Consider the following 52,008-nt stretch of genomic DNA (forward strand, 5'->3'; position numbering starts at 1 on the left):
CCGGTGGGTCGGTCGTCGTAGCGGCGCTCGCCACCGGCGCGGTCGTCGAACCGTCGCGGGCCGGTCGGTCGGTCGTCGTGGCGCCGCTCGCCGGTCGGTCGGTCGCCGTAGCGGCGCTCGCCGGAGGGCCGCTCGTCGGTCGGGCGGTCGCCGTAGCGGCGCTCGCCACCGGCTCGGTCGCCGAACCGCCGGTCGCCCCGGTCGTCGTGGCGGTGCTCGCCCGTCGGGCGGTCACCGAACTGGCGGTCCCCGCCGGCGTGCTGTTCCCGGTCGCCGTACCGCCGCTCACCGAAGCTGCGTGCGCCAAAGGCGCGCTCGCCGGTGGGTCGGTCGTCGTAGCGGCGCTCGCCACCGGCGCGGTCGTCGAACCGTCGCGGGCCGGTCGGTCGGTCGTCGTGGCGCCGCTCGCCGGTGGGTCGGTCGCCGTATCGCCGTTCGCCGGTGGGTCGGTCGCCGTAGCGACGCTCGCCCCGGCCGTCCCGGTCGCCGTAGCGACGTTCGCCCCGGTCCTCGAACCGTCGCGGGCCGGCCGGGCGGTCGCCGTGCCGGCGCGGGGCGGGGGGCTCGTCGCGGACCGGCACGCCGCTGGGCTCCTGGGCACCGATCAGCTCGGCCAGGGCCGGGTCGCCGGCCCGGACCCGGGTCTCCGCCGGCTCGACGCCGGCCTTCTGCAACATGGCGAGGGTGGTCCGGCGCTGCTTGGGCAGCACCAGCGTGGCCACCGCGCCCGACTCGCCGGCCCGGGCGGTACGCCCCGCCCGGTGCAGGTAGTCCTTCGGGTCCTTCGGCGGGTCCACGTGCAGCACCAGGGAGACGCCGTCCACGTGGATGCCCCGAGCCGCCACGTCCGTGGCGACCAGCACACTCATCCGGCCCTCGCGGAACTCGGCCAGGGTCTTGGTGCGCATCCGCTGGGTCTTGCCCCCGTGCAGCCCGCCGGCCCGTACGCCGACGGCGGCAAGCTGCTCGACGAGCCGGTCAACCCCGAGCTGGGTGCGGGCGAAGAGCATCGTCCGGCCGGACCGGGCGGCGATGGACGCCGCCACGGCGAACTTGTCGTGCGGCGGGACCAGCAGCAGGTAATGATCCATCGTGGACACGGCGGCGGTGGCCGAGGCGGTCGAGTGGGTGACCGGATCGGTCATGAACCGCTTGACCAGCGAGTCCACGTCGCCGTCCAGGGTGGCCGAGAAGAGCAGCCGCTGGCTGCCGGCCGGCGTCTTGGCCAGCAGCTCGGTGACCTCCGGCAGGAATCCCATGTCGGCCATCTGGTCGGCCTCGTCGAGCACGGTCACCTCGACGTCGTCGAGGCGGCAGACGCCCCGGTTGATCAGGTCGCCCAGCCGGCCAGGGGTGGCCACGACGATCTCCACTCCCCGCCGGAGCGCGTCGATCTGCCGGTCGTACGGCACGCCTCCGACGGCGGTCTTGAGGAAGATCCCGACCGCCTTGCCGAGCGGTACGAGCGCGTCGTTGACCTGCATGGCCAGCTCCCGCGTGGGCACCAGCACCAGGGCCCGGGGGTGCAGCGGTCGGGCCCGGTTGCGCTTGGCGAGCCGGGCGATCACCGGCAGGCCGAAGGCGAGGGTCTTGCCGGAGCCGGTCTGACCCCGACCGAGGACGTCGCGCCCGGCGAGGGCGTCCGGGACGGTGGCCCGCTGGATCGGGAACGGCGTGGTGATGCCCAGCCGGCCGAGCGCCTGGACCAGCGGCTCGGGCAGGCCGAGCGCGGCGAAGTCGACGACGGCCTCGTCTGCGGTGTCCAGGTCGGCCTCGGCCTCGCTGTCGGTGGCCGGGTCGGCCTCGGCTTCGATCGCGGTGTCCGGGTCGGCCTCGGCCTCGATGTGGGCGTCGATGACGATGGCGGTGTCCGCGTCGACATCGGCCTGGGTGTCGCTGGAATCGTCGACGGCGGCGTCGAGCGCAGCGCTGCCGCCGACGAAGGTGTCGCCGGGAGCGGTCTCGGCGACGGTCGGAGAGTCGGTCCCGGCGGCGGGGATGTCGGCCGGGTCGCTCACCTCGGCCGTGGTGTCGAAGACGGACGGGAACGTGCTGGGGTCAGCAAACGTGGTCAAGAAATGCCTTTCGAGCGGGGCGCATCTTCGCGATGGCCTGCCGCAGCTGAACGCCGCCGGATCGCCCGCAAGATCGCCCATGGACGCGCCTCACGCGCGCCGGGTCAGTGATCACGACAAGTGTACGGCGGCACGGCAAACCCGCCACCCTGCCACGAGACCGTAGTGGGCGGGCTCACCATCCTCCGGGCCCGCTCAGCTGCCTCCTCAGGCCCGCTCAGCTGCTCCTCCCGGCACGCTCAGCTGTTGAGGAGGCCGCCGACCAGCCCGTCCATCGTGTCGCCGGCCAGCAGCACGATGAGCACGCCGATCGCGACGAGCAGCCCGAGCGCCGCTGTCAGGACGATCACCACCTTGGCGGTGCTGGACCGCGCGGTCGGGGCATCCGTCCAGCCCTGGGCCAGGATGTGTCCGGTCAGCGAGCCGGAATTGTCCAGTTGATTGCCGGCGGGCAGCGCGACCGTGGCGAAGCCCGGCCCGTCGGTGCCGTACGCGGTGCTGGCCAGGTCGGCCGTCCCCGGGTCCGGACGCCCGGCGGAGACGCCGACCGTGGCCCGGCCGCCGGGAGCCCCGCCCGGGGGTGCCACCGGCCAGGCGGTGGTCGGGGCCGCGCCGTACAGGCCGGACGCCGGTCGGTCCGTTGCCGGCGGGCCCGAGGCGGGAACACCAGAGGCGGGGATGCCCGAGACCGGGGCCACCGGTGCCGGCGTCCTCGACGCGCCGGTGCCGGCGGGCGTGCCGTCCCGCTGCGTGGCCGGGTTGGTCGGCGGTGGCCAGGTCGGGAGCGCCGGCGCCGGTACGACAAGGGGCGGCGCGGCGGGTGGCGACGGTGGCTCCGTCGGGAACGGTGGCGCGGCGTGGCCCGCCGGCCGGCCCGAGGGAGCCCCGGCGAACGGCGGAGCTGAGGACGGCGCGGAGCCGGGCGGGCCGGCCGGGGGCCAGGCCGGGGCAGCCACCGCCGTCAGCGGTGGCGGCGGGAACGGCGGTGCCGGCATCGGACCGGGCGGCGGCGGAGGCTGCGGCACCGCCGGGCCGGGCGGGGGGATCGGCGGGCCGGGCACGGGCGGCACGGGTCCGGGACCCGGGGGAGGCACGGCGGGCCCGGGTGGAGGTACGGGCCCGGGCGACGGCACCGGGGGCGGGGGTACGGCCGGGCCGGGCGGCGGTACCGGGGCTGGCGGGTACGGACCGGGGGCTGGCGGCGTCGGCTCGGGGACCGGCGGGTTCGGCGACGGCGGGGTGGGGCCCGGCACGGGCGGCATGGGCGGGTTCGGTCCCGGGACGGGCCTGGGCTCCGGGGTGGGCCCAGGTTCCGGGGCCGGTGGCGAGGGCGGCCCGACTGGCTCCGGGGGCCCGACTGGCTCCGGGGGCTCGGCCGGCTCCGGGGGCCGTGCGGGCTCGGGCGGCTCCGGGCTCACCGGGGCCGACCGGTACACCTTGGCGCTGCCGGGCTTCGCCCCGCCCGTCCCCTCCGACCCGACGGCACCGGCTGCCTCGCTGGCGGAGACCCGGTTCAGGCCGGGCACCGAGGCGCTGGCCCGGGCGGACCCGGCGACACCGTTCCGCGGGCTCGGCACGGCCGGGCCGGGCCGGTCGTCCCCGGGGGTGGGCGTCGAGCCGACACCGGCGTCCGGCGTGACACGGACGGCTCCCGCGCCGTCCTCCCCGCCTGTCGGGCCGGTGGCGACACCCTCGATCGTCCCGCCGGGCGGTGTCGGAGGCTGGCCCGTGCGCGGGCCGGGGGCGGGCTCGGCCGCCGGGGCACCCGCGCGGTACGTGGTCCCGCCGCTCCCCGCGGCCGGCAGCGCGACGCCGTCGGGCGGGGCGGTCACGCTGGTGACGCTCACCCTGGCCCGTGCCGTCGCGGCGGGCGCCGCCGACGGCCCGTCAGCCGGCACGGTGCCGACCGGGGTGGGTGTTGGCCCGGCCGGGCCACCGCCGGGGACGGGTGGTGATCCGGGGTCGGGCCGGGATCCGGGGTCGGCCGTTCCCGCCGGAACCTCTTGCTCGCCCATGGTCGTCCTCCGTGCCCATGCTCGCCTCCGGGCCCGAGGCGTCGGGCCGAAAGTGTATGGGTGTCACGGTGCCACATTCCCGCCAGGCAGCACAGCCGGAGTGGACGGATGCGCTCAGCCGGCCGCGCTCGTCGAGGCGTCCGGCGAGGCGCTGTCGTCCGGTGCCGGGCTGCTGGCCTGGGTGGTCGGCGCCGGCGACGGGGACGGGGTGTCCGACGGGCTCGGCGTCGGCGTCGGCGTCGGGCTCGCCGTCGTCGGCTTCGGCGACGGCGTCGTGGGCTTCGGCGACGGGGTGGTCGGCTTCGGCGTCGGGGAGTTCGTCGGCTTCGGGGTCGTGGTCGGCTTCGGGGTGCTGGTGGGCTTCGGGGTCGGGGTCGGGGTCGCCGGGGCGGGCACCGCGCCGACCACCCGGGTGGCGGCGTAGAGCCGGGACCAGCCCACGGTGCTGATCTTCACCGTCTGGCCCGTGGTCGGGGCCTGCACCATCTTGCCGTTGCCGATGTACATCCCGACGTGGTGGATCGTCGTCCAGCTGCTGCCGGAGGCGAAGAAGAGCAGGTCACCGGGGAGCAGTGCGCTGCGGCTCACCGTGCGGCTCCGGGTCGCGTAGTACTGGTCGCGGGAGACCCGGGGCAGCTGGTAGTGGCCCGCCGACCGGTAGGCGGCCCACATCAGCCCGGAGCAGTCGAACGCGTTCGGGCCCTCGGCGGCCCAGACGTACGGGTCGCCGAGCTGGTCCAGGGCGTAGCTGACGGCGGCCAGCGCGGTCGGGCTCGCGGTGAGGCCGTTGTTGCTCTGCCCGTCGACGTATCCCGCGCCGAGCTGCTGTTCGAGGGCCTCCTGCTGGCGCTCCAGCTCGATGATCTGCGCGGTGTTGTCCTTGCGCAGCTTGAGCAGCTTCTTCTCCTGCTCGCGGAGCGACTTCTCCACGGCGGTGTACTGGTCGCGGACCGAGCGCACCCGGGTGTCGGCGGCCAGCCACGCCTGGTAGACGACCTGCTCGGCGGCGCGGGCGCGGGCCAGCTCGCCGGCGGCTGCGGTCGTCGCGCCCTCGGCCTCCTCGCCCCGGGTGATCTGCTGGAGCATGTTGAGCCCGTGCAGGTCCTCGGCGAAATCGCCGGGCGGCAGCGCGGCGGCGGCCTTGAGCGCGCCGGCTGCGGCGGTGTCGGCGCCCTCCTGGGCGCGGGCCAGGGCGTCGCGGGCCGTCTTCAGGTCCCGGTCGGCGGTGGCGAGCTGGGCCTCGGCCTCGGTGCGGGTCTGGCGTAACCCGAGCAGTTGGTCGCCGAGGAGGCCCACCTGGGCCTCGGCTGCCGCGATGGCGGCGGCGAGCGGGCCGGTGCCGAGCGGCGCGACGGGGAGCGCCGGACCGTTCCCGCCGAGCAGCGGGAGCCCGCCGGCCGCGACGGGGCGCGACCCGGTGTCGGGCACCACGTTGGGCAGCGGCGGGTCGGCGTACGCGGGGGTGGCGAGCGCGGCCGTGGCCACGGCGCTGAGCAGGGCGGACCACAGCATCGGCCGGAGCACCGGCGAGAACAGGGGTGCCCTCCGTCGCTGCCGTCGCTGCCGTCGCGTGCTCTGCACCATTCCGCTCCCCGTCCGGCGTGGGTGGGCGCCGCGCTCGGGTGGCGCGGCGGCGGGGGCGGCATCGAGTGTGGCGCGCCCCACCCTGTCTTACCGCACCCGAGCAGCGATGTCGATGGCGTAACAGGTTACGAGCGGCTGAGAGTCCGGTGAGGTACGTCGCTGCGTTCGACCGGATCGCCACCGGGTCGACGACCCGACGTAGGCTCGACGGGACCGCAGGTGGAAGGGACGTGGCTTTCGATGGACGCCGGACTCAAGCGCGAGCTCGAAGAGAAGGTGTACGCGGGGGAGCGGCTGACCCGCTCCGACGGGATCGCCCTCTACGACAGCGACGACCTGACCTGGCTGGGTCGCCTGGCGCACCACCGGCGTACGGAGCTCAACGGCGACCGGGTGATGTTCAACGTCAACCGGCACCTCAACCTCACCAACGTGTGCAGCGCGAGTTGTGCGTACTGCTCGTTCCAGCGCAAGCCGGGCGAGAAGGACGCGTACACGATGCGCATCGACGAGGCGGTCCGCAAGGCCAAGGAGATGGAGGACGAGCAGCTCACCGAGCTGCACATCGTCAACGGCCTGCACCCGACGCTGCCCTGGCGCTACTACCCGAAGGTGCTGCGCGAGCTGAAGGCGGCGCTGCCGAAGGTCAACCTGAAGGCGTTCACCGCGACCGAGGTGCAGTGGTTCGAGAAGATCAGCGGCCTGAGCGCCGACGAGATCCTCGACGAGCTGATGGACGCCGGCCTGGAGTCGCTGACCGGCGGCGGCGCGGAGATCTTCGACTGGGAGGTCCGGCAGCACATCGTCGACCACGCCTGCCACTGGGAGGACTGGTCGCGGATCCACCGGCTGGCCCACTCGAAGGGCATGAAGACCCCGTCGACGATGCTCTACGGCCACATCGAGGAGCCCCGGCACCGGGTCGACCACGTGCTGCGGCTGCGCGAGCTCCAGGACGAGACGGGTGGCTTCCAGGTCTTCATCCCGCTGCGCTACCAGCACGACTTCGTCGACTCGGCGGACGGCAAGGTCCGCAACCGGATCCAGGCGCAGACCACGATGGCGTCGCCGGCCGAGTCGCTGAAGACGTTCGCGGTCTCCCGGCTGCTGTTCGACAACGTGCCGCACGTGAAGTGCTTCTGGGTGATGCACGGCCTCTCGGTGGCCCAGCTCTCGCTGAACTTCGGCGTGGACGACCTGGACGGGTCGGTCGTGGAATACAAGATCACCCACGACGCCGACTCGTACGGCACCCCGAACACGATGCACCGGGACGACCTGCTGCACCTGATCTGGGACGCGGGCTTCCGCCCGATGGAGCGCAACACCCGCTACGAGGTCGTCCGCGAGTACGACGGGCCCCCGTCGCTGGCGGAGCGCCGGTCCGAGCCGCAGCAGGTGTGGGCCTGAGCGGCCCGTACCCTCGTAGGTCATGAGCGAGTCGAGCCAGCAGGGCCAGGGCGGCTTCCCCCGGCGGGACGCCGAGGGGCGGATCGTCGCCCTCGGCGACCTGCTGGGCATCAGCCTCGCCGGGCTGGTGATCGGCCTGCTCGCGCTGCTGCTGTTCGACTGGGGCCTCGCCACGCTGGGCGCGGGCGACTTCGGCCGCGCCAACGGCTGGCTGGCGATCATCCTGCCGGCGTGGCTCTACTGGGAGGACTTCCGGGCCTGGGAGTTCGGCGCGGCCCGGGTGGTGGCCGCGCTGGTGGCGGCCGGGCTGGCCGTGGTCGGCGGCCTGCTGGTGGCCGGGCTGGCCGACGGCCTGCCGCCCCTGCTGGGCGGCGGGCTCGGCGCCGCGGCCTTCACCCTGGTGTACGCGGTGGTCTGGTTTCCCGGAGTCCACTGGCTGTCCCGCCGGACGGGCTGAACCCCCGCCCGGCGGGGCCAGCCGGGGCGAACCTTCCGACCCGCATGCCGGGCGGAGAACGGAGTGCGACGTGAGCGCGGCGGTCAAGTACACGCTGGGCCGGATCGGGCTGTTCGTGGTGGTCGTCGCGGCGCTCTGGCCGGTCGACATGAACGTCTTCCTGAAGCTCATGCTGGCGTTGGCGTTCTCCGCCGCGCTCTCGTTCTTCCTGCTCAGGGGCTGGCGGGACGAGATGGCCGGGGAGATGGCCGGGGCCGCCGAGCGCCGCCGGGCCGAGAAGGAGCGGCTGCGCTCCGCCCTGGCCGGCGACGACGAGCAGCCCGGCGACAAGCACTGACCGGCGGCGTGCGGGTCACCAGTTGGTCGAGCCCGGGACCGCCGGCCACGGCTTGTTCGCCGGCTTGATCAGGTACGCGATGCCGCCCGAGCCGCTGGCCACCTTCCCGTCGGCGCGGTAGCGCTTGGTGCGCAGCCAGATCTGCTCGAACTGCTCCCGCTGGTAGACGTTGCGCACCTCCGCGTTCGACGACGACGCCGGGTCGTTGACGATCACGTCGCCGTCGGCGGTGAAGCCGACGACCACGAAGAGGTGCCCGGAGGTGCCGTAGTTCGACCCGTCCAGCTCGGTGTCGAGGAAGGACTGCGAGGTGACGACCGGGATACCGGCGGCGATGAAGCGTTCCACCTCGTCGAGCGAGTGCAGCCGGGTCACCCGGGCGTCGATGCCGGGGAAGCTCGCGGCGTACGCGGTGTTGAACGGCCAGTTCCCCGCGCCTTCGTACTCGTAGTCCCAGGTCATCCGGGCGGCGTGGGCGATCTGGGGGTCGGTGTAGCCGGGGGTGACCCAGGCCAGGTCCTCGGCCGACGGGCCTCGGCCGTAGTACTCCAGCACCATCGTGGTCGACGTCGGGCTGCACCAGACCTGCCCGCCGCCGCCCCACTCGGGGTAGTTGCCCTTGTGGATCATCTGGGAGCGGGCGGGGACGGGCAGCTCCCTGCCCCAGGCGATCCCGCCCCGGCTCGGGGTCACGGTGAACCGGTCCGGCACGTTCGAGCTCATCGCGCCGAGCATCCGGACCCGGGGCGAGGCCGCCTGGCCGGGCCTGCGGTAGAGGCTGAGCCGCAGCTGGTACGACCGCAGCAGCACTCCGGCGGTGGCGTCGTCGATGGCGAACGTGTCCGTCCACACGCTCGACCAGGGGTCGCCCTGACCGTCCAGGGTGGCCCGCTTGACGTCGGCGTCGCCGGCGGCCCAGCGGCCCATGACGTACCAGGGGGTCCGGTCGCCGGTGCCGTACGTGCCCTGGAGTTCGACCTGGAGCCAGGTGCCAGCCGGGGTGTCGGCGTTCCACGAGGCGACCAGCTCGGTGGCGTCGAAGCCGATCCGGGTGACCGGCGAGGTCCAGGTGGCGTACTCCCAGGTGCCGGTGGTGCCGCCGTGCTCGTCGGTGAACTCGGTGGTGCCGGCGGGGCGGTCGATGGTGAGCCCGGCGTGGTGGCCGGGGACCGCCCGGGTGCCCCGGTGGGTGCCGGAGCGCCAGTCGGGGTGGCTGGACCACTCCTGGAAGGTGATCTGCTCGTCGTGTTCGACGGGCGGGTGGTGGCCGCCGGCGTGGGCGGGGGCGGTCGTGCCGGCGAGGGCGAGCGCGGCGACGCCGGTGAGGGCGATCGTGCGTAGGGCAATGCTGGCCATGGGATCTCCGCGAGGTGAGGCGGGTCGGGGCATGCTTGCCGGTCACTATCCCGCCCGGCGAGAAGTTTCGCCAGATGTTCAAGGGTGGAAAGTCATTGCCGACGTGAGGATACGGTCGGGATGGATCACATAGTGAAAGATATTGATCTGACCATGTGACGAGTGGTGAAGTGTTGACCACGAGACGGGATCTCCCCGTACCCCCAGGAGGTTGTCCATGGCCTTCCGCACCCCGACCCGCCTGCGTCGCGCACTGGTGCTCGCCACCGCCGCCGGCCTGGGCCTCACCGTCGCCACCGGACCGGTCTCCGCACGCCCCGCCCCGGAGCCCGCCGCCGAGCCGGTCGCCGCCGAATACGACGTGCTCGGCGTACGAACCCTGGCCGCCCGCAACGCCATCGCCCGCACCGGCGCGGCCGTCGACGCCGCCGAACACGGCGTCCTGCATGTCACGGCGACCGGCGCCGAGGCGGCGGCGATCAGGCGACTCGGCTACCAGGTGGAGAAGCAGGCCGGCCACGCCCACTCCGACGGCGTCGGCACGACCGCCTTCCCGCCCGCCGACTCCAACTACCACGACTACGCCGAGCTGACCGCCGTGGTGAACAAAGTGGTCGCCGACCACCCGACCATCGCCCGCAAGATCAGCATCGGCAAGTCGTACGAGGGCCGCGACCTGATGGCCGTGAAGATCTCCGACAACGTCGCCACCGACGAGGCCGAACCGGAGATCCTGTTCAACTCCCAGCAGCACGCCCGCGAGCACCTGACCGTCGAGATGGCGATCTACCTGCTCAACCTGTTCACCGACAGCTACGGCAGCGAATCCCGGGTCACCAACATCGTCAACACCCGGGAGATCTGGATCGTCCCCACCGTCAACCCCGACGGCAGCGAGTACGACATCGCCACCGGCTCGTACCGGTCCTGGCGAAAGAACCGCCAGCCCAACAGCGGCTCGACGGCGGTCGGCACCGACCTGAACCGGAACTGGAGCTACAAGTGGGGCTGCTGCGGCGGGTCCTCCGGGCTGCCGTCGTCGTCGACCTACCGGGGCCCGTCCGCCTTCTCCGCCCCCGAGACGAAGGCGCTGCGTGACTTCGTCAACAGCCGCGTCGTCGGCGGGGTGCAGCAGATCAAGGCCAACATCGACTGGCACACGTACTCGCAGCTCATCCTCTGGCCGTTCGGTTACACGACGGCGAACACCACCACCGGGATGACGGCGGACCAGTACAACACCTTCGCCACCCTCGGCCAGCAGATGGCGGCCACCAACGGCTACACCCCGGAGCAGTCCAGCGACCTCTACGTCACCGACGGCGACAGCCTCGACTGGATGTGGGGGACGCACGGCATCTGGGCGTACACCTTCGAGATGTACCCCGGCTCGTCCGGCGCCGGCGGCGGCTTCTACCCGCCCGACGAGGTCATCCCGGCCCAGACCTCGCGCAACAAGGAGGCGGTCCTGCTCTTCTCCGAGTACGCCGACTGCCCGTACCGGGTGATCGGCAAGCAGGCCCAGTACTGCGCCTGACCCGTCCGTGGTGCGGGGCCCCGTCCGGAGCCCCGCACCCGTGTCGGTCTCGTCACGCCAGGTCATAGTTCCTAGATCAACGAGGTGCCGTCGGGGCGTGCGCTACGGTGGCACCGACCAAACCGCAGCGAAGCCGGTGCGAATCCGGCGCTGTCCCGCAACTGTGATGCCCCACCCGCGACGTCCGGCCCTCCGGCCGCCGTCGACCCAGGCGTCGGCCGGCCGGCCGACGCCGACGTGTGTGGGGCGAGCCAGGTCGCCTGCGGCGCGGTCGCGACACGCGCTCTCGAGGAAGGGCGCCTCGCGGACGGGCACCCACCAGGCTCCTGTCGGCGAAGCACCAGGCTCCTCGACCGACAGGAGGACAAGTGTTCCGACGTACCCCCCGGCTTCTCGCCGCGACCCTCGCGGTGGCCGCGCTCGCGCTCGGCGCGTGCGCCGAGAAGAGCTCCGACGACGCCGCCCCCGCCGCCGGCGGCACCTCGGCCGCCGCCGCCTTCCCGGCCACCGTCGGCAAGCTCACGCTGGACCAGCGCCCCGAGAAGATCGTCTCGCTCTCGCCGACCGCGACCGAGATGCTCTTCGCCATCGGCGCCGGCAAGCAGGTCACCGCCGTCGACGACCAGTCGAACTACCCGCCGGACGCGCCGAAGAGCGACCTGTCCGGCTTCCAGCCCAACGCCGAGGCGATCGCCGGCAAGGCCCCCGACCTGGTGGTGCTCTCCAACGACACCAACAAGATCGTCGAGCAGCTCACCACGCTGAAGATCCCGGTGCTGCTCACCCCGGCGGCGACCACGCTGGAGGACTCCTACCGGCAGCTCGCCGAGCTCGGCACGCTGACCGGCCACGCCGACGAGGCCGCCGACGTCGCCAGCCGGATGAAGGACGACATCGCCAAGCTCACCAAGGACCTGCCGCAGCGGTCGGCGAAACTGACCTACTACCACGAGCTGGGCCCGGAGCTGTACAGCGCGACCAGCAAGACGTTCATCGGCTCGATCTACGCCCTCGCCGGCCTGGCGAACATCGCCGACGCGTCGGACGCCGACGGCAGGAACGGGGGATACCCGCAGCTTTCCCAGGAGATCATCGTCAAGGCGAACCCCGACTTCGTCTTCCTGGCCGACACCAAGTGCTGCCAGCAGAGCCCGGAGACGGTCAAGGCGCGCAGCGGCTGGGCCGGCGTCACCGCCGTCAAGAACAACCAGGTCGTCGCGCTCGACGACGACATCGCCTCGCGCTGGGGCCCGCGGGTCGTCGACCTGCTCCGGGCCGTCGTCGACGCCGTCGCCAAGGTGCCGGCGTGACCCACGGCCCACTGTCCTCGGCGTGCGCTCGCGGTGAGGGGCGTTAAGAGGGGGCCCCTGCTATGCGGAAAGCGTTAACAAGGGGCCCCTCCTTCGCGCAGCGGCCGGCCGGGCTTCGGCCCGGCTGGCTCGCCGCCGGAGTGGCCGCCGTGCTCGTCGCGCTCCTCGCCGGGGTCTCCCTCGGCCCGGTCAGCCTGCCCCCCGGCGGCGTCGCCGCCGAACTGCTCAACCTGCTGCCCGGGGTCCGCCTCGACAGCGGACTGAGCGAACGCGAGATCGCCATCGTCACCGAGCTGCGGCTGCCCCGGGTCGTGCTCGGGCTGCTCGTCGGCGGGCTGCTCGCCCTGGCCGGCGGCTGCTACCAGGGCGTGTTCCGCAACCCGCTGGCCGACCCGTACCTGCTCGGGGTGGCGGCCGGGGCCGGGCTCGCCGTCACCGCCGTGATCTCCCTCGGCGCCGGAGCGGGCGGCGCGCTGACCGGGCTCCCGGTCACCATCCCGCTCGCCGCGTTCGTCGGCTCGCTCGGCGCGGTCGCCATGACGTACCTGCTCGGGGCGGCCGGCGGGCGGGGGCGCTCCACGGCGACGCTGATCCTGGCCGGGGTGGCCGTGTCCGCGTTCCTCGCCGCCGGGCAGACGTACCTGCTCCAGCGCAACTCCGACAGCATCCAGCAGGTCTACTCCTGGCTGCTCGGCCGGCTGGCCACCGCCGGCTGGCACGACGTCCGGCTGGTCCTGCCGTACTTCCTGCTCACCACGGTCGTGGTGCTGCTGCACCGGCGCGAGCTGGACGTCCTCTCCGTCGGCGACGACGAGGCCGGCAGCCTCGGCCTGCACCCGCAACGCTCCCGCTACCTGCTGATCGCCGCCGCCTCGCTCGGCACCGCCGCCGCCGTCTCCGCGTCCGGGCTGATCGGCTTCGTCGGGATCATCGTCCCGCACACCGTACGGCTGCTCGCCGGCTCCAGCTACCGGGTGATCCTGCCGCTGTCCCTGCTCTTCGGCGGGGCGTTCCTCGCGCTGACCGACGTGGTCGCCCGGACCGCCGCCGCCCCCGCCGAGGTGCCCATCGGCGTGGTCACCGCGCTGCTCGGCGGCCCGTTCTTCGTCCTGGTGCTGCGCACCGCCCGCCGGGCGCTGACGTGAACGCCCCGCCGCCTCCGGCTGCCGCGCCCGCCGTCGAGGTGCGGGGCCTGCGGGTCAGCCTGGACGGCGCGCCGATCCTGGCCGGCGTCGACCTCACCGTCGAGCGGGGCGAGTGGGTCACCGTGATCGGCCCGAACGGCGCCGGCAAGTCGACCCTGCTGCGCGCCCTCGGCGGCCTGCTGCCCGCGCCGGGCGCGATCCGCATCTTCGGTACGCCGAGCGAAGCGCTGCGCCGCCGCGAGCGGGCCCAGGTGGTGGCCACCGTCGCACAGTCCCCGGTCGTCCCGGCCGGCATGACCGTCTTCGACTACGTGCTGCTCGGCCGCACCCCGTACATGCCGCCGCTGGGCCGGGAGTCCGCCGCCGACCTGGCCGCCGTGCGGGACGTGCTGGAGCGCCTCGACCTCGACGGCTTCGGCCGCCGCGAGCTGGCGACCCTCTCCGGCGGCGAGCGGCAACGGGTCTTCCTGGCGCGGGCGCTGGCGCAGGGGGCGACCCTGCTGCTGCTCGACGAGCCGACCAGCGCCCTGGACATCGGCCACCAGCAGGAGGTGCTGGAACTGGTCGACCAGCTCCGCCGCGAGCACGGCCTCACCGTCCTCGCCACCATGCACGACCTCTCCCTGGCCGGCGAGTACGCCGACCGGATGGTCCTGCTCGCGGCCGGCCGGGTCGCCGCCGCCGGCCCGCCGCGCGACGTCCTCACCGAGGACCTGCTGGCGCGGCACTACCGCGCCTCGGTCCGCGTCCTGCCCGGCGAGCACGGCCCCCTGGTGGTCCCGGTCCGCCCCCGCTGAGGTGCAAGGAGGGGCCGCTTGTTAGCGCTTTCCGTATAGGAAGGGTCCCCTGCAAACCGCCCGCACCGCCGCGCCCGGCGAGGGGCGTCGGCGCAGCGGCGGGGCGCAGCGTGCGGTCAGCGCGTGGGCCGGGCTACGACGGAGAACAGGGCGCCCTGGGGGTCGCGCAACGCGACGAGGCGGCCCTGCGGGGTGTCGTGGGGCGGAACCAGGACGGAACCGCCCAGCTCGGCGGCCCGGGCGGCGGTGGCGTCGGCGTCGGCCACGGCGAAGTACACCGTCCAGTACGCCGGCAGGTCGGCCGGGAAGTCGTCGGCCAGCGGCGGCGTCATCCCGCCGACGATCCGCTCGCCGCACCGCCACCCCGTGTAGGAGGGGTGGACGCTTCCGCCCGTCTCCGGCGGGACCGGTCCCGCCGGCGCCTCCTCCGGGTGCCAGCCGAAGACCAGCTCGTAGAAGACCTTCGCGCCCTCCGGGTCCGGGGTGATCAGCTCGTTCCAGCACATGGCCCCGGGGACGTCGAACAGTTCCGCCCCGGGGTGGGCCATCGGCTGCCAGACGCTGAACACCGCGCCGGCCGGGTCGGCGAAGACCGCCATCCGCCCCTGGTCGGACACGTCGAACGGGGCGACCAGCACCTGCCCGCCGGCCGCCTCGACCCGGGTCGTGACCAGGTCCGCGTGGTCGGTCGCCACGTACGTCGACCAGATCGGCACCTGGTCCGGCGCGGCCGGCGGGCCGGCACCGGCCACCGCGCGCCCGTCGAACAGGAACGTGGTGTAGCCGGCGGCCTCCGGCTGCGGCGCGATCCGGGTGGTCCAGCCGAACAGCTCCGGGTAGAAGCGCCGGGCGTCCACCAGGCCCGGGGTGGCCAGGTCGGCCCAGCACGGCGTGCCCGGCGGGATGCTGCTCACGCTGACCCCTCTCCTCAGGCGGCGGCCCCGGCGGGACGCCCTGCCCGCATCCTGGCACCGCCACGCGACGGAACGGGCGGGAACAGGACGAATCACCCCCGCCGGGCGGCGGTCGCCGGCCCCGACCCGCCGCCCACGGCGCGCCCGTCAGCGGAAGCGACGGCCTTCGTCGCGCCGGTACGCCCACCCGGCGAGCGCCGCCAGCACCACCACCCAGACGCCGAGCATCGCCACCGACAGCGGGGCGGGACGCCAGTCGCCGACCGCCGCCCACATCAGCTCGACCGCGCCCCGCGTCGGCAGGTACGGCGCGATCGCCCTGACGAACGCGGGCGCAGCGTCCGGGCCGGAGAGCAGGCCGCCGCCGAACGCCAGCGGGAAGAAGACGATCTGGGCCACCACGATCGCCGCCTTGCTCGGCAGCGCGTACCCGATGGCGAGTCCCATCAGCGTGAACGGCACGGAGACCAGCCCGACCACGACGGCGGCCAGGGCGAACGCGCCGGGGCTGATCCGGGCGTCGGTGAACAGCGCCGCGATCACCACCACCGGGAGCAGGGAGAGGAACGTCAGCGCCAGGCCCGCGAGCACCCGTCCGGCGAAGGCCGGCGTCGCTCCGGCCGGCAAGGTCCGGGTGTACGGGTTCCAGGGCTGGTCGCGGTCCTCGGCCACGCCCACGCCGTACTGGAAGATGTTGGCGCTCATCACCGCGAACGTGACCATCGCGGCGGTGGCGTAGGTGGCACCGGTCGGGTCGTCCCCGGCGAACGGGACCACGAAGAAGAGCATCGCCACGGCCGGGAAGAAGGCGCTGCCGAAGACCGCCACCGGGATGCGGATCGTCTGCAACAGCTGGTAGCGGGCGTGCACGAGGGTGAGTCTCACGGGGATCGGTCTCCTCACGCGTCGGTGGCCTGCTGGCCCGGGACGGCGGTGCCCTGCCCGCCCGGGGCGGTGATGGCGAGGAACGCCTCCTCCAGCGAGGTGGGGCGGACCTCCAGGTCGCGGAACGCCGCCCCGCTGGTCACCAGCTCCCGGACCAGCCGGTCGGCGTCGGTGGTGAGCAGGTGGGTGCGGTCGTCGACCCGCTCGACCCGGACCACGCCCGGCAGCGCGGGCAGGTCGGCCGCGACCAGGCTGACCCGGCGTACGCCGACCACCGAGCGGACCGCCGCCATGGTGTCGTCGGCCAGCACCCGGCCCTGGCCGATCACCACCACCCGGTGCGCCAGCGCCTCCACCTCCTCCAGGTAGTGGCTGCTCAGCAGCACGGTGCCACCGTCGGCGTGGAAGCTGCGGATCGCCTCCCACAGGGTGTGCCGCGCCTCGACGTCCAGCCCGGTGGTCGGCTCGTCGAGGAGCACCAGTCGGGGCCGGCCGACGAAGGCGAGCGCCACGGCCAGTCGGCGACGCTGGCCGCCGGAGAGCCCGCCGGTCTGCCGCCGTACCTGATCGGTGAGGCCGAACCGGTCGAGCAACTCGCCCCGGGGGATCGGGTCCGGGTAGTGCGCGGCGACGAAGTCGACCACCTCGCCGACCCGCAGGGTGCCCGGCAGGCCGGTCTCCTGCGGGGTGACCCCGACCCGCAGGCGGTGGGCGGGGTCGCGCGGGTCGCCGCCGAACAGCTCGACGCGGCCGGCGGTGGGCCGGCGCAGCCCGACGAGCAGGTTGAGCAGGGTGCTCTTGCCGGCGCCGTTCGGCCCGAGCAGGCCCACCAGCTCACCCGCGCGGACGTCGAGGTCGACCCGGTCGAGGGCGAGCACGTCGCCGTACCGGCGGGTGGCCTGGTCGGCGTGGGCGAGGATCATCGATGGCTCCTTCGGTCGGGCTGGCGGTCGCAGTCGGCCTACCTTCGGTGTACGCCCTCGGCGCCACCCGGGGGCAGGGTCCATCGGCCGGTACGGCGACCGCCGGAGTGACCGTGCCGGGCCGGCACGGGTCTTGCTCTGCCAGGGGTCGGGCCGGCGCGGGTCTCGCCCCGGCAGGGTCGGTCGGGCCGGCGCGGAGGGTCAGCGGGGCAGGGGCCGGATCAGCGCCGGGCTCCCCGGCAACGGGGCCGGCGTCCGGGCTGCGCCCGCCGACCGCGCGGTGGCCGGACCGGACAGGGCGGTGACCAGGAACGCGCCGGTCGCGGCACCGATCGGGTCAGGCTCGCCGGGCACCTGGTAGTGGGTGACGTTCGTGCCGAGCGTCACCTGACGGGAGCCGTCGGGGGCGTGCAGCGAGATCGTGGCGTGCCCGAAGACCACCCCGTCGTGGCCCCAGAACCGGCCGCCGGGCAGCGCCAGCCACAGCAGGCCGAGGCCATACCCGCCGGCCTCCGGCAGCGCGGGGTCCAGCGGCACGGTCGTCCGCATCCGGGCCAGCTCGGCCGGGCGCAGCAGCCGACCCCCGAGCAGCGCGCGGAAGAACCGGTTGAGGTCGGCCGCCGTGGAGACCAGCGCGCCGGCCGTCCACGCCCACGACATGTTCGCCACGCTGAAGTCGCGGAGCTGGCCGTCGTACCAGGGCAGGTACGCCTCGCTGTGTGGCCCGGCGATCCGGGTCCGCCGGCCTGGGAAGTACGTCTCGCGCAGCCCCAGCGGCCGGATGACCCGCCGGTGCACCTCGTCGGTCGCAGGGCGGCCGGTCACCCGCTCGACGACCAGGCCGGCCAGGACGTAGTTGGTGTTCGAGTACGCGAACGCCGCCCCCGGGGCCCGGTGCGCGGCTCGCCGAGCCCGATCCGGACGAGCTGATCCGGGGCGAACGTGGTGAACCGGTAGCGTTCGAGGTCGTATCCGTTGGCGAAAAGCACGGTGTCGTAGTCACCGATGCCGCTGGTGTGGTTGAGCAGCATCTCGACGGTGACCCCGGGTACGGCGTACTCCGGCAGGTAGCGGCCGACCGGGGCGTCCAGCGCCACCCGGCCCTCGCCGGCCAGGCGCAGCAGCGTGGCGGCGACGAACGTCTTCGTGATGCTGCCGACCCGGTGTCGGAAGCCGGACCGCATCCGTCGACCGGTGTCGAGGTCGGCGACGCCGCTCGCGCCGCGCCACCGCTCCTGGCCGTCGCGGGCCTCGGTGAACGCCCCCACCATGCCGGCATCGGTGATCGCGCCGAGCCCCGCGCCGAGCGCGTCCTCCGGCAGCCGCCCCGCCCCCGAACCCGGCCCGGCGGACACACCCGGCCTGGTGGGCGTGGCCATCCCGGTAGGCGCGGCGGCCGCCGGGGCTGCGGCCAGCAGTGGCGTGGCCGCCAGCGCGGTGCCGGCCCCGGCAAACAGGAGATCACGGCGCGACAGGTGCATGCTGCCTCCCAAGTGGACGATGCGTACCCATCATCACCGATCGCCACAACCCTCGCCGGTGCTGCCCGGGTGCTGGCCGGGTGCTGCCCGGGTGCTGGCCGGTCCTGCCGGTGCTGGCCGGTGAGAAGGGGACCCTTCTCGACCGTAGGCGTTAACAGGGGGCCCTTCCTTGCAACAGCGGGGCGGGGAGCGGGGCGGTGTGCAGCACCGTCAGCCGGGAGACCGCCCGGGTGAGCACCACGTACAGCCGGTGCAGCCCGCGCGGCTCGGCCGCCACGATCGCCGCCGGCTCCACGGTCACCACGTGGTCGTACTCCAGGCCCTTGACCAGCGTCGCGGGGACCACCGTGACCCGCGCCGGGGCCGCCACGTCGTGGGCTGTCGCGGTGTCGATCCCCGCGTCGGCCAGCGCCGCGCGCAGCCCGCCGACCGCGTCGTCGGCGGCGATCACCCCGACCGAGCCGTCGTGGGTCAGCGCCGCCCGCACCTCGGCCACCGTCGCCGCCACCAGGTCGCTCACGGTACGCACGTCCAGCGCGCCGTCGCGGCGTAGCGACTCGGCCGGGGGTACGTCCACCGCGAGCGCCGGCAGCAGCCGGTTGGCGAACGCCACCACGGCAGCGGGGACCCGGAAGCCGACGCTCAGCGGCACCACCGTCGCGTCCGGTTTGCCCAGGTGGGCCAGGGACTCCCGCCAGTCGCGGGCGGCCCACGGGGCCGTGCCCTGCGCCAGGTCGCCGAGCAGCGTGATCGACCCGTGCTCGCTGCGCCGGGCGATGGCCCGGCACTGCATCGGGGAGAGGTCCTGCGCCTCGTCGACCACCACGTGCCCGAAGCCGGCGGGGCGCTCCAGCAGCCCGGCCGCCTCGTCGACGAGCACCGCGTCGGCGGCCGTCCACTTCGTGGCCTTCGGGGTGCGCGGCGGCTTCGCCCAGGTCAGCAGTGCCTGCTCGGCCTCGGTGAGCACGCCGTCGGCGGCTGCCGCGAGCGCCGCCGGGTCGGCGAGCAGGGTGTGCACCAGCCCCTCCGGGGTGAGCGCCGGCCAGGCCGCGTCCACGAAGTCGGCGACCGGGCGGCACCTGCCCATCCGGCGCAGCCAGGCGTCGCTCGGCGACTCGGCCCGGCGGGCCTCGGCCTGGCGTTGCAGCAGGCCCACCACCCGGGCGCGGACCCGTTCCCGCCCGGTGGCGTACGGCAGGCCCTCCCGGCGAGTCTCCTCGACCACCCGGTGCAGCGGGTCGAGGCCGATCCGCCAGCGGAACGAGCCGTCGGAGACCATGATCGGCTCGGTCGGGGCGGTGACGCGGGCCTCGACCGCCCGCCGCAGCACCTCGGCCATCCGCGCGTCGTGCTTGAGCGCCGTCACGGCCGGGTCCTCGACTGCCCGCACCGGCACCCGGGCGATCAGGTCCTCCACGGTGGCCTGCTCGACCTCGACTTCGCCGAGCGCCGGCAGCACCGCCGCGATGTACGACAGGAACGCCCGGTTCGGCCCGACGATCAGCACCCCGGACCGGCGCAGCCGCTCCCGGTGCAGGTAGAGCAGGTACGCCGCCCGGTGCAGGCCGACGGCCGTCTTCCCGGTGCCGGGCGCACCCTGTACGCAGATCGACGCGGCCAGGTCGGCGCGGACCAGCTCGTCCTGCTCCGGCTGGATGGTGGCGACGATGTCGCGCATCGGGCCGACGCGGGGACGCTCGATCTCGGCGGTGAGGATGCGGCTGGCGGTGCCCAGTTCCTCGCCCCGGTCCAGGTGTTCGTCCTCGAAGCTGGTGAGCGTGCCGGCGCTGAACCCGAACCGGCGGCGCACGGTCACGCCCTGCGGGTCCCGGGCGCTGGCCCGGTAGAACGACCGGGAGATCGGCGCCCGCCAGTCGAGCACCATGGGCTCGCCGAGATCGTCGGTGACGTGCCGGCGGCCGACGTGGTGCTCCTCGTCGCCGAACGTGAGCCGCCCGAAGAACAGCGGGGTGTCGGGCTGGTCGGCCAGCTCGGCGACGCGGCGGGACAGGGTGCGCCCCAGGGTCTCCGCCGTGTACGCGTCGCCGGCGACGTTGTGGCCGGTGGCGAAGAGGGCCTCGGTGCGTTCACGCATGCGGGTCAGCGCGGCCCGGGACGCGTCCAGGTGGGCCCGTTCGGTGGCCAGTTCGGTGTCCAGGGACATGGGGGCGTGCGGGGTCATCCGACCTACTCCTCGGCGCGGGGGACAACACTGCCGCTCGCGTTTCCGGCATGGAGGGCCGGCGCGGGGACGTCCGCTGCGGTGCTCGACACCGCGGCCGTCGGCGGGGCGAACAGTCTACGCCGCCCCCCCGGTCCGGTCAGCCGCTTTACCCACCCACCCACCCCGAGTCCGGTGATCAAGAGAAAAACGTCAGAGTTGATCTCTGCGATGACGTAAACCTCTTGATCGCTGGGGTGGGGCTGGGCTGGTCGAGGGGTGCGGTGGGACTGCACCGCCGAGCAAGCACGAACGTGCCCGTTCCTTGGCGGCTCTCGATCAGGCCCTCGGTGTGGAGCAGGAACAACGCGGCGTCGACTGGCTGCGCGCTGGTGCCGTAGACCTCACGTAATTGCGCGGTGCCCTCGGCCTGGTGGAGCGGTGCTCGGCGGGCCGGGGTGCCGCAACCGGACCCATCACCCCCTGGGAGGCGCAGTGATCAACCGGCGAATGCCTCCGCTGATCCGGCTCGCGTGGCGGACCCTCGACTGGCACCGGCGCCGCCGGTGCTCGGCCTGCTCCCTGAGTGGCTGGCGGCCCCTCGCCATCTGCATCGAGCGATCGACACCGCGGGTGGGAGGGAAGCTTCGACGCGGCCGTCGGTCAGATGCTCGATCAGTCGCGCGGCTGGCGCCTGGCGGAGCTGCGGAAGCGACACGACATGACCCAGGAACAGGTGGCTGCCCGGATGGGCGTCTCGGTGGCCAGGGTCTCCCAGATCGAAGCCGGTGACGTCTCGACGCAGGAGGTGCTCGCCCGCTACGTCGACGCACTCGGCGGGACGCTGAAGCTGATCGCGGACTTCGGCGACGAGCAGCTGAAGGTCGCGTAAGGGGTACGCCGCCCGGTGCGGGATTGGCCACTCCGGGGCCCGCCCGTTGAGCCCGCCTCCCACCGCGGGGATACGGTCGCAGCATGGCTGCCCGCATCGCCCGTCCCCGGGTCGGACACATCCAGTTCCTGAACTGCCTGCCGATCTACTGGGGTCTGATGCGTTCCGGCGCGCTGATCGACGTCGACCTGCACAAGGACTCGCCGGACCGGCTGAGCGCCGCCCTGGTCGCCGGTGACCTGGACATCGGGCCGATCTCGCACGTCGAATACCTGCGCCACGCCGACGAGCTGCTGCTCCTGCCCGACCTGGCGGTCGGCAGCGACGGCCCGGTGCTCTCGGTCAACGTGGTGTCCACCAAGCCCCTCGCCGAGCTGGACGGCGGCCGGGTCGCCCTCGGCTCGACGTCGCGCACCGGCGTGCTGCTCGCCCGGCTGCTGCTCAGCGAGCGGTACGGCGTCCACCCCGACTACTTCCGCTGCCCGCCCGACCTGACGCAGATGCTGCTGGAGGCGGACGCCGGGGTGCTGATCGGCGATGTGGCGCTGCGGGCGCTGTACGAGGCACCCCAGCGGGGGCTGGAGGTCACCGACCTCGGGCAGGCCTGGCGGGACTGGACCGGGCTGCCGATGGTCTTCGCCGTCTGGGCCGTACGCCGGGACTTCGCCGCCGCCCACCCCGGCCTGGTCAAGGAGGTGCACGAGGCGTTCCTGCGCTCCCGCGACCTGTGCCTGGCCGAGCTGGACCAGGTCGCCGAGGCCGCCGCCCGGTGGGAGCCGTTCGACGCGGCGACCCTGGCCACGTACTTCCGGGCGCTGGACTTCTCGCTCGGCGAGCGGCAGGTGGCCGGGCTGCGCGAGTTCGCCCGCCGGGCCGCCGAGATCGGCGAGGCACCGGCCCTGCCGGCCGACGGCCCCCGGTTCTTCGCCGGCTGAGGCCGAACAACCGGGCGTACGGCACGACCACCGTCGCCCGACGGCGGTCGCAGGGCGCACGTCAGGTGGCCGAGCGCAGCACCGCCTCGGTGATCTTCTGGCAGTTCTTCATGCCGTACTCGTAGCCCATGTTGATCGGGTAGCGGACCATCACGCCCATCGTCCAGTTGTCGCCGATGGCCAGGCAGTTGATGTGCATCTCCTGCTCCTTGGTCCGGTCGATCCAGCCGTTCTTGATGGCGATCTTCTTCTGCTCGGCCGCCGGGAACGCCTTGCGGATGCCGAAGTCACCGGAGCCGCGCACCAGCCGCATCTCGTTGATCAGCCACTTGGTCCACTCCGGCCCGGCCGCCCGGCCGTCCTTGATGCACGCACCGAGGCGCGCGGTGTCCCGGGGCGAGAGGTTCGTCCGGCTCCAGCCGCCGTCGGCGGCGACGCTGCTGTCGGTGGTCTTGCAGATGGAGATCATCCGCTTGATCGACGCGGACCGGCCCACGGAGTTGTAGAACTGCTCGGCCCGGGTGTTGTCGCTGTCCCGGATGATCCGGGTCGCGTCGGCGAGCTTGGCGTCGCTCGGCTTCTGCCCCTGCTCGTCAGCCCGCCGCAGGTAGTCGGCGACGATCCAGGACTTGATCAGCGACGCGGTGGTGCTGGTCTCGTCCATGTTCTTCGAGCCGATGATCTCCCCGGTGCGAGTGTCCAGGACGCTCCAGGCGTACCAGCCCTCGATGTCGAGGTCGATCTGCTTGTCGGCGAACGGCAGCGGCTCCAGCGTCGGCGAGGGGCTGGGCGAGGCGGTGGGACGCGACTTGCGGTCCGAGGCCGTGCCGGCGGCGCGGTCGACGGGCGCGGACGGGTCGCCCCACTGGGCGGCGGCGGTCGACGCCATCGGGGAGCCGGGCAGCAGCCGCAGCGACACCAGCACGAGCCCGATCAGTACGGCGGCGATCGCGATCAGCCGCAGCGGCGACGTCTCGCCGCGCCCGGCACCCCCACCGCGGGCCCGGCGGCGGCTGCCGGCCATCAGAGCTTGCCGATCGGCTGCTGCGGCACCTTCAGGGCGGCGCCGGGCTGCGGGGTGACGAGCTGGGTGGCGACGCTGGCGCAGACCTTCGCACCGTACGACAGCCCGTTCTTCTGCGGGTAGCGCAACATGACGGCGAGGCTCCACTTCTCGGTGACCGCAAGACAGTTCACGTGCCAGTTGCCGTCGTAGTTCAACGGCGTCCAGCCGTTCTTGATGCTGACCGGGCCCTGGGCCTTGATCTCGGCGGGCAGGCCGTCGACGATGCCCCACTTGCCGCCGCCGGACTTGAGCTGCTGGTCCTTGATGCTGCCGCGAACCTTGCTCATCTCGTCCAGCAGGAACGAGGTCCACTTGGTGCCGGCGGCCTTGCCGTCGGCGACGCAGTCGCCGAGCCGGACGGCGTCGCGGGGCGACATCTGGGTGAAGCTCCACCACCCGATGTAGCCGGGCACCGTTCCGGGTTTGGTGTTGGTCAACCCGCAGATGCTGACCATCCGCTTGATCGACGCGGACTTGCCGACCGCCGAGTAGAGGGCGCTCGCCGAGTCGTCGTTGCTGTCCCGGATCGCGGTCTGGATCTGCTTGCGTCGCACGGCGGACAGCGGCTCGTCGCCGAGCTGCCGGAGGTAGTCGGCGGCGAACCAGATCTTGATCATCGATTCGGTCGAGCTGGTCGACGCCAGGTTCTTCGAGCCGGAGATCGTGCCGCTCTCCCGGTCCATCAGCGCCCAGGAGAAGAACTCGCCGGAGAAGCTCACCGAGACGGTGCCGGCGGCCAGGGTCGGCGGCGGTGGGGCGGTCGGCTCGGGGGCCGCCACGCTCTCCGCGCCACCGCCGGATCCGCCTTCGCCGCTGTCGTCACCGGCGAGCTTGCCGTAGGCGGCGGGCACCAGCATGGCGCTGCCGAGGAGGATCGCCACGACGGCGAGCACCATGGCCACGCGAGGTCGCATGAGTGGGTGAACTCCAGATGTCAGGGCCGGGGGGACCGACTGCTTTCCGAACTGGTTCGACCTGATCGCCTGGGCCGGGGGAGTGGCCCGCGTCATACGCCGGCGATCGTCCGCAGCCGGTCGGTGTGACCGGGAAAGTCTACGTCCGGACGGCCGACACGCCAGGACCCGACGCCTGTCAAGTCGCTATGAGGGCGGGATTATGACCCGTTATGACACCCTTGCGGGGATTCATCTCTGCTTAGTGAGCCATGTCATACCTGCGCCCCGACCTGCGGCAATGTGAAATGGGGTCAAGTCATCACGGAAGGTGTGTTCGGAATTCTGTGACACCCTCTGGCGTCGGCAGGCGCGAGCTGTAACACTTGTCGTCATGTATGGCAACGACTTCTCCGCCCCGGAGAACGCGCCCGGCGGTGGCCTGCTCGGCGAGGTGGCGGCGGCGGAGGCGGCGCTGCGCGAGGCGGCGACCCGGCAGCGGGGCAGCGATGCCCCCGGCCCGGACGCCGACCTGGAGGCATACTTCGCCGACGTGATCGACGCCGACCAGAAGATCGAGCCCCGCGACTGGATGCCCGAGGCGTACCGGAAGACGCTCATCCGGCAGATCGCCCAGCACGCGCACTCCGAGATCATCGGGATGCAGCCGGAGGGAAACTGGATCAGCCGCGCCCCCTCGCTCAAGCGCAAGGCCATCCTGCTGGCCAAGGTCCAGGACGAGGCCGGGCACGGCCTCTACCTGTACGCCGCCGCCGAGACTCTCGGCGTCAGCCGCGACGAGCTGGTCCAGTTCCTGCTCGACGGGCGGCAGAAATACAGCTCGATCTTCAACTACCCCACCCTGAGCTGGGCCGACGTGGGAGTGATCGGCTGGCTGGTCGACGGCGCGGCGATCGTCAACCAGGTGCCGTTGTGCCGCTGCTCCTACGGCCCGTACGCCCGGGCCATGATCCGGGTCTGCAAGGAGGAGTCGTTCCACCAGCGCCAGGGCTACGAGATCCTGCACACCCTCGCCCACGGCACCCCCGCGCAGAAGGCCATGGCCCAGGACGCGGTCGACCGCTGGTGGTATCCGTCGCTGGCCATGTTCGGCCCGCCCGACGGCGATTCCACCCACTCCGCCCGGTCGATGGCCTGGAAGATCAAGCGGTTCTCCAACGACGAGCTGCGCCAGCGCTTCGTCGACATGTGCGTGCAGCAGGCCGAGATCCTCGGCCTCACCCTGCCCGACCCCGACCTGCGCTGGAACGAGCAACGCCAGGCGTACGACTTCACCGAGCCGGACTACGCCGAGCTGATGCGGGTGATCTCCGGCGAGGGCCCGTGCAACCGGCAGCGGATGGAACACCGCCGCCGCGCCCACGCCGAGGGCGCGTGGGTCCGCGAGGCCGCCGCCGCGTACGCCGCGAAGCGTTCGACCGCGCAGGGGCGGGCCGAGACGAAGGAGGCGATCGCCGCATGAGCGGGACCGACAGCGCGACCCCGCTGTGGGAGGTCTTCGTGCGGGCCCGGCGCGGGCTGGCGCACACCCACGTCGGCAGCCTGCACGCCCCCGATGGCGAGCTGGCCCTGCGTAACGCCCGCGACCTCTACACCCGCCGCCAGGAGGGGGTGTCGATCTGGGTGGTGCCGTCCGGCGCGATCACCGCGTCCAGCCCCGACGAGAAGGACGTCTTCTTCGACCCGGCGGCCGACAAGGTCTACCGCCACCCCACCTTCTACGAGGTGCCGGACGGGGTGTCCCACCTGTGAGGAATCCCTTCGGCTTCGCCCTCGCCCTCGGCGACGACGCGCTGGTCGCCGCGCAGCGCCTCGGCGAGTGGACCAGCCGCGCCCCGGAGATGGAGGAGGACGTCGCGCTGGCCAACATCGCCCTCGACCAGCTCGGCGCGGCCCGGCTCCTGCTCACGTACGCGGGCGAGCTGGAGGACGCCGGCCGCGACGAGGACACGCTGGCGTACCTGCGCGACGACCGGGGGTTCCGCAACTGCCTGCTGGTCGAGCTGCCCAACGGCGACTTCGCGGTGACCATGGCGAAGCTGCTGTTCCTGTCGGCCTACCAGTTCCCGCTCTACTCCGCGCTGGCCGGTTGCGCCGACGAGCGGCTCGCCGCCATCGGGGCGAAGGCGCGCAAGGAGTCCGCGTACCACCGGGACCACGCCGCGCTCTGGGTGCGCCGGCTCGGCGACGGCACCGCCGAGTCGCACCGCCGCATGCAGGCCGCCGTGGACCAGACCTGGTCGTACACGCACGAGCTGTTCGCGCCGTGGCCGGGCGCACCGGTCGACCCGGCCACCCTGCGGGGCGACTTCGACGCGTACGTCGGGCCGGTGCTGGTCGAGGCCACGCTGACCCGGCCGGCGGACGGCTGGGCCCCGGCCGGCGGGCGGGACGGCCTGCACACCGAGCACCTGTCGTTCCTGCTGGCGGAGATGCAGGTGCTGCACCGCGCCCACCCGGGGGCAAAATGGTAGACCCGAGGGAGGCCGTGGCGGCGGTGGTGGACCCGGAGATCCGGGTGATCACCATCGACGAGCTGGGCATCCTGCGGGCGGTCGACCAGGACCGGGCCACCGGTCGGGTCACCGTGACCATCACCCCCACCTACACCGGCTGCCCGGCGATGGACGTGATCCGGGCCGACATCCGGCGGGCGCTGGCCGCCGCCGGCCACCCCGACGCCGAGGTCCGCACGGTCTACGCCCCGGCCTGGAGCACCGACTGGATCTCCGACGCCGGCCGGGCGAAGCTGGCCGCCGCCGGCATCGCCCCGCCGCCGGTGGCCCCGGCCGTCGCCGCCCCGGCCGCCGGAGCCGGCACCGTCGTGCCGCTGACCCTCGCCGTCCGCTGCCCGCGCTGCGGCTCGGCGGAGACCGAGCAGGTCAGCCGATTCGGCTCCACCGCGTGCAAGGCCCTGTGGCGCTGCCGCGCCTGCCGTGAACCCTTCGACCACCTGAAGGCGCTGTGACTGTCACGATCACCCGTCCGGTCCGCCGCCGGCCGGCCTTCCACCCGCTGCCCGTCGCCGCCGTCGACCGGCTCACCGCCGACGCCGTGGCGATCACCTTCGCCGTGCCCGAGGAGCTGCGGGCGGTCTTCGCGTTCTCCGCCGGCCAGCACCTCACCGTGCGGCTGCCCGCCGGTTCCGCCGGCACTACCGGTGCTTCCGATGCCGGCGGGGCGGACGTGCGCCGGTCGTACTCGATCTGCTCGACGCCCGACGACCTGGCCCGGCACGGCCGGCTGCGGATCGGGGTGCGGGAGATCCCCGGGGGCGCGTTCTCGGCCTACGCCTGCTCGGTCCTGCGGCACGGCGACACCGTCGAGGTGCTGCCCCCGCTGGGGCACTTCACCACGGCGTTCGACCCGGGCCGGGCCCGCCGCTACGGCGCGGTGGCCGCCGGCTCCGGCATCACCCCGGTGCTCGCGCTGGTCGCCACGGCCCTGGCCGTCGAGCCGGCCAGCACCTTCACCCTGGTGTACGGCAACCGCACGGCGAACTCGGTGATGTTCGCCGAGGAGCTGGCCGACCTGAAGGACCGCTACCCGACGCGGCTGCACCTGGTGCACGTGCTGTCCCGGGAGCCGGGCGAGTCGCCGTTGCTGTCGGGGCGGATCGATGCCGACCGGTTGGGCCGCCTGCTGGGCACGATCGTGCCGGGCGACGCGATCGACGAGTGGTTCCTCTGCGGCCCGTACGGCATGGTGGTCGACGCGAAGGCGGTGCTCGCCGCGCGGGGCCTGCCGGAGTCGGCGGTGCACGCGGAGCTGTTCCACGTCGCCGAGACGCCCGTTCCGTCGCCGCGGCGTCCGGCCGAGTCGACCGGGGACGCCGAGGTGACGATCGTGCTGGACGGCCGGTCGTCGACGTTCGCGATGGGTCGCGAGGAGCGGGTACTCGACGCGGCGCTGCGGGTGCGCGGCGAGCTGCCGTACGCGTGCAAGGGCGGGGTCTGCTCGACCTGCCGGGCGAAGGTGGTCGGCGGTGCGGTGACGATGGCCCGCAACTATGCCCTGGAGCCGGACGAGGTCGCCGCCGGTTACGTGCTGACCTGCCAGTCCACCCCCACCACCGACACCCTCACGGTCGACTACGACGCGTAGGCGGTTCTCCGGGCCGGGGGTGTAGGACTTTCTGTTCTACACTTGTCCCCGTGGAGCAGATCGCGGTGCGTGAACTCAACCAGCACACCAGCCGGGTGCTGGCCCGGGTGCGGGCCGGTGAGACCGTCGAGGTGACCGATCGGGGCCGCCCGGTCGCCCGGTTGGTGCCCATTGTCGCGGGGGACGCCGTCCTCGGGCGCCTTGTCGCGGAGGGCCGGGCCGTGGCACCCACGTCGACCGGGCCGGTGCCGCTCCCGCCGGTGCTGGGAGACCCGGCCGTCGACGTCGCGGCGGCCCTCGTCGAGGCCCGGGACGAGGAACGCTGGTGATCTACCTCGACTCTGCCGCGATCATCAAGCTGCTTCGTCGGGAGGCGGAGACCGAGGCGCTCGTCGCCTGGCTCAACGAGCGCACCGGCATGTCCCTGGTCGCCTCCGCCCTGGTGGAGGTCGAGGTGCCCAGAGCCCTACGGCGTTCCGCCCCGCAGGCCCTGGTGGGGGTGCCGGCGGCGCTGTCGCGGCTCTACCGGGTGGAGATCGACGCCACCGTACGGTCGGTCGCCGGCTCGTACGCGGATCCGCTGCTCCGCAGCCTCGACGCGATCCACCTCGCCACGGCGCAGCTTCTAGCCGCCGAGGCCGGCGACGACTTCGCGGGCTTCGTCACGTACGACCGGCGGCTCCTGGACCTGGCCAAGGGAGTCGGCCTCGCCGTCGCCAGCCCCGGGGCCGCATAGCCGGCGGGTTCCGCGCCCAGGCCGGCCGGGGGCGCGGCCCGACGGGCGGTGCGTGCCGGTCGTTCGACCTCGCTCCCGGCCGCGAGCTCACCAGCTGGGCCGTGTTCCCGGTGGCGCCGCAGGCCGGCTCGCCCTTCTAACTGTCCTGGTACGACCTCCCCGCCAGCGACCTCACCCTGCGCTGACTCGGTGTGGTCGGGCGTCCGCGGCCCTCCGGACCTTGGACAGTTGCCGCACGGAGCTGACAGGAAGTGTCCAAGGTCTGGACGGCGCGGCCGACGTCCGGGTGCCGGAGCGCTCTCCCGCCGGTGATTCCGGACGGTGTCCCGGGACCGGGGTGAATCTTGGAAGATTCCGGCCCCCAGAGGGGCCTCATTCTTCCAAGGTCCTGCAGACCCCGGACTACGCCCAGGCGGTGATGGTCGGCTGCGGGGTGCCGCCCGGCGACGCGCAGGGGCGGGTGGCGGCCCGGCTGGGCCGGCAGGCGATCCTGAGCCGCCCCACCCCACCCGCGCTCCACGCGCTGCTCGACGAGGCGGTGTTGCGCCGGGCGCTCGGCGGCCCCCAGGTGATGGCCCGGCAGCTCCGGCACCTGGTCGAAGCGGCCGAGCGGCCGACGGTGACGCTGCGGGTGGTGCCGCTGACGGCCGGCGCGCACACCGGCCTGGACGGCTCGTTCGCGCTCTTCGACTTCCCGCGCAACCGGTCGGTGGTCTATCTCGACCACAAGCTGACCGGGTTGTTCCTGGAGGAGCCCGAGCAGGTGGCCGTGTTCCGCCGGGCGGCGGAGGCCTTGGCTGCGATCGCCTTGAGCCCGGCCGATTCGAAGGACATCGTCGCGCGGATCGCGGCGGAGCACGAGCGAGGGGGAGTCTCCGATGGCCATGCCTGACTTCTGCGGAGCGACTTGGCGCAAGTCATCCCGCAGCGGATCTGACAGTGACTGCGTGGAGGTGGCGGAGGCGGCGCAGGCGGTCGGCGTACGTGACTCGAAGGACCCGGCCGGGCCGGTGCTGGCCTTCGACCGGCGGGCCTGGACCGCCTTCGTCGCCGGTCTGCCGGGCCGGGCCTGACCGTCCGGCGGCGGGTGACCGCCTCCGGCCGCCGCCACGGTCGCGGCGATCCCTCCGGACCTTGGACAGTTGCTGCGCCGAGCTGACACCAGGTGTCCAAGATCTGGCGTGGGCCGGTGGCAGCGCCAGCGGCGGGGCGGCGGGTGCGGGACGCGTCACGCGCCGCGCACCCCTGCGGGCCTGGACGGCCGCCCGGCGTACGCTCGGAGGCGTGACGGTGAGCCGGGAGATCGACGACATCCTGCAACGCGGCGCGGACGGCGGGCGGATCACGCCCGAGGAGGCCCTGCTGCTCTACACCGAGGCGCCCTTCCACGCCCTCGGCGAGGCGGCCGACGCGGTGCGTCGGCGGCGCTACCCCGACAACATCGTCACCTACCTGATCGACCGCAACATCAACTACACGAACGTCTGCGTGACGGCGTGCAAGTTCTGCGCCTTCTACCGCGCGCCCAAGCACAAGGAGGGGTGGACCCACCCGACCGAGGAGATCCTGCGTCGCTGCGGCGAGGCGGTCGAGCTGGGCGCCACCCAGGTCATGCTCCAGGGCGGCCACCACCCCGACTATGGCGTGGAGTATTACGAGGAGCTGTTCTCCTCGGTCAAGCAGGCGTACCCGCAGCTCGCCATCCACTCCATCGGGCCGAGCGAGATCCTGCACATGGCCAAGGTCTCCGGCGTGAGCCTCGACGAGGCCATCGCGCGGATCAAGGCCGCCGGGCTCGACTCGATCGCCGGGGCCGGCGCGGAGATGCTGCCGGACCGGCCGCGCAAGGCGATCGCCCCGCTCAAGGAGTCCGGCGCGCGCTGGCTGGAGGTCATGGAGCTGGCCCACCGGCAGGGCCTGGAGTCGACCGCCACGATGATGATGGGCACCGGCGAGACGGCCGCCGAGCGGATCGAGCACCTGCGGATGATCCGCGACGTGCAGGACCGCACGCGGGGCTTCCGGGCGTTCATCCCGTGGACGTACCAGCCGGAGAACAACCACCTGAAGGGCCGCACCCAGGCGACGACGCTGGAATACCTGCGCCTGGTCGCGGTCTCCCGGCTCTTCTTCGAGACCGTGCCGCACCTGCAGGCGTCCTGGCTGACCACCGGCAAGGACGTCGGCCAGCTCGCCCTGCACATGGGCGTGGACGACCTCGGCTCGATCATGCTGGAGGAGAACGTGATCTCCTCGGCGGGCGCCCGGCACCGGTCCAACCTGCACGAGCTGATCGGCATGATCCGCTCGGCGGACCGCATCCCCGCCCAGCGGGACACCCTCTACCGCCGGCTCGCGGTGCACCACACCCCGGCCGACGACCCGACCGACGACCGGGTGGTCTCGCACTTCTCGTCGATCGCGCTGCCGGGCGGCGGTGTCGGGAAGTCCCTGCCGCTGGTCGAGGTGAGCTGACCCTCCGCGCTGCGGTGGGCACGGTGGGCGAGGGTGGGCCCCCCGGTCGGCTGGTGATCGATCGGCGGTCCGGACAGTTCTGCTGGTCCTGTCGGACCTGGTGTGCGTCCTGCCCCGCGAAAGGGTCGCGCAGGTCACCCCGGGTCGCTAACGTCCCCCGCGACGTGTTCGAGGTTCAGTCCTCCATCGGCCCATGGGGGCCGTTCACATAATGCACCGCGGTGAGGGCGGGATGGGTGACCATCCCGCCCTCACTGTCGGTACGGGTGGTGGCCGGACAGATGAACAACGCGCGCCACCGCTGGCGCGAACGATCTACCTCGGATAACGTCCGCTCGATTCCGCAACCTCCCTCCTCTCCAGACCCCGGGGGATCAATGACCTCATTTCACCGCTCGGCGCTGGCCCGTGTCGGCGCCGCTGCGCTGCTGGCCACCGGCGGCCTGGCCACCGTGGCCGCCCCGGCGCAGGCGGCCGACCAGGCCGACCTGGCGCTCGTTCCGCTCAGCTACAACCTGGCCAGGGGCGTGCAGGCGGCCAAGGCCAAGCCGTTCAAGTTCACCGTCGACAACACCCGCAGCTCGGCCGTGGCCCGGGACGTCCGGGTCACCGTGGAGACGAAGGGGCTGACCAGGCGGGTCGGCTTCGTCGTCCCCGAGGGCTGCGACGTCGCCGGCACCACCTTCACCTGCCTGCTCGGCGACCTCGCCGGCGGCACCAGCGAGGACTTCGGCATCCCGCTGTTCAGCACGGGCCTCCAGGGCAAGGGCGGCGCGCTGAAGGTCACGATCGCCTCGGCGACCGCCGACCCGAACACCGACGACAACTCCGAGACCGTCGACATCACCGTCACCCGCCCCGGCTACGACCTCACCTCCTGGGTGCAGGACGGCTACGCCAACGTCGTGGTCGACGGCGCGCAGAACAGCGAGCCGGACCTCAAGCCGATCCCGCGCGGCGGGACCGCCCCGCTGGACTGGGCGGTCTACAACGACGGCAGCCGCAGGGCGACGGGCATCTTCTACATGCTCACCCTGCCGGCCAAGGTCAGCTTCGCGAAGCTGCCCGACAACTGCGTCGAGCAGGAGATCGGCGGGCTGGCCCAGGCGCTCTGCGAGGACGCCGGAGCGGTGGTGAAGCCGGGCGAGTACTACACCGACGACGTGCGGGTGAAGGTCGCCGAGGACGCGGCCGAGCCGGTCCTGCGCCCCGGCGAGCTGTTCGCGTACGGGCTGGACGGGGCGGAGGGCGAGCCCGAGGAGGAGCCGCAGGTCGCCTCCTCGGCGCAGCGTCGCGCGTTCGCGGAGACGGACGAGGTCGACAACCAGGCCGTGTTCGACGTGTTCGTGGACCTGGCCACCCAGCCCAGCCCCACGCCCACCCCGACCGGTGAGCCGACCGCTACGCCGACCGCGTCGCCCTCCGGGCAGCCGAGCGTCACCCCCTCGCCGAGCACCGGCGGTGGCGGCGGCGGGCTGCCGGTGACCGGCGCGCAGGTCGGCCTGATCGGTGGCGTCGGCGCGGCCGTGCTGCTGGTCGGCGGCGTGCTGCTGGTGCTGGCCCGCCGGCGCCGGGTGGTGCTGGTCACTCCGGGGGACGAAAAGTCCACCGACTGACGGCACGACGGTACGGGCGGGGTGGGCGACCACCCCGCCCGTACCGCGTCCGGGCGGCGGCTGGCAGAGTGGAGGGGTGAGCCGTACCCCGCAGGGCCAGCGCGCCAGCCTGGACAAGCAGCCGCACGAGGTCGCCGCGATGTTCGACGGGGTGGCGGCCCGCTACGACCTGACCAACACGGTCCTCTCCTTCGGGCAGGACCGGTCGTGGCGGCGGGCCACCCGGGCGGCCCTGGGGCTCGGCCCCGGCGACCGGGTGCTGGACGTGGGCGCGGGCACCGGCGTCTCGACGGAGGAACTGTCCCAGTCCGGCGCGTACGCGGTCGGCGCCGACCTCTCCCTCGGCATGCTGCATGCCGGCAAGCGGTCCCGCCCGACGGTGCCGCTGCTGGCCGGGGACGCGCTGCGGCTGCCCTTCGCCGACGCCAGCTTCGACGCGGTGACCATCTCCTTCGCGCTGCGCAACGTGTCGAACACCGATGCCGCCCTGCGCGAGCTGGCCCGGGTCACCCGGCCCGGCGGCCGGCTGGTGGTCTGCGAGTTCAGCACCCCGGTCAACCCCGCGTTCCGGACGGTCTACCTGTCGTACCTGATGCGGTCGTTGCCGGCGGTGGCCCGCACGGTGTCGAGCAACCCGGAGGCGTACGTCTACCTGGCCGAGTCGATCCGGGCGTGGCCGGATCAGCCGGCCCTGGCCGGGCGGATCGGCGCGACCGGCTGGGAGCGGGTGGCGTGGCGCAATCTCACGGGCGGCGTGGTGGCCCTGCACCGCGCGACCCGGCGCGCCTGACCCGCCCTGACCCACCCTGACCCGCGCGCCGACTCGGTTCGCCCTCGCCTTTCCTAATTGTGCCGAAATGGTCTACTTTGCCGCTTAGGCTCGCTCCATGACCGGAGCAGATCAGGCGGGCGGTGTGCCGCCGGCCGACGACGCGGCGGAGCTGGTCGCCCAGCTCCGGGACCTTGCCGGTGCCGATCCCGCCGACGTGCGCCGGGTGGTGGCCGAGGTGCTGGCCGCGCTCGACCGGGTGGCCGGCGGCGCGCTGCGCGAACACCTGCCCGAGTCGATCCGGCCCGACGCCGGGCTGGACGCCACGCCCGACGCCGGGCTGGACGTCGCAGCCCCCGCCCCGCGCTGACGAGCGAAGTGGACCTTGCTGATCGCTGAAGTGGACCTTGATAGCCCTCACCTCGGCAAGTTAGGGTCGCCTAACCGGGCGTGGGCGTAACGCCGGTCATAGACTCCACCCGACTGGCTTGTGAAGCATTTCACGAGCATGCGGGAGGAGGCGCAGATGACCGCGGTGGAGCACGACGCCGACGTGATCGTCGTGGGCGCCGGCCCCGGCGGCTCGGCGACGGCATACCACCTGGCGCGGCACGGCGTACGGGTGCTGCTGCTGGAGAAGACCGAGTTCCCCCGGGAGAAGGTCTGCGGCGACGGGCTGACCCCGCGCGCGGTCCGGCAGCTCATCCGGATGGGCGTGGACACCTCGACCGGGGCGGGCTGGCTGCACAACCGGGGCCTGCGGGTGATCGGCGGCGGCGTCCGCCTGGAGCTGGACTGGCCCGACCTGGCCAGCTTCCCCAACTACGGCCTGGTCCGCACCCGGCTCGACTTCGACGACCTGCTCGCCCAGCGCGCCGTCTCGGCCGGGGCGAAGCTGCGCACCAGCGTGAACGTGACCGGCCCGGTGCTCGACGCCGACGACCGGGTCGTCGGCGTGGTGGCCGAGGTCGGCCCGGAGAAGGAGCCCGCCACCTTCCGCGCGCCGCTGGTGGTCGCCGCCGACGGCGTCTCCGGCCGCTTCCCGCTCGCCCTCGGGCTGGCCAAGCGCGAGGACCGGCCGATCGGCGTGGCCGTCCGGCGCTACTACCGCTCGCCCGCCAAGCACGACGACGACTATCTGGAGTCGTGGCTGGAGCTGCGCGGCAAGGGCAACGGCGAGCTGCTGCCCGGCTACGGCTGGATCTTCGGTCTCGGCGACGGGCGGGTCAACGCCGGCCTCGGCATCCTCAACTCCTCCACCGCCTTCGGCAAGACCAACTACCGGCGGCTGCTCACCGACTGGCTGGCCAACACCCCCGAGGACTGGGGGCTGACCGACGAGACGAACGCCGAGGGGCCGATCCTCGGCGCGGCGCTGCCGATGGGCTTCAACCGGGTGCCCCACTACACCCGGGGCGTCATGCTGGTCGGCGACTCCGGCGGCATGGTCAACCCGTTCAACGGCGAGGGCATCGCGTACGCGATGGAGTCCGGCGAGCTGGCCGCCGAGGTCGCGGTGCAGGCCCTCGCCCGGCCGGCCGGCGCCGAGCGGGAGCGGGCGCTGATGGCGTACCCGCAGGAGCTGAAGGCCCGCTTCGGCGGCTACTACCGGCTCGGCGGGATCTTCGTGAAGCTGATCGGCCGCCCCGAGATCATGCGGGTCGCCACGAAGCACGGCATGCCGCATCCCGCCCTGATGCGCTTCGTGCTCAAGCTGCTGGCCAACCTGACCGACCCGCGCGGCGGGGACGCGATGGACCGGGTCATCAACGCGATGACGAAGGCGGCGCCCGCCGTGTGAGTCTTCGGGCCGAGGTCGACGAGGACCGCCGGCCAGGCAGATATCGACCCCCGCCGACAGCCGTCGTGAGGGACGTGAATAGTGTGATTTTGGCCCACCACCGCCGAGGGCAGGGAAGGACGAGCAGGAGACCACGATGACGCTCTCGCCTTACGCACCCATTGTCGGGCTGTTCGCCCTCGCCGCGGGGTTCTCGCTGTTCTCCGTGGCCGCCGCCCGCTTCGCCGGCCCGCTCCGGTACAACAAGGCCAAGCTCGAGGCGTACGAGTGCGGCATCGAGCCCAGCCCACAGCCCGTCGGGGGCGGCCGGTTCCCGATCAAGTTCTACCTGACGGCGATGCTCTTCATCGTCTTCGACATCGAGATCATCTTCCTCTACCCCTGGGCGGTCTCGTTCGACGCCCTGCCGATCTTCGGCTTCGTGGAGATGGTCCTGTTCATCGTCGCGGTCTTCGTCGCGTACGCCTATGTGTGGCGGCGCGGCGGCCTGGACTGGGACTGAGGGAGGTACGTCAGATGGGTATCGAGGAGAAGCTTCCCGCCGGCGTCCTGCTCACCTCCGTGGAGAAGCTGGTCAACTGGTCGCGGAAGTCGTCCGTCTGGGGCGCCACCTTCGGCCTGGCCTGCTGCGCCATCGAGATGATGGCCGCCGGTGGCCCGCACTACGACATGGGCCGCTGGGGCATGGAGGTGTTCCGCGCCTCGCCCCGCCAGGCCGATCTGATGATCGTGGCCGGCCGGGTGAGCCAGAAGATGGCCCCGGTCCTGCGCCAGATCTACGACCAGATGGCCGAGCCCCGCTGGGTGCTCTCGATGGGCGTCTGCGCCAGCAGCGGCGGCATGTTCAACAACTACGCCATCGTGCAGGGCGTCGACCACATCGTCCCGGTCGACATGTACCTCCCGGGCTGCCCGCCCCGGCCGGAGATGCTCATCGACGCGATCCTCAAGCTCCGCGAGAAGATCATGTATGAGCCGCTGGGCCCGAACGGCCGCAAGATGCTCCAGGCCCGCCAGGAGCGCGGCGACGTCCCCGTCGTGCCGTACGGATCGATGCCGTCGTCGTACCGCAACGACAAGGCCCGGCGCGCCGAGTGGACCCGGGCGGTCCGCGAGGGGCGCGAGGAGCAGCTGCGGATCGAGAACTGGATGAACGCGCAGAACCACCTCCACCCGCACGGGGGCCCCAAGTGAGCGACAAGAACAGCACCGGCGGCGTACCGGTACCGGTGACGCCGGCCGGCGCGAGCAGCGGCGCGCCGGCCGAGCACCCGCCGTCCAGCCCCGCCGGGCGCGGCATGTTCGGCAACCAGGGCACCGGCGACGTCTCCGGCTTCGGCGGCCTGGTCCGCCGGCGCCGGCCGATCGAGGAGACCCCCCGGCCGTACGGGGGCTACTTCGACGAGGTCCGCGACGCGCTGGAGGAGGCGTACCCGGACTTCGGCGACGCGATCGAGAAAGTCGTGGTCGACCGGGGCGAGCTGACCCTGCACGTACGCCCGGAGCGCATCGCCGAGGTCTGCCAGGTGCTGCGCGACGACCTCGCGCTCCGCTTCGAGCTGTGTTCCTCGGTGTCCGGCGTGGACTACCTGGGCGCCGACGAGCGCCGGCTGCACGTGGTCTACCAGCTCACCTCCATGACCTACCGCCGCCGGCTGCGGCTGGAGGCCGCGGTCTCCGTCGAGGCCCCGCACCTGCCGAGTGTCACCGCCGTCTACCCGACCGCCGACTGGCAGGAGCGGGAGGCGTACGACATGTTCGGGATCGTCTTCGACGGCCACCCCAACCTGACCCGGATCCTCATGCCGGACGACTGGGAGGGGCACCCGCAGCGCAAGGACTACCCGCTCGGCGGCGTGCCCGTCGAGTACAAGGGCGCGGAGATCCCGCCGCCGGACACGCGGAGGTCGTACCAGTGACGACGTCGAACTACGCCACCGAGCGCGAGACGACCGAGGGCAAGGTCTTCACCGTCACCGGTGGGGACTGGGACCAGGTGGTCTCCGGCACGGACCCGATCAACGACGAGCGGATCGTCGTGAACATGGGTCCGCAGCACCCGTCGACCCACGGGGTGCTTCGGCTGATCCTGGAGCTGGAGGGCGAGACCGTCCGGGAGGCCCGGTCGGTCGTCGGTTACCTGCACACCGGCATCGAGAAGAACCTTGAATACCGCAACTGGGTCCAGGGTTCGACGTTCGTGACCCGGATGGACTACCTCGCCCCGATCTTCAACGAGACGGCGTACAGCCTCGCGGTGGAGAAGCTGCTCGGCATCACCGACGACGTCACCGAGCGGGCCACCACCATCCGGGTCCTGATGATGGAGCTCAACCGGATCTCGTCGCACCTGGTCTGGCTGGCCACCACCGGCATGGAGCTGGGCGCGATCTCGATCATGCTGTACGGCTTCCGCGAGCGGGAGTACATCCTCGACATCTTCGAGACCATCACCGGCCTGCGGATGAACCACGCGTACGTCCGGCCGGGCGGCGTGGCGCAGGACGTGCCGGACGACGCGATCCGCAAGATCCGCGACTTCCTGAAGATGATGCCGAAGAAGCTCAAGGAGTACGAGGACCTCCTCTCCGGCCAGCCGATCTGGACCGAGCGCACCAAGCACGTCGCGGTGCTCGACGTGACCGGCTGCCTGGCGCTGGGCGTCACCGGCCCGGTGCTGCGCTCCGCCGGCCTCGCCTGGGACCTGCGCAAGACCATGCCGTACTGCGGCTACGAGTCCTACGAGTTCGACGTGCCGACGCACCCGGACGGCGACGTCTGGGGCCGCTACCTGGTGCGGCTGGCCGAGATCCGGGAGTCGCTGAAGCTCGTCGAGCAGGCGCTGGACCGGCTGAAGCCGGGCCCGGTGATGGTGGCCGACCGCAAGATCGCCTGGCCGGCGCAGCTCGCCATCGGCGTGGACGGCATGGGCAACTCGCTGGAGCACGTCGCCAAGATCATGGGCCAGTCGATGGAGTCCCTGATCCACCACTTCAAGCTCGTCACCGAGGGCTTCCGGGTCCCGCCGGGCCAGGTGTACGTCGGCATCGAGTCGCCCCGCGGCGAGTTGGGCGTGCACGCGGTCTCCGACGGCGGCACCCGGCCCTACCGGGTGCACTACCGGGAGCCGAGCTTCGTCAACCTCCAGGCCCTCCCGGCGATGGCCGAGGGCGGCCTGATCGCCGACGTGATCGCCGGCGGCGCCTCGCTGGACCCCGTGATGGGTGGGTGTGACAGGTGAGCGCGAGGAGTGAGCTTGCGAGTCCCGCAGTCGCGAACGGAAGGCGGCTCTGATGACGACGACGACTTTCACCGAGCAGACGCGGGAGCGGGCGCGCGAGATCATCGCCCGCTACCCGGCCGACCGGTCGCGGTCGGCGCTGCTGCCGCTGCTGCACCTGGTGCAGTCGGAGGAGGGCTACGTCTCCCCGGCCGGCGTCGAGTTCTGCGCCGAGGTGCTCGGCCTGAACAAGGCCCAGGTCGGCGCGGTCGCCACCTTCTACACGATGTACAAGCGCCGGCCGACCGGTGACTACCTGGTCAGCGTCTGCACCAACACGATGTGCAACGTGCTCGGCGGGCAGGAGGTCTACGACACCCTCGCCGAGTACCTGGGCGTCGGCCACGACGAGACCACCGCCGACGGCAAGGTCACCCTGGAGCACGCCGAGTGCCTCGCGGCCTGCGACTACGGCCCCGTCATGACGGTCAACTACGACTTCTTCGACGGCGTCGACCCGCAGACCGCGCTCGGCGTGGTCGAGGAGCTGCGTGCCGGCGGCCGGCCGATGCCGACCCGGGGCGCGCGGCTCTGCACGCTGAAGGAGATGGCGGTGCAGCTCGCCGGCTTCGCCGACGAGCGCGAGGGCGCGGTCGCCGACGGCGACCCGGGCGAGCCCACCCTGCGGGGCCTGCGGCTGGCCGAGCGGCACGGCATCTCGGTGCCGGGCTACGACCCGAACACCCCGATCCGGAGCAAGGCCGAGGCCGACCGGGCCGCGGCCGAGGCGAAGGCGAAGGCCGAGGCCGAGAAGGCCACCGCCGAGGTGAAGGCCCAGGCCGCGAAGCCGGCACCGGCACCCGAGCCCGCGCCGGCCGCGCCCGGGGTGCCCGTACCGGTCGACGGGGCGCCCCCGGTCCCGCGCGACGCCCAGCAGGCCCAGGCCGCCGGGGCCGCCGCGAACCCGCCGGCCGGCGATCGCAAGCCCGCCGGCGACGACGCCGACGCCCAGGAGCGCTCCCTCAAGGAAGCGGAGGCCCAGCAGTGACGACTCCCCGGCCGGAGACCCTGGCCAAGCTCACCCCGGTGCTCACCAAGCGTTGGCTATCGCCGGACGCGTGGCGGATCGGCACCTACGAGAAGCTGGACGGCTACGCCGCTCTGCGCAAGGCGCTCAAGGCGCACCCGGACGACCTGATCCAGCTGATCAAGGATTCCGGGCTGCGCGGGCGCGGCGGCGCGGGCTTCCCGACCGGCCTGAAGTGGGGGTTCATCCCGCAGGGCGACGGCAAGCCGCACTACCTGGTGGTCAACGCCGACGAGGGCGAGCCGGGCACCTGCAAGGACCTGCCGCTGATGACCCACGACCCGCACTCGCTGGTCGAGGGCGTGATCATCGGGTCGTACGCGATCCGGGCCAGCCGGGCGTACATCTACATCCGGGGCGAGGCGGTGCACGCCGCGCGCCGGCTGCGCAGCGCCGTCCAGGAGGCGTACGCCAAGGGTTACCTCGGGCGCAACATCCTCGGCTCCGGGTTCGACCTGGAGCTGGTGGTGCACTCGGGTGCGGGGGCGTACATCTGCGGTGAGGAGACCGCGCTGCTGGACTCGCTGGAGGGGTTCCGGGGCCAGCCCCGGCTGCGCCCGCCGTTCCCGGCGACCCACGGCCTGTACGCCAGCCCCACCGTGGTCAACAACGTCGGCACCATCGCCAGCGTGCCGTACATCGTGCTCGGCGGGGCCGAGTGGTGGAAGACCATGGGCACGGAGAAGTCGTCCGGGCCGATGATCTACTCGCTCTCCGGCCGGGTCGCCAACCCCGGCCAGTACGAGTGCACGATGGGCGTCACGCTGCGCGAGCTGCTGGAGCTGGCCGGCGGGATGCAGCCGGGCCACAACCTGCGGTTCTGGACCCCGGGCGGCTCGTCCACCCCGCTGCTCACCGCCGAGCACCTGGACGTGCCGCTGGACTTCGAGGGGGTGGCGGCGGCCGGCTCGATCCTGGGCACCACGGCCACCCAGCTCTTCTCCGACCAGGACTGCCCGGTCTACGCGACGTACCGGTGGCTGGAGTTCTACCACCACGAGTCGTGCGGCAAGTGCACCCCGTGCCGCGAGGGCAACTACTGGATGGTCCGGGTCTACCGGCGGATCCTCGCCGGCCAGGGCACCCACGAGGACCTGGACACCCTGCTCGACACCTGCGACAACATCCTCGGCCGCTCGTTCTGCGGCCTGGGTGACGGTGCGACCAGCTCGGTGACCTCGTCGCTGAAGTACTTCAAGCAGGACTACCTCGACTACATCGAGGGACGTACCGCGCCGAAGCTGTCGGACAAGCAGCTGGTGGGAGCCCACTAATGACTGATGTCGTCAAGGCCCCGGAAACCGTCACGCTCACCATCGACGGCGTCGAGGTCACCGCACCCAAGGGCGCGCTGCTGATCCGGGTCGCCGAGCAGCTGGGCACCGAGATCCCGCGCTTCTGCGACCACCCGTTGCTGGCCCCGGCCGGCGCGTGCCGGCAGTGCCTGGTCGAGGTGGAGGGCCAGCGCAAGCCGGTGGCCTCCTGCACCCAGACCGTCGCCGAGGGCATGGTGGTCCGCACCCAGCTCAGCTCCCCGGTGGCCAAGAAGGCGCAGGAGGGGGTCATGGAGCTGCTGCTCATGAACCACCCCCTCGACTGCCCGATGTGCGACAAGGGCGGCGAGTGCCCGCTGCAGAACCAGGCGATGTCCACCGGCCGCACGGACTCCCGGTTCCACGAGCACAAGCGGGAATACCCCAAGCCGCTGCCGATCAGCACGCAGGTGCTGCTCGACCGCGAGCGCTGTGTGCTCTGCCAGCGCTGCACCCGGTTCTCCGAGGAGATCGCGGGCGACAAGTTCATCGACCTGATGGGCCGCTCGTCCGCCGAGGAGATCAACATCTACCGGGACGAGGCGTACGGGGCGGAGGGCGACTCCGGCGACGTCCCGTTCAACTCCTACTTCTCCGGCAACACCGTGCAGATCTGCCCGGTGGGCGCGCTCACCGGCGCGCAGTACCGGTTCCGGGCCCGCCCGTTCGACCTGGTCTCCAGCCCCAGCGTCTGCGAGCACTGCTCGGCGGGCTGCGCCCAGCGCACCGACTGGCGGCGCGGCAAGGTGCTGCGCCGGCTGGCCGGCGACGACCCGCAGGTCAACGAGGAGTGGAACTGCGACAAGGGCCGCTGGGGCTTCCAATACTCTCGCGCGTTCGACCGCCTCACCACCCCTCTCGTGCGCGACGCCGAGACCGGTGAGCTGCGCGAGGCGTCGTGGAGCGAGGCGCTGACCGTCGCCGCCGAGGGGCTGGCCGCGGCCCGGGACTCCGCCCGGGGCACGGCGGTGCTGACCGGCGGCCGGCTCACCGTCGAGGACGCGTACGCGTACGCGAAGTTCGCCCGGGTCGCGCTGCGCACCAACGACATCGACTTCCGGGCCCGGCCGGTCTCCCGCGAGGAGTCCGATTTCCTGGCCAGCTCTGTCGCCGGGCGCACCGACGTCACCTACGCGGACGTGGAGAACGCCCCCGCGGTGGTGCTGGTCGGCCTGGAGCCGGAGGAGGAGTGCCCGATCCTCTTCCTGCGGCTGCGCAAGGCATTCCTGAAGAAGAAGCTGACGGTGTACGCGATCGCGCCGTTCGCCACCCGCGGCCTGGAGAAGCTCGGGGCCAAGCTGGCCCGGGTGGTGCCGGGCGAGGAGGCGAGCGTGCTCGCCGAGCACGCCACGGTGGCCGAGGCGCTGAGCACCCCCGGCGCGATCCTGATCGTCGGCGAGCGGCTGGGCGAGGTGCCCGGCGGGCTGTCGGCGGCGGCGGACGTGGCCCGGCGTACCGGCGCGAAGCTGGCCTGGGTGCCGCGGCGCGCGGGCGACCGGGGCGCGGTCGACACGGGCTGCCTGCCGAACCTGCTCCCCGGCGGCCGTCCGGTCACCGAGCCGGCCGCCCGGGCCGAGCTGGGCGAGGCGTGGGACATCCCGGCCGGCGTGATCCCGAGCCAGGCCGGCCGGGACACCGACGCGATCCTCGCGGCGGCGGCCAACGACCAGCTCGGTGCGCTGGTGGTCGCCGGCGTCGACCCGGCGGACCTGGCCGACCCCCGGCTGGCCGAGCGGGCCCTGGACGCGGTGCCGTTCCTGGTCAGCCTGGAGCTGCGGATGAGCGCGGTGGCCCGCCGGGCGGACGTGGTCCTGCCGGTCGCCCCGGTGGTCGAGAAGGCCGGCAGCTTCCTCGACTGGGAGGGCCGCCTGCGTCCCTTCGAGGCGGTCCTGCACACCGCCGCGATGACCGACGGCCGAGTGCTCGACGCCCTCGCCGCGCTGCTCGACGTGCGGCTCGGCACCGGCGACGTGCTCAGCGTCCGCCGCGAGCTGGGCGGCCTGCCGCCGACCCGGGCCGACCGGCCGTCCACGCCGTCGGTGCAGCCGGCCACGGTGCCGCAGCCTGGCGCCGGGGAGGCCGTGCTGGCCACCTGGCACCAGCTCGTCGACCTGGGCAGCCTCACCGACGGCGACGAGCACCTCGGCGGCACCGCCCGCCCGCCGGTGGCCCGGCTGGGCAAGGGCACCGCGGAGGCGCTCGGCGTCGCCGACGGCGACCCGGTGACGGTGGGCACCGAGCGGGGGGCGATCACCCTGCCGGCGGCGATCACCGAGATGCCCGACGGCGTCGTCTGGCTGCCGACCAACTCACCCGGCTCCATCGTCCGGCGCGGCCTCGGCGCGGCGTCCGGCACGGTGGTGCGGATCTCCGCCTCCACGGCGACGGAACCGGCCCCGGCCGGCGAGGTCGCCGCCGATGCGGCCGGCCGCCCGGGTCCCCTCCTCAACTCCGGGGGTGTTTCCCAGTGAACGCGGTCTACCTCGCGCAGGACCCGACGCTGGCCGACTTCGGCAAGGACCCGTGGTGGCTGGTCCTGATCAAGGTCGTCTTCGCGTTCGTGTTCGGCCTGCTGGCCACGCTGCTCGGCGTCTGGTTCGAGCGGCGGGTCGTCGGCTACATGCAGGTGCGGCCCGGCCCCAACCAGGTCGGCCCGTTCGGCCTGCTCCAGACCCTCGCCGACGGTTTGAAGATGGCCTTCAAGGAGGACATCCTCCCGAAGGCGGCGGACAAGGTCGTCTACTTCTTCGCCCCGACCATCTCGGTGATCTGCGCGGTCACCGCGCTGTCGGTGGTGCCGTTCGGCCCGATGGTGAGCATCTTCGGCCACCAGACGCCGTTGCAGGTCACCGACGTGCCGGTGGCGGTCCTGGTGCTGCTGGCCTGCTCGTCGATGGGCATCTACGGCATCGTGCTCGGCGGGTGGGCGTCCGGTTCGACGTACCCGCTGCTCGGTGGCCTGCGCTCCAGTGCCCAGATGATCTCGTACGAGGTCGCGATGGGGCTGAGCATCGTGGCGGTGTTCATGACCGCCGGGACGATGTCGACCAGTGGGATCGTCGCCGCCCAGGGCGACGCCACCCGGCTGACCATCGCCGGCGTCGAGGTGCCGGCCCCCGGCTGGTACGCGATCCTGCTGCTGCCGAGCTTCATCATCTTCTTCATCGCCACCGTCGGTGAGACCAACCGGGCGCCGTTCGACCTCCCTGAGGCCGAGTCGGAGCTGGTCGCCGGCTTCATGACGGAATACAGCTCGCTGAAGTTCGCGCTCTTCATGCTCAGCGAGTACGTGGCGATGGTGACCATGTCTGCGGTCACCACGACGCTGTTCCTCGGCGGCTGGCGGGCCCCCTGGCCGATCACCCTCTGGGCGGGGGCGAACTCCGGCTGGTGGCCGATGCTCTGGTTCTTCGGCAAGGTGCTGGCACTGGTCTTCGTCTTCGTCTGGCTGCGGGGCACCCTGCCCCGGCTCCGCTACGACCAGTTCATGCGGTTCGGCTGGAAGGTGCTGCTGCCGATCAACCTGGTCTGGATCCTGGTCCTGTCCGGTCTGCGCTCGATCGAGGGCTGGCAGACCCGGGACCGGCTGCTCGCCACGGGCCTCGGCGCGGGCGTGCTGCTGCTGGTGACGCTGCTGTGGCCGAGCCGCAAGAAGGCGCCGCAGCCGTCGTTGCAGGAGCAGGTCAACAGCCGTCCGCACGGCAGCTTCCCGCTGCCACCGATGGACCTGCAAGTGCCACCGAGCCCGCGCACCAAGCGCGTGGTCGCCGAGCGGGAGCCGGCCAACGTCGCCGCCGGCTCGGACTCCAGGGAGGTGTGACGTGGGCGCGATCACCGGAACGTTCAAGGGCTTCGGGGTCACCTTCTCGCACATGTTCAGGAAGGTCGTCACGACCGACTACCCGTTCAAGCCGCCGGTGTCGGCGCCGCGCTACCACGGGCGGCACATCCTCAACCGGCACCCGGACGGCCTGGAGAAGTGCATCGGCTGCGAGCTGTGCGCCTGGGCCTGCCCGGCCGACGCGATCTACGTCGAGGGTGGGGACAACACCGAGGAGAACCGGCTGTCCCCGGGTGAGCGGCACGCGTCGGTCTACCAGATCAACTACGCCCGCTGCATCTTCTGCGGGCTCTGCATCGAGGCCTGCCCGACCCGGTCGCTCACCATGAGCAACGAGTACGAGCTGGCCCGGGACAACCGGCAGGACCTGATCTTCACGAAGGAGCAGCTGCTCGCGCCGCTGCTGCCGGGCATGGAGCAGCCGCCGCACCCGATGCGGCTCGGTGACAGCGAGAAGGACTACTACGTCGGCGCGCTGAGCAACCCGGGCACCTCGGCCGGGGCCGAGCACGCGGCGAACAGCCCGGGTCGCTACCAGGTCGAGGAGCACCCCGGGGTGACCTTCCCCGGTGCCGAGCAGCAGGCCCAGCGGGCGGCGGCGGGCAAGGGGGACGAGGCATGACCACGCAGACGGTGCTCGCGGCGGCGGGCGGGGTCTCCGGCGGCGAGGAGGTCACCTTCTGGATCCTCGCCCCGCTGGCGCTGCTCGGCGCGATCGGCATGATCGCGGCCCGCAACGCCGTGCACTCGGCGCTCTGGCTGGTGCTGACGATGCTCTGCCTGGGCGTGTTCTACGTCCTGCAGGCCGGGCCGTTCATCGGCATGGTGCAGATCATCGTCTACACCGGCGCGATCATGATGCTCTTCCTGTTCGTGCTGATGCTGGTCGGCCGGGACGCCACCGACTCGCTGATCGAGACGTTGCGCGGCCAGCGGTTCGCCGCCGTGGTGCTCGGGCTCGGCTTCGCCGGCCTGGTCGGCGGCGGCCTCTACCGGGGCCTCGGCGGTGTCTCGGCGGTCGGCCTGGAGCAGGCCAACGCCGAGGGCAACGTGCAGGGCATCGCCCGGCTGCTGTTCACCAAGTACGTCTTCGCCTTCGAGCTGACCTCGGCGCTGCTGATCACCGCAGCGGTCGGCGCGATGGTGCTGGCGCACATCGAGCGGCGTCGGGAGGACAAGATGGACCAGATCGCCACCATGAAGGCCCGCTTCGCCCCGGGCAACTACCCCGGCCCGAAGCCCGGCCCGGGCGTCTTCGCCACCTCATCCTCGGTGGCCACCCCGGCCCGCCTGCCCGACGGCCGGCTGACCGAGCGCAGCATCCCGGAGATCCTGCCGGCCCGGGAGCTGACCGCCGAGGAGACCACGCTGAAGGGGACGGACAAGTGACCCCGGACTACTACCTGGTGCTCGCCGCGGTGCTGTTCACCATCGGCGCGGTGGGGGTGCTCGTCCGCCGGAACGCGATCGTGCTGTTCATGTGCGTCGAGCTGATGCTGAACGCGGCCAACCTGACCCTGGTCACCTTCAGCCGGATCAACGGTGACCTGAACGGCCAGATCATGTCGTTCTTCGTGATGGTGGTGGCCGCGGCCGAGGTCGTGGTCGGCCTCGCGATCATCATGTCCATCTTCCGGACCCGGCGCTCGGCCAGCGTCGACGACGCCAACCTGCTGAAGTACTAAGGGGCCCTGCGGTGGGAGAGATTCTGATGAACGCCCCGGCTGAGCCGGCAGGTGAAGTCGCCTACGCTGCGGCGAGCGGGCTGCTGGGCAGCTTCTGGCTGCTGGTGGCGATCCCGCTGGCCAGCGCGGCGATCCTGCTGCTGCTGGGCCGGCGGGCCGACCGGTGGGGGCACTGGCTCGGGGTGGCCGCGATCGGCGCCTCCTTCGTGCTCGGCCTGGCCTACTTCTTCCAGCTGCGCGGCCTGGAGAACAAGTCGGCCGAGCTGAGCCTGTGGGACTTCATCGCCGTCGGCGACTTCCACGTGGACTTCGGCCTGCTGTTCGACCCGCTGGCCGCGGTCTTCGTGCTGCTGATCACCGGGGTGGGTTTCCTGATCCACCTGTACGCGGTCGAGTACATGGCGCACGACGAGGGCCGGCGGCGGTTCTTCGCCTACTTCAACCTCTTCGTCGCCGCGATGCTCCTGCTGGTGCTCGGCAACAACTACGTGATGCTCTACTTCGGCTGGGAGGGCGTCGGCCTGGCGTCGTACCTGCTGATCTCCTTCTGGTACGGCCGGCCGAGCGCGGCCACCGCCGGCAAGAAGGCGTTCCTGATGAACCGGGTCGGCGACGCCGGCCTGGCCATCGGCATTTTCATCATGTTCGCCACCCTCGGCACCACCCAGTACGACGAGGTGTTCAACGGGGTCGGTTCGCTGACCGGCACCACGGTGCTGGTGCTCGGCCTGCTGCTGCTGCTCGGCGCGGCCGGCAAGTCCGGCCAGTTTCCGCTCCAGGCGTGGCTGCCGGACGCGATGGAGGGCCCGACCCCGGTGTCGGCGCTCATCCACGCCGCCACGATGGTCACCGCGGGCGTCTACCTGATCGCCCGGTCCAACCCGGTCTTCTCGGCCAACTCGACGCTCCAGCTCGTGGTGGTCAGCGTCGGCGCGCTGACCCTGCTGCTCGGCTGCGTCATCGGCGCGGCCAAGGACGACATCAAGCGGGTGCTGGCCTGGTCGACGGTGAGCCAGATCGGCTACATGTTCCTCGGCGTCGGCCTGGGCGGCGGGGCGTACGCCCTGGCGATCATCCACCTGCTGGCGCACGGCTTCTTCAAGGCCAACATGTTCCTCGGCGCGGGCTCGGTCATGCACGGGATGAACGACCAGGTGGACATCCGCCGCTTCGGCGGGCTGTCGAAGTACATGAAGATCACCTGGATCACCTTCATGATGGGCTGGCTCGCCATCATCGGCCTGCCCCCGCTGTCCGGCTACTTCTCCAAGGAGCCGATCATCGCCGCCGCCTTCACGCGGGACGACTGGACGGCGTGGCTGTTCGGCGGGGCGGCGCTGCTCGGCGCCGGGCTCACCGCGTTCTACATGACCCGGCTGTTCGTCCTCACCTTCCACGGCCCGAAGCGGTGGACCGAGGACATCGAGCACCCGCACGAGTCGCCGAAGCTCATGACGATCCCGCTGAGCCTGCTCGCGGTCGGCTCGGTCGTCGCCGGTGGCCTGATGGTGTGGAACGACGGCCTGGCCTCCTGGCTGACGCCGGTGCTGGGCGAGGCCGGCGAGGAGCACGAGGCGGTGCTGCCGCACACGGTGATCACGATCTTGTCGCTGGTCGTCACGGTCGCCGGGGCCGGGCTCGCCTGGTCGCTGTTCCGCAACGGCACGGCCACCGAGCCGCAGCCGGCGGGTGTGCTGGTCACCGCAGCCCGGCGCAACCTCTACACCGACGCCTTCAACGAGGCGGTCTTCGAGAAGCCGGGGATCTTCCTCACCCGGGCGCTGGTCTTCCTCGACAACCGGGGCGTCGACGGGCTGGTCAACGGCCTCGCCGCCGCCGTGGGCGGGGGCTCGGGCCGGCTCCGGCGGCTGCAGACCGGCTTCGTCCGGTCGTACGCGACGTCCATCCTGACCGGCGCGCTGCTGGTGGTGGCGGCGTTCCTGGCCGTGCAGGCGGGGTGGCTGGCGTGATCGACCTCTCTACGGCCGCCCCCGCCGGCGGACCACGCAGTGACGACGGAGGTAAGGCCGCATAATGTCCAACTTCCCGTTCCTCTCGGTGCTGACCGTGGCGCCGCTGGTCGGCGCGCTGGTCGTGGCCGTCCTGCCGCGCCGCCGGCCGGACCTGGCCAAGCAGGTGGCCTTCGGGTGGTCGCTGCTGGTGCTCGCCCTGTCCGTGGTCATGTGGCTGGCGTTCAAGTCCGGCGGTGAGCGGCTCCAGTTCCGCGAGTCGTACACCTGGATCCCGCAGTGGGACGCCCGGTTCACCTTCGCCGCCGACGGCATCGCCCTGGTGATGCTGATGCTGATCGCGATCCTGGTGCCGCTGGTGATCCTCGCGTCCTGGCACGACGCCGAGTCGTCGAAGCGTTCGGTGCCGGTCTACTTCGCCCTGCTGCTCGTCCTCGAATCCACGATGATCGGCGTCTTCGCCGCCGCCGACGTCTTCCTGTTCTACGTGTTCTTCGAGGTCATGCTGGTGCCGATGTACTTCCTGATCGGCAGCTACGGCGGCCACCAGCGGCAGTACGCGGCGGTGAAGTTCTTCCTCTACTCGCTGGTCGGCGGCCTGTTCATGCTGGCCGCGGTGATCGGCCTGTGGGTCGTCGGCGGGAAGACCTTCGACTGGCAGGCGCTCACCCAGATCGACATCTCCACCGGGACCGAGCGCTGGCTGTTCCTCGGCTTCTTCCTCGCCTTCGCGATCAAGGCGCCGTTCTTCCCGTTCCACACCTGGCTGCCGGACGCCGGTGGGGCCGCCCCCGCCGGGGCCGCCGCGCTGCTCGTCGGCGTGCTGGACAAGGTCGGCACGTTCGGGATCCTGCGGTACTGCCTGCCGCTGTTCCCGGAGGCGTCGAAGTGGTTCGCCCCGTACGCGCTCGCGCTCGGGGTGATCGGCATCATCTACGCCGCGCTGCTGGCGGTCGGCCAGAACGACCTGAAGCGGCTGGTGTCGTACACCTCGATCGCGCACTTCGGGTTCATCGGGGTCGGCATCTTCGCCTTCACCACCCAGGCCGGCACGGGCGCGGTGCTCTACATGCTCAACCACGGCCTCGCCACCGGCCTGCTCTTCCTGGTGGTGGGCATGCTGGTGGCGCGGCGCGGCTCGGCCCTGATCAGCGACTTCGGCGGCGCGGGCAAGCTGGTGCCGCTGCTGGCCGGGGTGCTCTTCTTCGCCGGTCTGGCCTCGCTGGCCCTGCCCGGCACCGCGCCGTTCGTCTCCGAGTTCCTGGTGCTGATCGGCACCTTCACGGTGAACAAGCCGGTCGCGGTGATCGCCACGCTCGGCATCATCCTGGCCGCCGCGTACGTGCTGTGGATGGTGCAGCGGACGACCCAGGGCACCCTCAACCCGGCCCTGGCCGAGGTCGAGCCGATGCGCCGCGACCTCAACCTGCGCGAGAAGGTCGTGGTCGCGCCGCTGATCGCGCTGATCGTGCTGCTCGGCTTCTATCCCAAGCCGGTCACCGATGTCATCAACCCCGCCGTCCGGGCCACCATGGAGGACGTCGGCAGGACCGATCCGGCCCCTGAGGTCGGCGGTGTCGTGCAGGAGGCCGCAAAGTGACCGAGCTCAAGCTGCCGTCGATCGACTACGCGGCGCTCGCTCCGATCCTGATCATGTTGAGCGCCGCCCTGCTGGGCGTGCTGGTCGAGGCGTTCGTGCCCCGCCGGCGCCGACACCTCGTGCAGCTCTTGCTCGGGCTGCTCGCGGTGCTCGCCGCGCTGGTGATGGTGATCTTCAACGCCGACGACCGGCTGATCACCGCCGGTGGGGCGCTCGCCGTGGACGGGCCGACCCTGTTCCTCCAGGGTGCGATCCTGGTCCTCGCGGCGATGTCGCTGCTGCTCATCGGCGAGCGCTCGGTGGAGCGGGGCGGGGCGTTCGTCGCCCAGGCCGCCGTCACCGCCGAGTCGGTCGAGGACCGGCGGCAGGCCGAGGGCAGCAACGGGGCGACCGAGGTCTACCCGCTGACCAGCTTCGCCATCGGCGGCATGCTGATCTTCGTGGCGGCGAACGACCTGCTGACCATGTTCATCGCCCTGGAGGTCTTCTCCCTGCCGCTCTACCTGCTCTGCGCGTTGGCCCGTCGCCGGCGGCTGCTGAGCCAGGAGGCGGCGATGAAGTACTTCCTGCTCGGCGCGTACGCCTCGGCGTTCTTCCTGTTCGGCGTGGCCCTGGTGTACGGCTTCACCTCCGGCATTCCGGGCCGCCCGGCCGGCGTCGACTTCGCCACCATCCACGCGGCGGTCACCGAGTCCCCGGCCAGTCAGGTGCTGCTCTTCGCCGGCATGGCGTTGCTCTCCATCGGCCTGCTGTTCAAGGCCGCCGCCGCACCGTTCCACGTGTGGACCCCCGACGTCTACCAGGGCGCCCCGACGCCGATCACCGGCTTCATGGCGGCCTGCACGAAGGTGGCCGCGTTCGGCGCCCTGCTGCGGGTCTTCCACGTGGCGTTCGCCGGGGCGGCGTGGGACTTCACCCCGGTCCTCGGCGCGGTGGCGGTGCTCACCATGCTGGTCGGCGCGGTGCTGGCGGTCACCCAGACCGACATCAAGCGGCTGCTGGCCTACTCGTCGATCGCCAACGCCGGGTACCTGCTGGTCGGGGTGCTCGCACCGAGCCGGGACGGGCTCGCCGGCACGATGTTCTACCTGGCCGCGTACGGCTTCTCGGTGCTGGCCGCGTTCGCCGTGGTGACCCTGGTCCGTGACGCCGACGGGGAGGCCACCCACCTGTCCCGCTGGGCGGGGCTGGGGAAGCGCTCGCCGTTCTTCGCGGCGATCTTCACCTTCATCCTGCTGGCCTTCGCCGGTATCCCGCTGACCAGCGGGTTCATGAGCAAGTTCGCCGTCTTCGCCCCGGCCCTGGACGCCGACCAGGTGTGGCTGGTGGTGGCCGGCGTGCTGACCAGCATGGTGCTCGCGTTCCCGTACCTGCGGGTCGTGGTCATGATGTGGTTGTCCGAGCCGGGGGAGTCCACCCCGACGGTGACCGTGCCGGGCGGGCTGACCTCGGCGGCCCTCATGATCGGCGTGCTGGCCACGCTGGTCCTGGGCGTCGTGCCGGGCCCGCTGCTCGACCTCGCCAACGGCGCCGCCGAATTCGTCCGATGACAGACGTTTCCCCGCGACGGGGCCGGTACGCGACAGCGTGCCGGCCC

General features: G+C 72.5%; 47 protein-coding genes and 2 pseudogenes. 37 read left to right on the plus strand and 12 right to left on the minus strand.

From position 1 onward, the window contains the following. The 3 genes from ACFT41_RS13905 to ACFT41_RS13915 all read right to left on the minus strand — a co-directional run. Positions 1 to 2,075, minus strand: a 2,075-nt coding sequence (locus ACFT41_RS13905) for a DEAD/DEAH box helicase (protein WP_377613820.1), incomplete at its 3' end; no start/stop codon positions are given. Positions 2,076 to 2,314: 239 nt separating this feature from the next. Continuing rightward, the gene (locus ACFT41_RS13910; protein ID WP_377580915.1) at positions 2,315 to 2,773 is read right to left on the minus strand and encodes a hypothetical protein; all 459 of its coding nucleotides are present in this window, start codon (positions 2,771 to 2,773) and stop codon (positions 2,315 to 2,317) included. A 1,431-nt stretch (positions 2,774 to 4,204) separates the two neighbouring features. Further along, entirely contained in the window at positions 4,205 to 5,674 is a 1,470-nt protein-coding gene (locus ACFT41_RS13915; protein WP_377580912.1) for a C40 family peptidase, read from the minus strand. Between the two features lie 240 nt (positions 5,675 to 5,914). Between ACFT41_RS13915 and mqnE the strand changes: the two genes are divergently transcribed. From mqnE to ACFT41_RS13930, 3 genes are all read left to right on the plus strand, one after another. Beyond that, positions 5,915 to 7,084 (plus strand): aminofutalosine synthase MqnE, encoded by a 1,170-nt coding sequence (gene mqnE, locus ACFT41_RS13920; RefSeq protein ID WP_377580909.1) that lies wholly within the window; start codon positions 5,915 to 5,917, stop codon positions 7,082 to 7,084. Positions 7,085 to 7,106: 22 nt separating this feature from the next. Next, positions 7,107 to 7,541, plus strand: a complete 435-nt coding sequence (locus tag ACFT41_RS13925; RefSeq protein ID WP_377580906.1) for a hypothetical protein — start codon at positions 7,107 to 7,109, stop codon at positions 7,539 to 7,541. Positions 7,542 to 7,611: 70 nt separating this feature from the next. Continuing rightward, positions 7,612 to 7,878, plus strand: coding sequence for a DUF4229 domain-containing protein (locus ACFT41_RS13930; RefSeq protein WP_377580903.1), 267 nt, complete (start codon positions 7,612 to 7,614; stop codon positions 7,876 to 7,878). Between the two features lie 15 nt (positions 7,879 to 7,893). Here ACFT41_RS13930 and ACFT41_RS13935 read toward each other — a convergent pair whose 3' ends face one another. Continuing rightward, positions 7,894 to 9,234, minus strand: a complete 1,341-nt coding sequence (locus tag ACFT41_RS13935) for a C39 family peptidase (protein ID WP_377580900.1) — start codon at positions 9,232 to 9,234, stop codon at positions 7,894 to 7,896. Positions 9,235 to 9,451: 217 nt separating this feature from the next. On the opposite strand from ACFT41_RS13935, the pseudogene ACFT41_RS13940 reads away from it, so the two are divergent. From ACFT41_RS13940 to ACFT41_RS13955, 4 genes and pseudogenes are all read left to right on the plus strand, one after another. Then, positions 9,452 to 10,765, plus strand: a pseudogene (locus tag ACFT41_RS13940) (M14 family metallopeptidase); the annotation flags it as partial. A gap of 374 nt (positions 10,766 to 11,139) precedes the next feature. Then, positions 11,140 to 12,081: an ABC transporter substrate-binding protein gene (locus tag ACFT41_RS13945; RefSeq protein WP_377580897.1), complete on the plus strand. Its 942-nt coding sequence runs from the start codon at positions 11,140 to 11,142 to the stop codon at positions 12,079 to 12,081. A 62-nt stretch (positions 12,082 to 12,143) separates the two neighbouring features. After that, positions 12,144 to 13,226 carry a FecCD family ABC transporter permease gene (locus ACFT41_RS13950; RefSeq protein ID WP_377580895.1) on the plus strand — a complete coding sequence of 361 codons (1,083 nt, stop codon included), beginning with the start codon at positions 12,144 to 12,146 and terminating at the stop codon, positions 13,224 to 13,226. Further along, positions 13,223 to 14,023 carry an ABC transporter ATP-binding protein gene (locus tag ACFT41_RS13955; protein ID WP_377580892.1) on the plus strand — a complete coding sequence of 267 codons (801 nt, stop codon included), beginning with the start codon at positions 13,223 to 13,225 and terminating at the stop codon, positions 14,021 to 14,023. Before ACFT41_RS13950 ends, ACFT41_RS13955 begins: the two co-directional genes overlap by 4 nt. A gap of 116 nt (positions 14,024 to 14,139) precedes the next feature. Here the strand turns inward: ACFT41_RS13955 and ACFT41_RS13960 are convergent, their stop codons facing one another. The 6 genes and pseudogenes from ACFT41_RS13960 to ACFT41_RS13985 form a co-directional block, all read right to left on the minus strand. Continuing rightward, a complete protein-coding gene (locus ACFT41_RS13960; protein ID WP_377580889.1) occupies positions 14,140 to 14,937 on the minus strand; it encodes a VOC family protein in 798 nt (265 codons plus the stop codon). Positions 14,938 to 15,084: 147 nt separating this feature from the next. Further along, a complete protein-coding gene (locus ACFT41_RS13965) occupies positions 15,085 to 15,822 on the minus strand; it encodes an ABC transporter permease (RefSeq protein WP_377580886.1) in 738 nt (245 codons plus the stop codon). 14 nt (positions 15,823 to 15,836) lie between these two features. Then, complete coding sequence (locus ACFT41_RS13970; protein WP_377580883.1) at positions 15,837 to 16,745, minus strand: ABC transporter ATP-binding protein; 909 nt, start codon at positions 16,743 to 16,745, stop codon at positions 15,837 to 15,839. Between the two features lie 201 nt (positions 16,746 to 16,946). Further along, positions 16,947 to 18,016: pseudogene (locus ACFT41_RS13975) on the minus strand (serine hydrolase domain-containing protein). A 361-nt stretch (positions 18,017 to 18,377) separates the two neighbouring features. Further along, positions 18,378 to 20,408: a HelD family protein gene (locus tag ACFT41_RS13980; protein ID WP_377580880.1), complete on the minus strand. Its 2,031-nt coding sequence runs from the start codon at positions 20,406 to 20,408 to the stop codon at positions 18,378 to 18,380. A 178-nt stretch (positions 20,409 to 20,586) separates the two neighbouring features. Next, entirely contained in the window at positions 20,587 to 20,883 is a 297-nt protein-coding gene (locus ACFT41_RS13985; protein WP_377581026.1) for a GntR family transcriptional regulator, read from the minus strand. A 225-nt stretch (positions 20,884 to 21,108) separates the two neighbouring features. On the opposite strand from ACFT41_RS13985, the gene ACFT41_RS13990 reads away from it, so the two are divergent. After that, entirely contained in the window at positions 21,109 to 21,279 is a 171-nt protein-coding gene (locus tag ACFT41_RS13990) for a helix-turn-helix domain-containing protein (protein WP_377580878.1), read from the plus strand. A gap of 83 nt (positions 21,280 to 21,362) precedes the next feature. Continuing rightward, positions 21,363 to 22,214 carry a menaquinone biosynthetic enzyme MqnA/MqnD family protein gene (locus ACFT41_RS13995; protein WP_377580875.1) on the plus strand — a complete coding sequence of 284 codons (852 nt, stop codon included), beginning with the start codon at positions 21,363 to 21,365 and terminating at the stop codon, positions 22,212 to 22,214. A 61-nt stretch (positions 22,215 to 22,275) separates the two neighbouring features. On the opposite strand, the gene ACFT41_RS14000 is transcribed toward ACFT41_RS13995, so the two are convergent. Next, positions 22,276 to 23,238 (minus strand): hypothetical protein, encoded by a 963-nt coding sequence (locus ACFT41_RS14000; protein ID WP_377580873.1) that lies wholly within the window; start codon positions 23,236 to 23,238, stop codon positions 22,276 to 22,278. Next, complete coding sequence (locus ACFT41_RS14005) at positions 23,238 to 24,194, minus strand: hypothetical protein (RefSeq protein ID WP_377580870.1); 957 nt, start codon at positions 24,192 to 24,194, stop codon at positions 23,238 to 23,240. The genes ACFT41_RS14000 and ACFT41_RS14005 overlap by 1 nt, the downstream gene beginning before the upstream one ends. 373 nt (positions 24,195 to 24,567) lie before the next feature. Between ACFT41_RS14005 and paaA the strand changes: the two genes are divergently transcribed. From paaA to nuoN, 28 genes are all read left to right on the plus strand, one after another. Continuing rightward, positions 24,568 to 25,656: a 1,2-phenylacetyl-CoA epoxidase subunit PaaA gene (gene paaA / locus ACFT41_RS14010; RefSeq protein ID WP_377580867.1), complete on the plus strand. Its 1,089-nt coding sequence runs from the start codon at positions 24,568 to 24,570 to the stop codon at positions 25,654 to 25,656. Further along, positions 25,653 to 25,946 (plus strand): 1,2-phenylacetyl-CoA epoxidase subunit PaaB, encoded by a 294-nt coding sequence (gene paaB / locus ACFT41_RS14015; RefSeq protein WP_377580865.1) that lies wholly within the window; start codon positions 25,653 to 25,655, stop codon positions 25,944 to 25,946. The genes paaA and paaB overlap by 4 nt, the downstream gene beginning before the upstream one ends. Next, complete coding sequence (paaC, locus tag ACFT41_RS14020; RefSeq protein ID WP_377580862.1) at positions 25,943 to 26,668, plus strand: 1,2-phenylacetyl-CoA epoxidase subunit PaaC; 726 nt, start codon at positions 25,943 to 25,945, stop codon at positions 26,666 to 26,668. The genes paaB and paaC overlap by 4 nt, the downstream gene beginning before the upstream one ends. Beyond that, positions 26,662 to 27,162, plus strand: coding sequence for a 1,2-phenylacetyl-CoA epoxidase subunit PaaD (gene paaD / locus ACFT41_RS14025; RefSeq protein ID WP_377580860.1), 501 nt, complete (start codon positions 26,662 to 26,664; stop codon positions 27,160 to 27,162). Before paaC ends, paaD begins: the two co-directional genes overlap by 7 nt. Continuing rightward, the gene (paaE, locus tag ACFT41_RS14030; protein ID WP_377580857.1) at positions 27,159 to 28,298 is read left to right on the plus strand and encodes a 1,2-phenylacetyl-CoA epoxidase subunit PaaE; all 1,140 of its coding nucleotides are present in this window, start codon (positions 27,159 to 27,161) and stop codon (positions 28,296 to 28,298) included. The genes paaD and paaE overlap by 4 nt, the downstream gene beginning before the upstream one ends. A gap of 50 nt (positions 28,299 to 28,348) precedes the next feature. Beyond that, positions 28,349 to 28,627 carry a type II toxin-antitoxin system Phd/YefM family antitoxin gene (locus ACFT41_RS14035; protein WP_377580854.1) on the plus strand — a complete coding sequence of 93 codons (279 nt, stop codon included), beginning with the start codon at positions 28,349 to 28,351 and terminating at the stop codon, positions 28,625 to 28,627. Further along, positions 28,624 to 29,034, plus strand: a complete 411-nt coding sequence (locus ACFT41_RS14040) for a type II toxin-antitoxin system VapC family toxin (protein WP_377580851.1) — start codon at positions 28,624 to 28,626, stop codon at positions 29,032 to 29,034. Before ACFT41_RS14035 ends, ACFT41_RS14040 begins: the two co-directional genes overlap by 4 nt. Positions 29,035 to 29,371: 337 nt before the next feature. Beyond that, complete coding sequence (locus ACFT41_RS14045) at positions 29,372 to 29,926, plus strand: DUF5753 domain-containing protein (protein WP_377580848.1); 555 nt, start codon at positions 29,372 to 29,374, stop codon at positions 29,924 to 29,926. Continuing rightward, positions 29,919 to 30,107, plus strand: coding sequence for a DUF397 domain-containing protein (locus ACFT41_RS14050; protein WP_377581023.1), 189 nt, complete (start codon positions 29,919 to 29,921; stop codon positions 30,105 to 30,107). The genes ACFT41_RS14045 and ACFT41_RS14050 overlap by 8 nt, the downstream gene beginning before the upstream one ends. A 211-nt stretch (positions 30,108 to 30,318) precedes the next feature. Further along, on the plus strand, positions 30,319 to 31,509 hold the full coding sequence (mqnC, locus tag ACFT41_RS14055) for a cyclic dehypoxanthinyl futalosine synthase (RefSeq protein ID WP_377580846.1): 1,191 nt from the start codon (positions 30,319 to 30,321) through the stop codon (positions 31,507 to 31,509). A 377-nt stretch (positions 31,510 to 31,886) separates the two neighbouring features. Continuing rightward, positions 31,887 to 33,125 (plus strand): cell wall anchor protein, encoded by a 1,239-nt coding sequence (locus ACFT41_RS14060; RefSeq protein WP_377580844.1) that lies wholly within the window; start codon positions 31,887 to 31,889, stop codon positions 33,123 to 33,125. A gap of 76 nt (positions 33,126 to 33,201) precedes the next feature. Continuing rightward, entirely contained in the window at positions 33,202 to 33,915 is a 714-nt protein-coding gene (locus ACFT41_RS14065) for a demethylmenaquinone methyltransferase (RefSeq protein WP_377580842.1), read from the plus strand. 97 nt (positions 33,916 to 34,012) lie between these two features. After that, complete coding sequence (locus ACFT41_RS14070) at positions 34,013 to 34,264, plus strand: hypothetical protein (protein WP_377580839.1); 252 nt, start codon at positions 34,013 to 34,015, stop codon at positions 34,262 to 34,264. Positions 34,265 to 34,420: 156 nt separating this feature from the next. Continuing rightward, complete coding sequence (locus tag ACFT41_RS14075) at positions 34,421 to 35,695, plus strand: geranylgeranyl reductase family protein (protein WP_377580837.1); 1,275 nt, start codon at positions 34,421 to 34,423, stop codon at positions 35,693 to 35,695. A gap of 136 nt (positions 35,696 to 35,831) precedes the next feature. After that, complete coding sequence (locus ACFT41_RS14080) at positions 35,832 to 36,197, plus strand: NADH-quinone oxidoreductase subunit A (protein ID WP_377580834.1); 366 nt, start codon at positions 35,832 to 35,834, stop codon at positions 36,195 to 36,197. Positions 36,198 to 36,211: 14 nt separating this feature from the next. Next, positions 36,212 to 36,889, plus strand: a complete 678-nt coding sequence (locus ACFT41_RS14085; RefSeq protein WP_007074124.1) for an NADH-quinone oxidoreductase subunit B family protein — start codon at positions 36,212 to 36,214, stop codon at positions 36,887 to 36,889. Beyond that, positions 36,886 to 37,614, plus strand: coding sequence for an NADH-quinone oxidoreductase subunit C (locus ACFT41_RS14090; RefSeq protein WP_377580832.1), 729 nt, complete (start codon positions 36,886 to 36,888; stop codon positions 37,612 to 37,614). Before ACFT41_RS14085 ends, ACFT41_RS14090 begins: the two co-directional genes overlap by 4 nt. After that, a complete protein-coding gene (locus tag ACFT41_RS14095; RefSeq protein ID WP_377580830.1) occupies positions 37,611 to 38,936 on the plus strand; it encodes an NADH-quinone oxidoreductase subunit D in 1,326 nt (441 codons plus the stop codon). The genes ACFT41_RS14090 and ACFT41_RS14095 overlap by 4 nt, the downstream gene beginning before the upstream one ends. A 52-nt stretch (positions 38,937 to 38,988) precedes the next feature. Then, positions 38,989 to 39,963 (plus strand): NADH-quinone oxidoreductase subunit NuoE, encoded by a 975-nt coding sequence (nuoE, locus tag ACFT41_RS14100; protein ID WP_377580827.1) that lies wholly within the window; start codon positions 38,989 to 38,991, stop codon positions 39,961 to 39,963. Next, on the plus strand, positions 39,960 to 41,276 hold the full coding sequence (nuoF, locus tag ACFT41_RS14105; RefSeq protein WP_377580825.1) for an NADH-quinone oxidoreductase subunit NuoF: 1,317 nt from the start codon (positions 39,960 to 39,962) through the stop codon (positions 41,274 to 41,276). The genes nuoE and nuoF overlap by 4 nt, the downstream gene beginning before the upstream one ends. Beyond that, the gene (locus tag ACFT41_RS14110; RefSeq protein WP_377580822.1) at positions 41,276 to 43,786 is read left to right on the plus strand and encodes an NADH-quinone oxidoreductase subunit G; all 2,511 of its coding nucleotides are present in this window, start codon (positions 41,276 to 41,278) and stop codon (positions 43,784 to 43,786) included. The genes nuoF and ACFT41_RS14110 overlap by 1 nt, the downstream gene beginning before the upstream one ends. Beyond that, the gene (nuoH, locus tag ACFT41_RS14115; RefSeq protein ID WP_377580820.1) at positions 43,783 to 45,135 is read left to right on the plus strand and encodes an NADH-quinone oxidoreductase subunit NuoH; all 1,353 of its coding nucleotides are present in this window, start codon (positions 43,783 to 43,785) and stop codon (positions 45,133 to 45,135) included. The genes ACFT41_RS14110 and nuoH overlap by 4 nt, the downstream gene beginning before the upstream one ends. Position 45,136: 1 nt before the next feature. After that, positions 45,137 to 45,778 carry an NADH-quinone oxidoreductase subunit NuoI gene (gene nuoI, locus ACFT41_RS14120; protein WP_043961432.1) on the plus strand — a complete coding sequence of 214 codons (642 nt, stop codon included), beginning with the start codon at positions 45,137 to 45,139 and terminating at the stop codon, positions 45,776 to 45,778. Continuing rightward, positions 45,775 to 46,545 (plus strand): NADH-quinone oxidoreductase subunit J, encoded by a 771-nt coding sequence (locus ACFT41_RS14125; RefSeq protein ID WP_377580817.1) that lies wholly within the window; start codon positions 45,775 to 45,777, stop codon positions 46,543 to 46,545. The genes nuoI and ACFT41_RS14125 overlap by 4 nt, the downstream gene beginning before the upstream one ends. Beyond that, positions 46,542 to 46,841 (plus strand): NADH-quinone oxidoreductase subunit NuoK, encoded by a 300-nt coding sequence (nuoK, locus tag ACFT41_RS14130; RefSeq protein WP_007074133.1) that lies wholly within the window; start codon positions 46,542 to 46,544, stop codon positions 46,839 to 46,841. Before ACFT41_RS14125 ends, nuoK begins: the two co-directional genes overlap by 4 nt. A gap of 26 nt (positions 46,842 to 46,867) precedes the next feature. Continuing rightward, positions 46,868 to 48,811: an NADH-quinone oxidoreductase subunit L gene (gene nuoL, locus ACFT41_RS14135; protein WP_377580814.1), complete on the plus strand. Its 1,944-nt coding sequence runs from the start codon at positions 46,868 to 46,870 to the stop codon at positions 48,809 to 48,811. A gap of 64 nt (positions 48,812 to 48,875) precedes the next feature. Further along, on the plus strand, positions 48,876 to 50,411 hold the full coding sequence (locus ACFT41_RS14140) for an NADH-quinone oxidoreductase subunit M (RefSeq protein ID WP_377580811.1): 1,536 nt from the start codon (positions 48,876 to 48,878) through the stop codon (positions 50,409 to 50,411). Then, a complete protein-coding gene (gene nuoN / locus ACFT41_RS14145; RefSeq protein WP_377580808.1) occupies positions 50,408 to 51,961 on the plus strand; it encodes an NADH-quinone oxidoreductase subunit NuoN in 1,554 nt (517 codons plus the stop codon). Before ACFT41_RS14140 ends, nuoN begins: the two co-directional genes overlap by 4 nt. Positions 51,962 to 52,008: the final 47 nt, after the last annotated feature.

Origin of the sequence: Micromonospora sp. NPDC057141, from assembly GCF_042670805.1 — a bacterium.
Taxonomy (GTDB): domain Bacteria; phylum Actinomycetota; class Actinomycetes; order Mycobacteriales; family Micromonosporaceae; genus Micromonospora.

Bases quoted from the DNA above. Each gene is read 5' to 3' on its own strand.
- ACFT41_RS13915 (WP_377580912.1), bottom strand. From the start codon at position 5,674: ATGGTGCAGAGCACGCGACGGCAGCGACGGCAGCGACGGAGGGCACCC.
- mqnE (WP_377580909.1), top strand. From the start codon at position 5,915: ATGGACGCCGGACTCAAGCGCGAGCTCGAAGAGAAGGTGTACGCGGGG.
- ACFT41_RS13925 (WP_377580906.1), top strand. From the start codon at position 7,107: ATGAGCGAGTCGAGCCAGCAGGGCCAGGGCGGCTTCCCCCGGCGGGAC.
- ACFT41_RS13935 (WP_377580900.1), bottom strand. From the start codon at position 9,234: ATGGCCAGCATTGCCCTACGCACGATCGCCCTCACCGGCGTCGCCGCG.
- ACFT41_RS13950 (WP_377580895.1), top strand. From the start codon at position 12,144: ATGCGGAAAGCGTTAACAAGGGGCCCCTCCTTCGCGCAGCGGCCGGCC.
- ACFT41_RS13970 (WP_377580883.1), bottom strand. From the start codon at position 16,745: ATGATCCTCGCCCACGCCGACCAGGCCACCCGCCGGTACGGCGACGTG.
- ACFT41_RS13980 (WP_377580880.1), bottom strand. From the start codon at position 20,408: ATGACCCCGCACGCCCCCATGTCCCTGGACACCGAACTGGCCACCGAA.
- ACFT41_RS13990 (WP_377580878.1), top strand. From the start codon at position 21,109: ATGACCCAGGAACAGGTGGCTGCCCGGATGGGCGTCTCGGTGGCCAGG.
- ACFT41_RS13995 (WP_377580875.1), top strand. From the start codon at position 21,363: ATGGCTGCCCGCATCGCCCGTCCCCGGGTCGGACACATCCAGTTCCTG.
- ACFT41_RS14000 (WP_377580873.1), bottom strand. From the start codon at position 23,238: ATGGCCGGCAGCCGCCGCCGGGCCCGCGGTGGGGGTGCCGGGCGCGGC.
- ACFT41_RS14005 (WP_377580870.1), bottom strand. From the start codon at position 24,194: ATGCGACCTCGCGTGGCCATGGTGCTCGCCGTCGTGGCGATCCTCCTC.
- paaA (WP_377580867.1), top strand. From the start codon at position 24,568: ATGTATGGCAACGACTTCTCCGCCCCGGAGAACGCGCCCGGCGGTGGC.
- paaB (WP_377580865.1), top strand. From the start codon at position 25,653: ATGAGCGGGACCGACAGCGCGACCCCGCTGTGGGAGGTCTTCGTGCGG.
- paaD (WP_377580860.1), top strand. From the start codon at position 26,662: ATGGTAGACCCGAGGGAGGCCGTGGCGGCGGTGGTGGACCCGGAGATC.
- ACFT41_RS14050 (WP_377581023.1), top strand. From the start codon at position 29,919: ATGCCTGACTTCTGCGGAGCGACTTGGCGCAAGTCATCCCGCAGCGGA.
- ACFT41_RS14060 (WP_377580844.1), top strand. From the start codon at position 31,887: ATGACCTCATTTCACCGCTCGGCGCTGGCCCGTGTCGGCGCCGCTGCG.
- ACFT41_RS14070 (WP_377580839.1), top strand. From the start codon at position 34,013: ATGACCGGAGCAGATCAGGCGGGCGGTGTGCCGCCGGCCGACGACGCG.
- ACFT41_RS14075 (WP_377580837.1), top strand. From the start codon at position 34,421: ATGACCGCGGTGGAGCACGACGCCGACGTGATCGTCGTGGGCGCCGGC.
- ACFT41_RS14080 (WP_377580834.1), top strand. From the start codon at position 35,832: ATGACGCTCTCGCCTTACGCACCCATTGTCGGGCTGTTCGCCCTCGCC.
- ACFT41_RS14085 (WP_007074124.1), top strand. From the start codon at position 36,212: ATGGGTATCGAGGAGAAGCTTCCCGCCGGCGTCCTGCTCACCTCCGTG.
- nuoE (WP_377580827.1), top strand. From the start codon at position 38,989: ATGACGACGACGACTTTCACCGAGCAGACGCGGGAGCGGGCGCGCGAG.
- ACFT41_RS14110 (WP_377580822.1), top strand. From the start codon at position 41,276: ATGACTGATGTCGTCAAGGCCCCGGAAACCGTCACGCTCACCATCGAC.
- ACFT41_RS14125 (WP_377580817.1), top strand. From the start codon at position 45,775: ATGACCACGCAGACGGTGCTCGCGGCGGCGGGCGGGGTCTCCGGCGGC.
- nuoL (WP_377580814.1), top strand. From the start codon at position 46,868: ATGAACGCCCCGGCTGAGCCGGCAGGTGAAGTCGCCTACGCTGCGGCG.
- ACFT41_RS14140 (WP_377580811.1), top strand. From the start codon at position 48,876: ATGTCCAACTTCCCGTTCCTCTCGGTGCTGACCGTGGCGCCGCTGGTC.